Genomic DNA, 57,671 nt, shown 5'->3' on the forward strand with positions numbered 1-57,671 from the left:
CATAGCCTTACCGAGGGGAATACCGAGGATCTTGACGACTTCCTGTGCAAGCGCGGGATTCGCGTTGCCAGTAAAAACCATCAGGCCGTCATGGCTGCTCATCATGCACCTGCTGCGGACTTGGGGGGGCGAGAGGAACTACTTGGGTGAACTGCTTTAGAATTTTTGGCAGGGGAGGAAGGACTCGAACCCTCGCATGCCGGAATCAAAATCCGGTGCCTTAACCAACTTGGCGACTCCCCTACACTCAACTTCGAGCCTGACTGATCGGTAGGACGATCAGCCACGCAAAACTATGCCGCGAAAGCGAAGAGTGGATGTGTGTCCAGGCTCGACGTCACTGCGCTTCTCCAGTCTGCCGGAAGCTGCACTTGCGCAACTTCTGCTTCAGCCCGACTGGCGAACGCTGCGAAAACACTCGCGCCCGACCCGGTCATCCGCGCTGGTGCGATGCTGTTTGAGATACTCTCAAACCATCTGAGCACCTGCGCTACTTCCGCGTATTTTCCTGCGACAACCGCTTGCATATCGTTTTGACCGAAACTATCTGGCCATCCCTTCTGCTGCTTGCTACCTGCAAGTTGCTGTGCAAGAAAGACTGCTATTGTGCAGGTTCTTGTGTCCCTTGTCAACGACTTTTCTGAAAAAATTTCAGCGGTAGGAACATGAACTCGCGGCGTCACCACCAAAAAGTGGCGCGGGGGCAATTGTACAGCCTCCAGCGCCTCTCCAACACCCTCGGCGAACGCATTTTTCCCGAATATGAAGAAGGGCACGTCGGCGCCGAGTTTGAGCGCGAGCGCCTGCAATTCCTCGCGCGGCAGGTTGAGCTTCCACAGGCGATTGAGCGCGAGCAGCGTGGTGGCCGCATCGGAGCTACCGCCACCAAGCCCCGCACCCATCGGCAGACGCTTTTCGATGTCGATTTCGACGCCTTCGTTCGTGCCGGTATGTTGCTTGAGCAACGTCGCGGCGCGCACGGTGAGGTCGTGCTCGGCGGGGACGCCGTCGACTTCCGTGGTGCGCGCGATACGGCCGTCGAGGCGGCGCGTGAAATGCAGCGTGTCGCCCCAGTCGAGCAACTGGAAGACGGTTTGCAGGTCGTGATAGCCGTTGGGCCGGCGACCCGTGATGTGCAGGAAGAGATTGAGTTTCGCGGGCGCGAGGCAGTCGCGCAGCGAGTCCTGGGTTTCGGTCATGATGCTGGTAAGCGCCGTGCGGCGGCGGGCGCACATCGCGCTTGCCGCCGCACGGGCGCAATTCCTTTACTGGTCGAGCACGAGCTTGATCTGAAGCGGCGGGTTGTCGCGCGCGAGGTTCACGCGCTTGACGCCGGTGGCGGGCGCGTCTGCGTAGGCGAGATAGTCGATGGTCCAGCCGTCCTGCTGGATCTGTGCGAGACGCTGCGGATCTTTCGCGTCGGGCGTCGTGTGGGCGCGCGACGTGGGGGCGACCGACGGCTGCAGCCAGTAGCGCAAGCCTTCCACCGGCAGCGCGAAGCCAAGCGCCTGCTGCATCAGCGTGCTGACGTTGTCGGCGGTGAGCGGCTGCTTGTTCGGCAATTCGAGCGTGGCTGCGGCCGGCGACGACGTGACGATGGCGAGCGTCTGCCCAAGCGGATTGAGCAGCTGCAGTGTCACGGTCGAATCGGCCTCGTGCCAGTCGAAATTGCCGTAGGCGTTGCGCTGCTGGCCGTTCTGGTCGTCGTATTGAACGGCGAAGCGGCCATGGTAGGCGCGGCTCGTTTGCGTGGTGAGCGAGGTCGTGGCGCGAGCCGTGGACGGCTCATGCGGCGCTTGCGTCGCGCAACCCGCGAGCGTAAGCAATCCGGCGAGCAGCCCGGCCGCCGCCATGCCCAGCGCCGGCCGCGGGGTCAGACGCGAGGAGCGTCTCGCAGCGGCAGTGGCGGTTGGGCGGCGATGCGGTTGAAATTCAGCCATCAGAGATCGTTGACCTGAAAGCGCTTGAGCGTCTTCAGGAGTGTGTCGTTGTCGGGTTCGAGCTTGCGCGCCTCGCGCCAGGCTTGTCGCGCACCGTCCTGGTCGCCGTTCTTCCACAGCACCTCGCCGAGGTGCGCGCCGATCTCGGCGTTCGGCTGCAGGCTGTAGGCCTTGCGCAATAGCTTGATGGCGTCGGCATTGTCGCCCATGCGGTACTTCACCCAGCCCACGCTGTCCATGATGAACGCGTCGTCAGGGGCGAGCGACGAAGCTTTTTCGACCAGCTTGTCCGCTTCCGGCAGGCGCTGGTTGCGGTCCGCGAGCGAATAGCCGAGCGCGTTGTAGGCCTGCGGGTTGTCGGGCTGCGTCTTGATCAGCTTGCGCAACTGCGCTTCCATGACTTCGAAGTGACCGGTCTTTTCCGCGGCCATGGCGTAGTCATAGGTGAGATCGGGGTCGTCCGGGAAGTTGGCGGTAGCCTTGGCGAGACGCGCTTCCGCTTCGGGATAGCGCTTCGCGTCGAACAGGATAGCTGCGTCTGTACGCGCGATCAGCGCCTGGTCGCGCGGGTCGTCGGACTGGATGCTCGCGAGCTGGCGGCGCGCTTCGTCGATCTTGCCCTGCTTGTCGAGCATCTGCGCGCGCGTAATCTGTGCGGGCACGTATTGCTGGCTGTTGGGCTGAATTTTGTTGAGCCACTGCTGCGCACCCGCGTCGTCCTTTTGCTCGGCGGCGAGCTGCGCGAGATAGATGTAGCCCTGGCCCGGGTCCGCGCCCGGCGTCTTTTCTGCCACCTGCGTGTACTGCACCAGATATTGCCTGGCCTCGTCGTACTTCTTCTGCTGCACGTCGATGAGCGAGAGCGCCATCAGTGGCATCAGGTCCGTCGAATTGGCCTTGTGCAGGAACTCGAACTGTTTTTTCGCGTCCTCGAGGCGGTCCGATGCGAGGTAGGTTTGCGCGAGCGCAAGACGTCCTTCACGCGACTTCGGATTCTGCCGAACATATTTTTCGATCGACGCGATGCCTTCCTGGCGCTCTTCCGGGCCCATCTGCGCGAGCATCAGCGCGGCGGGCAGGTAGTCGGGCTTGATGGATAGCGCCTGTTCGAACGACTTGCGCGCGGCCGGCACGTCGTCGACGAGCAGTTGCTGGCGGCCGAGAGCGAGCTGCGCCTCGGGACGGTTCATGTCGTCCTTGAGCAGCGTTTTGAGCACTTCGAGGCCGCCGGCGCGATTCGGGCCGCGCGAGAGCAGCAACTGCAGCGAAAGCAGTGCCTGGCCGCGGCTGTCCGCCGGCACGCGGGCCAATTCGCGCGCGAGCAATGGCTGCGCCTCGGCGGGCCTGCCGGAAAGCACGAGCAGCGAGGCGTCGAGCTGCGCCGCACGCTCCGAATCCGGCGCGTACTGTTGCCAGAGCTGCACGGCGGTGAGCGCGTCGGTGGGGCTTTGCGCCGCGAGCGCGATTTCCGTCGCGCGCTGCGCCATGCGCGGGTCGTGCGTGTCGCGGGCGAGTGCGAGATAAGTCTGATAGGCCGGCGCCGGCTGATTGCGCTGCAGCGCGATTTCAGCGGCAAGCACCTGGAAGACGATCTGGCTCGATAGCGCGACGCCCGGCAGGTCCTTCTTTTCGTCGGGCGAAGCGGGCCCGAACACATCCGGCATGGTGACGGAAGTGTCGTCCGAGGTGGGGGCCTGATCCTGCGCGTACGCGCTCGACGTGGTCAACGCCCACGCTGCGAGCACCGCTGCGCCGATCAGGCGCCGGGGACCCGGCACGCGTAGTTGACGCGCTTCGCGCAGACGCGGCGCTGCCGCCCTGGAGCCCGCTTTGAAGCCCCGCAGCGAGCGCTTCGCAAACAGCTTTACGAAAGACAGTTCCATGGAATTCCGTCGAATGTTTCGGTCGATTGTAACGCGCTGGATACAATACGCGCACAACGGCGACGCAAGTTGCAGACCAGCCCGGTTACGTTCGCCGGATTGTTCCGGCACAACCTTCCACCCCTTTTAGACATGCCAGAACTGCCAGAAGTTGAAGTGACCCGCAGGGGCATCGAGCCGTGGGTAGCGGGCCGCCGCGTCGAGCGCGTCGAGGTGCGCAATCCGGCCCTGCGCTGGCCCGTGCCGGCCGCGCTCGCGCGCACGCTGCGCGGGCGCACGATTCGTTCCGTGGGCCGGCGTGGCAAGTACTTGCTGTTCGAGGTCGACGAGGGCTGGTTCATCGTCCATCTTGGCATGACCGGCACGCTGCGCGTGTTACGCAATCTTCCAAAGCCGCCGGCCGCGGAGAAGCACGATCACGTCGACTGGTTCTTCGACGACTTCACACTGCGTTTTCGCGACCCGCGCCGCTTCGGCGCCGTGCTCTGGCATCCGCGCGAGGCGGGCGACGTGCTTGGCCATCCGCTCCTCGCGAACCTCGGCATCGAGCCGTTTACGCCTGCATTTTCGGGCGCGCTGCTGTTTCGCGAGACGCGCGGCCGCAAGGTGTCCGTCAAGCAGGCGCTGCTCGCAGGCGACATCGTGGTCGGCGTCGGCAATATCTACGCATCGGAAAGTCTGTTTCGCGCGGGCATCCGGCCGACCACGGCAGCGGGCCGCGTCTCGCTCGCGCGCTACGAGCTGCTCGCGGACGCCGTGCGCGCCGTGCTGGCCTCGGCAATCGAGAAGGGCGGCAGCACGCTGCGCGATTTTGTCGGCAGCAATGGCGAAAGCGGTTACTTTCAGCTCGAATACTTCGTTTATGACCGCGCGGGCCAGCCCTGCCGCGTGTGCGGCACGGCGATCAAACAGATCGTGCAGGGCCAGCGGTCCACTTATTTCTGTCCGCGCTGTCAGCGCTGATTGCAAGCCCTTCCTGCAAGTTCTTCCATGTATCTTTCATCCGCTTCTACCGAAAAGCCCGCTCCAGGCACGTATCCGGACGACCTGCTCGCGAGTTTCGCGCCGCGCCTGATAGCCTGGCAACGCGAACACGGCCGCCACGATCTGCCATGGCAGAACACGCGCGACCCTTATCGCATCTGGCTGTCGGAAATCATGCTGCAGCAGACACAGGTTTCCACGGTGATTCCGTATTACGCGCGCTTTCTCGAACGGTTTCCCACGGTCGAGGCGCTTGCGGCCGCGCCCATCGACGACGTGATGGCGTTGTGGGCCGGGCTCGGCTACTACTCGCGTGCGCGCAATCTGTATCGATGCGCTCAGGTGGTCGCGCAGGAGCACGGCGGCCGGTTTCCATCGACGGTCGAAGGGCTCGCCGATTTGCCCGGCATCGGCCGCTCGACGGCGGCGGCGATCGCGTCGTTCGCGTTCGGCGCGCGCGCGACGATTCTCGACGGCAACGTGAAGCGTGTGCTGGCGCGGGTGTTCGGCGTGGAAGGCTTTCCCGGCGAAAAGCGCGTGGAGAACGCAATGTGGACGCTTGCCGAATCGCTCGTGCCGGGCGCCGATGCCAGCGACGCTGACGTCAGCGCCTACACGCAAGGGCTGATGGATCTTGGCGCGACGCTGTGCACGCGCGGCAAGCCCGATTGCGAGCGCTGCCCTTTTGCGGGCGATTGCGTGGCGAAGACGACGGGCCGCCAGCGCCAGTTGCCCGCTGCGCGTCCGAAAAAGGCCGTGCCAACGCGCCGCACGTGGATGCTCGTGCTGCTGCTCGACGGCGACGCGGTGATGCTGGAGAAGCGCCCGCCCATGGGCATCTGGGGCGGTCTTTGGAGCTTGCCCGAAGCCGCCGGCGAAGCGGCGCTGGCCGATCGCGCGCTAATGTTCGGCGCGAGCGCGAAGGCTGCGCCGCTCGCGTCACTCACGCATACGTTCACGCACTTCAAGCTCGACATCGAGCCGCGCATGATCGAGCTGGAACGCAAGGGCGCCGCGCTCGCGGCGAATGAGGCTGAAACGGTGTGGGTCTCGCTGCGCGAGATCGACGCGTACGGTGTGCCCGCGCCGGTGCGCAAGCTGCTCGACGGCCTGCGCGGTTCGTTGATCTGAGAAAAAACGCAGGCAGTGAGCGCTACAGCAACTGATGCTGCTGCATGTAGTGATGCACGACGTCGATGCGCGCACCGGCGTCGTTAAGCTCCATCAGCTTCTGCCGCGCGCGCAATGCGATCGGCAGGACCTCCGCGAGCCGGTTGGAAACCCACGACGGATCGTCGAAGCGGAACGGCTCCGCGAACGGCAAGCTCGCCGCATCGCGCTCGCGGATCGTCGCGATGATGCGCTCCAGCACCTCCGCGCACGCGCCGAAGCGCGCTAGATGCTCCGCGCCTTCGAGCGGAATGTCCTCGGGTAGCGGCTCGGCCATGCCCACCAGCAAGCCGTCGGCTTGCGCGCGATGCGAGAGCAGCCGGAAGCGCCGTGTGCCGTGCGCGCGAATGTGCAGCATGCCGAACGTTTCGACATCGCACTGCTCGATTTCGGCGAGACAGCCCACGCTTTCGGGCACTGCGGCGACTTCGTCGGGTTGCGCGACCTCGGCGCCGCTCTTGATCAGACATACGCCGAACGGCGTTTTCTCGCGCAGACATTCGCGCGCCATGTCCAGATAGCGCGCTTCGAAGATCTTCAGCGGCAACAAGCCGCCGGGGAAGAGCACCGTATGCAGCGGAAAGAGCGGCAAATCGGCGAGCACGGCAGGAGAAGAGGACATGGCGCAACGCTTTCGGTTAAGGGCCGCGCGACGCGGCCGCGTTAGGCGATCAGCCGGGACGATTCTCCGACGTCGAGTGGCGCGTCGCGATGACGCACGATGACGTTCGACTCGCCGGCAAAGCGTGTGGCGAGCGTCTGGGCAATGTAGACCGAGCGATGCTGGCCGCCGGTGCAGCCGATCGCGACGGTCAGGTAGCTGCGGTTGTCGTCGCGGAAATGCGGCAGCCATTTCGCGACGAACGCGTAGATATCGTCGATCATTTCATGGACGGCCGGCTGCGCGTTCAAAAACTCGATCACGGGCGCATCGAGCCCAGTGAGCGGCCGCAGGCGAGCGTCGTAATGCGGGTTCGGCAGCGTGCGCACGTCGAACACGAGGTCTGCGTCCAGCGGCACGCCGCGCTTGAAGCCGAACGATTCGAAGGTGAGCATCAGCGAGCCGCGCCCGCCCTCGACGAATACCTTGATCCACTGGCGCAGCGCGTTGGCGCTCAGGTTGCTCGTGTCGACCTGATGGCCGAATTCGGCAAGATTGGCGACCAGTTCGCGCTCGTGCTCGATGGCCTCTTCCAGCGACTTGAGCATGCCGACGTTGGCGTCATGCGCGACGGACCCGGAAAGCGGATGGCGGCGCCGCGTCTCCGAAAAGCGCTGGATGAGCGATTGCGTGCTCGCATTGAGGAACAGCACGCGCACATCATGCGTGCGTGCGAGGTCGCGGATCATTTCCGGCATGTCCTCGAACGAGGAACTCGAGCGCGCGTCGATCGCAACCGCGAGACGCTCGTAGCCGTCTGCGGCGAGATATTGGGCAAGCTGCGGCAGAAAGCGCGGAGGCAGATTGTCGACGCAGAAATAGCCGACGTCTTCGAGCGCATTCAGCGCCACTGACTTGCCGGAGCCCGAAATGCCGGTGATCAGGATGATACGCATGAGAAAGAGGATGAACCCGATTGGGTCATCATAGCATTCGATCTATGCGCCGGTGATGACGCTGCGGCGCACAGATCGCGCGTCATGGGCGCGCGTGCCGAGTCAGATCAGCTTGCCGGGGAACTGGCTGTCCGGATCCTGCATGGCCAGACGCTGGCGGTCCATGAAGTCGCGCAGGGTGTCGATGCCACGCAATTGCAGGATGGTGTTGCGCACGGCGGCCTCGACAAGCACTGCGAGGTTGCGCCCAGCCGCCACCTGGATCGTGACTTTGCTGATGGGCAGGCCGAGCACGTCCACGGTCTGGCTTTCGAGCGGCAGACGCTGGAATTCGCCGTCGGGCCGGCGCACCAGTTGCACGATGAGCTTGAGCTTCATCTTCCGGCGCACTGCGGTTTCGCCGAAGATCGTCTTGATGTCGAGCAGACCCAGGCCGCGCACCTCGAGCAGGTTCTGCAGGAGCGGCGGGCAGCGGCCCTCGACGAAATCGGGGCCGAGGCGCACGAAGTCCACGGCGTCGTCGGCTACGAGGCCGTGGCCGCGGCTGATGAGTTCGAGGCCGAGTTCGCTCTTGCCGAGGCCCGAGTCGCCGGTCAGCAGCACGCCCATGCCGAGAATGTCGAGGAACACGCCATGCAACGTCGCGCGCGGCGCCAGGATGCGCGACATATAGAGGCGCAGGCTGTCGATCACCGTGGCCGCCGACATGGGCGTGGTGAAGAGCGGCGTGGAGGAGCGCGTGCAGCGCAGCACCAGTTCGGGTGGCGCGGTCATGCCGTCGGCGACCACGAGGAACGGCGGTTCGAGCGCGATGAGCTCGGCCATGTGGCGCGAGCGGTCTTCGTCGGTCTGGCGCTGGTAGTAATGGATCTCGGCGTCGCCGAGCACCTGGATGCGGTTCGGGTGGATCAGGTTCAGGTGGCCGACGAGGTCTGCGCTAGCCGTAGCCGTTGCCACCGTCTCGGCTGAAAAGCCGCGTTCCCAGCCTTCGTGCCCCGTCAGCCAGCTAAGCTTCAGCGTGGTGGCGTTGTCGTCGAAGATGCTTTGGGCGTTGATGCTGGAAGTGTCCATGAGTCCTGGCGCTAAATGCGCAAAAAGCCGCGCGTTACATCAAGGTTGCCACTGGGTGAGCAGTCGATGCAACGTCTCGCGATCTTCCTCAGTATGCAGCCGTTCGCGTGCTTCGCGATCCGACAGCAGTTGGGCGATCTCGGACAGAATTTCAAGGTGCTGCTGCGTGGCTTGTTCCGGCACGAGCAGAAAAATGAGGAGCGAGACGGGCTGGCCATCGGGCGCTTCGAAGGGAATCGGCTCGGCAAGCCGCACGAAGGCAGCAAGCGGCTGCTTCAGGCCCTTGATGCGGCCGTGCGGAATGGCCACGCCTTCACCGAGGCCGGTGGAGCCGAGGCGTTCGCGCGCGAACAGATTGTCGGTGACCGTGCTGCGGGCGATGCCGTTCTGGTTTTCGAAGATCAGGCCAGCTTGTTCGAAGACGCGCTTCTTGCTGGTAACGGACAGACCGACGACGACGTTCTCGATGGGAAGTATTTTGGCTAAACGATTCATGTTGGCAGGCGAAAACGTGGCCTGAATGCTCCTCACCCCGACAATCGGCGCAACTGATGCGCGAGGCGGCACACTGTTGCGCGCAGGACAAACCCTGCGCAGCCGGTACCTCGCCTGACACGACCAGCGCGATGCCGGGACCATGGGGACGTATTACCCCGAAAGTGACTGGACCATTATAGAGCAAGCGTACTGGCCGATGGTGCGATGCGCCATGCATCGGCGCAACCATTGTTGCACGGTTGCACTCTCTATCACCGTTCGATGCCGGACATACGGACCCTGCGCACAGCAAGGGCCACGAAAAAGCCGCCCGACGAGGGCGGCTTCGTTGGCGGCCTGCTTGAGATCTGGTCGAGACCAGATCTCGCGCACTCGCTCACACCAGCAATCGGGGTTGAATCAACTCCGGATGTTCACTGCGTTATTGCGGCGGAACTTCGACCGGGGCGGCCGGCTGATACTTGAGCGATTCGTGCTGATGCCCTTGCAGGCGGTCCTTGTGGCGCACGACCTGACGGTCGAGTTTATCGACCACGAGATCGATGGCGGCGTACATGTCGCCGTTCGCGCTTTCCACAAAAATATCCTTGCCTTTCAGATGAAGGTTCACTTCAACCTTCTGTCTCTTGTCCTTTTCCTTATGGTTGTCGACCGAGAGGACCACATTGCCATCGATGACCTGATCGAAATGTCTTAGCACCCTGTCCAGTTTGGTGATCACGTATTCTCGCAACGCTGGCGTTACTTCGAGATGGTGTCCACTGATCTTCAGATTCATAGTGCTTCTCCAGGCTATTGGCCGCGTGACGCGTGAAGCGCGGCTGTGCCGGTCGACTGACTCGCCCAGGTCGTTCGGCTCCCCGAAAGGCCGTCACGGGGGGGGCAAGCTCGACTGGCCATCTCCGCCAACTGGCGCCGCGGCCGGAAAATGCCCATTCCGCAAATGTCCGGAACAGGCTTAAAGAGACTTGCGCAGATTAACCGCTGGGATCTTCAGCGCCTCGCGGTACTTCGCGACAGTGCGTCGCGCAACCACGAAACCCTGTTCCGCCAGCAGTTCGGCTATGCGGCTGTCCGAAAGAGGGGATTTGGTGTTCTCGGCTCCTATGAGTTGCTTGATGAGGGCACGAATGGCGGTAGACGATGCTGCGCCTCCCGTGTCCGTTGAGACATGCGATCCGAAGAAGTACTTAAATTCAAGTGTCCCGAATGGAGTCAGCATGTATTTACCGGTTGTCACACGCGAGACAGTAGATTCGTGTAGGCCCAGCGTATCAGCAATCTCCCTCAAAACCAAGGGGCGCATGGCAATCTCGCCGTGCACGAAAAAGTTCTTCTGACGCTCGACGATCGCCTGCGCGACGCGCAGGATCGTCTCGAAGCGTTGCTGGATGTTCTTGATGAGCCAGCGCGCCTCCTGCAACTGCTGGCGCAGCGACCCGCTGCCCGGGTCGCCCCGGTTGTTGCGCAGGATGTTGGCGTACAGGTGGTTGATGCGCAGCTTGGGCACCACTTCCGGATTGAGTTCGGCGTGCCAGCTCTGGCCGGACTTCTTCACGATGATATCCGGCACCACATAGTCGGCTTCGGCTTTGCCGTACGCCGCGCCCGGAAACGGTTCGAGCGAGCGGATCAGCGTGTGCGCCTCGCGCAATTCGTCGTCGCCGGCCTTCAGTTGCTTGCGCAAACGCGTGAAGTCGCGCGCAGCCAGCAGTTCCAGATGATTCGACACGATTTCGAGGGCGAGCGTGCGCGTGGGCGACGAAGTGACGCGCAACAACTGCAGCTTCAGGCACTCCGAAGCCGAGCGCGCGCCTACGCCCGCCGGATCAAAGCTGTGCAGCAGCGCGAGCGCCGCGTTCAGTTCGTCGGCGTCGACTTCCAGCTCGTCGGGGAGGTCGGCCAGAATCTCGTCGCAGGTCGTTGAGAGATAGCCGTCTTCGTCGAGCGATTCGATCAGGAACGTAATGAGTGCGCGGTCGCGCAGACTCGCATTGGTTTCGCGCAACTGCGCCATCAGATGATCGCGCAGCGTGGTGGTCGATTCGTGAATTTGCAGCGGCGGCAGGTCGTCGTCGTCGGAGGCGCTGCCGGAGCGGCCATAGTCGTCGAGGTTCCACTGGCTTGCCTCGCCGTTCGTGTCGCCGCCGAGGCCGTCGTATTCGTCCACGCCCTGGGGGTCGCCTTCGCCGCTTTCGCTGCCGCTGGCGGACGAGCTTGTGCCGTTGCCCGCGCCCTGCATCGGCTCGGCGCCCGAGGGCGCCGGCGGCTGGGCGATAACCGAGCCGTCCGCCGCCACGCGCAGCGGGCTGGCGATCCAGTCGTCCTCGTTTTCAAGCAACGGGTTCTGCGCGATCGCCGTGGCGACCTCCTGTTGCAGTTCGAGCGTCGACAGCTGCAGCAGCCGGATCGACTGTTGTAGCTGCGGGGTCAGCGCGAGATGCTGCGAGAGGCGGAGTTGGAGGCTGGCTTTCATGGCAGTGTGCGATTCATTGTAAAGAGTTTGCCACGCTCGCGATACCGCGCGACATACGCGAAAACGCGCGTGCCCTGGCGAAGTGTGCAGGGTGGCTGCAAGCGCGAATTTGGTGCGCAAACAAGCGCGTGAGATGCTCGCGCGCGCGCCTGCGCAATGCGCGGCGCATGAATTTCACTGGGCGGACTCGGCCCGCGCCAGCGGGCAAGCACTACGGAAAACTCAGGGGATGACGGCCGGAGGGTCTTGCTCGCCTCGGTGTGGCGAGCGGTTCCGGGGCGCGCAGGGTATCTGGCGTGCCCCGGTCCGGCGTTTTACATGCGGAAATGCTCGCCGAGATAGACGCGGCGAACGTTTTCGTTCTCGATGATCTCGCCGGGGGCGCCCGCGGCGAGCACGCTGCCGTCGCTGATGATGTACGCGTGGTCGCAGATGCCGAGCGTCTCGCGCACGTTGTGGTCCGTGATCAGCACGCCGATGTTGCGCTGCTTCAGAAACTTCACGATCTTCTGGATTTCCAGCACGGCGATCGGGTCGACGCCCGCAAACGGCTCGTCGAGCAGGATGAAGCTCGGATCGGTTGCGAGCGCGCGCGCGATTTCCACGCGGCGGCGTTCGCCGCCCGAAAGCGAGAGCGCCGGATTGTCGCGCAAGTGCGCGATCTGGAGTTCGTCGAGGAGCGCGTCCGAGCGCGCGGCGATGGTGTCCTTCGAAAGACGCTTGCCGTGCTCGTCGGTCTGCAGTTCCAGCACCGCGCGGATGTTCTCCTCCACGGTGAGCTTGCGGAACACTGACGCTTCCTGCGGCAGATATGAAAGGCCGAGCGCCGCGCGCTTGTGGATCGGCAACAGGCTGATGGACTCGCCGTCGAGGTCGATCTCGCCCGCGTCAAGCGGCACGAGGCCGACGATCATATAGAACGACGTGGTCTTGCCCGCGCCGTTGGGCCCGAGCAGTCCGACCACTTCGCCGCTCTTCACGTCGAGCGAAACGTCCTTGACGACGGTGCGCGAGCCGTAGCGCTTCTTGAGGTTGCGCACGACGAGCGAACTCGTCTTGCCCGCGGCTGGGCGCTGATGGATGGGGGAGACGGTGGCGGTGTTCACTGTTGCGGCGCTCCCTTGAGTGTCGTGGAGGGCGCGAGCGTGGCCGGGCCGCCGGAGAGCGGCTGCGCGCCGCCGTTGCGCGGCGAGAGCATTGCGCGCACGCGGCCCTTCGGATTGCCGGGGCTTGCCACGTCCGAGCCTGACTTCGCGGTGTAGAAGTCGTTCTGGCCGTCATAAGTGATGACGCTGCCGTGGACCGTGTCCATCACCGTCGAGAGGCCCTGCAGGCGGCGTACCGTCGCGCGCGTGGTGAGCGTGGTGAGATCCTGCTTGCCGTCGTAGTCGATGCGCTCGGCGGTGCCGTCGACGTATTCGTCGATGCCTTCGCGCTTCTGGCGGAAGTAGGCGAGGTTGGCTTCGGGCGTGCCCGGCGCCACCGTGCCGGTGGCGTACTGATAGCCCTGCGGGTCTTGCGTGACGACAAGCTTGTCGGCCTTGATCATGATCGTGCCCTTGGTGGCGATCACATGGCCGGTGAAGACGGTCTGTTGCTTCAGATCGTCGTACGTCATGTTGTCCGCTTCGATGTTGAGCGGTTTGTCCTTGTCGGCGCGCTCGGCGTGCGCGGCGGGCGCGATGCACGCGAGCGGCAGCGCGGTCGCAAGCGCGGCCAGCGTCGCGAACGCAGCGCGGCGCCAGCCCTGCGCGTGCGGGCGGCCGGACAAAGGTCGTGGAAGCGAATCGTTCATGCAGTCGTGCCTTGGGTGGACGGCCCGGGGATCAGGACGAGCCGCCGGAATCAGCCGGGGCGATCGCGCCGCGGACATTGCCGAAGAGCTGGATGACCCGGGTGACGTTGTTGTAGTTCATGCCGCTGGTGGCCGTCATGACCGACTGGCCGCGACGAAGTTTAACCGGCTTTTCGGTCAGGATCACATCGTCGTTCACGAGCACGCGGAAATGCTCGGAATCAGCCTGCATGTCGGGGTCGCCCGGGCCGGCAGCGCGCAGGATGCGCGCGTTGTCGTACAGGTCGACGATCGAGGCGTCGCCGTTGACCGTGCCGCGCTTGCCCGTGGCCGTGACCACCGGCTTGCCGGGCTGGAACGCGCGCACCGCGGGCATTGTGAGGTCGCTGTTCGAGTCGTCCTCGTAATGCACCATGTGTTCGGCGGTGAGGCGGTATTGCGTGGAGCCCGACTGGTCGAGTTCGGAGACCGAGAAGTTGTCGGCGAAATAGTCGGGCGTGTGCGTGAGCGGGCGCGGCGCAGCTTCGTTCTCGCGCGGCTTGACGGCCTGAATCAGCCACCACGTGAAGCCGGCGAGCACGGCCACGCAGATCACCGGCACGAGCGAGCTGAGACGAAACTTCTGCTGGTTCATTGGGACTCCGCGCGCGACTCGGCGGCGAGCGGGGCGCCGGGCGAGCAGGCGGCCGCGAGCATGGCGTCGTAATGGCCCTGGGCGCGCAGAATCAGGTCGGTGACTTCGCGCACGGCGCCGTGGCCGCCGATTTTGTCCGTGACCCAGTGAGCGCGCGCGAGCACGTCCGGATGCGCGTTCGCCGGCGCCGCGCCAAAGCCGCACTGGAGCATCACGCCCAAGTCGGGCCAGTCGTCGCCCATGTAGCCGCACTGCTCGCGCGTGACGCCGGTTTCGGCGAGCAGCGCTTCGAACGCGACGCGCTTGTCCTCGACGCCCTGATATAGATGCGTGATGCGCAACTCTTTCGCGCGCACGGCGACGATCTCCGAGCGGCGCCCGGTGATGATGGCCGTGTCGATGCCGGCTTCGCGCAGGAGCTTCGCGCCGTGTCCGTCGAGCGTGTTGAAGCCTTTCATGGTGTCGCCCGCGCCCGTGAACAGCAGGCCGCCGTCGGTCAACACGCCGTCGACGTCGAAAATCATCAAGCGCACGCGCGCGGCACGCGCGTTCGCGTCAAGCCCGGGGGCCGCATTCATCAGATCACCTTCTTGGAGAACAGGTCGTGCATGTTGAGCGCGCCGATGAGCGCGCCTTCGGCGTCCACCACCAGCATCTGATTGATGCGATGGCGCTCCATCAGTTCCACGGCTTGCACCGCGAGCTGGTCGGGGCCGATCGTGCGCGGGCCCTTCGTCATCACCTGGGCGATCGGCAGGTCGCGGAAATCGCCCACGCGTTCGAGCACGCGGCGCAGGTCGCCGTCGGTGAAGATGCCGGCCACGCGGTTTTCTTCATCGACGATGGCGGTCATCCCCATGCGCCTGGCGGTGAGTTGAATGAGAGCGTCGCGCACGGTGGCGGCCATGGGCACCTTCGGGATGGCGTCGCCCGTGCGCATCACGTCGCGCACGTAGGTGAGCAGGCGCCGGCCGAGCGCGCCGCCGGGATGGGAGCGCGCGAAGTCGTCGGCGCCGAAGCCGCGCGCGTCGAGCACCGCGACCGCGAGCGCGTCGGAAAGCGCGAGCGCCGCCGTCGTGCTGGCCGTGGGCGCGAGATTCAGCGGGCAGGCTTCTTTCTCGACGCCGGCGTCCAGATGCACATCGCAGAGTCTGCCGAGCGTGGACTGCGGGCGGTTGCCCGTCATGCCGATGAGCTTCGCGCCGATGCGCTTGACGAGCGGCAGGATGGCAACGAGCTCTTCCGATTCGCCGGAGTTGGACAGGCCGATGAACACGTCGTCGGCGGTCACCATGCCGAGGTCGCCGTGGCTCGCTTCGGCGGGATGCACGAAGAACGCCGGCGTGCCGGTGGAGGCGAGGGTGGCCGCGAGTTTGCGGGCAATGTGGCCCGATTTGCCGATGCCGGAGACGACCACGCGTCCACGGCAACTGAGGATGAGATCGACCGCGCCGACGAAGTTGTCGTCGAGCCGGTCGCGAAGTCCGCGCACGGCGTCGGCTTCGATGTCGAGCACGTCGCGAGCGAGCGTCAGCGCCCGATCGCCATTGATTTTCGCTATCATTCGCGGAGTATAGCAAAGGCGTATGGGCGCCGCGCCGGCGCTCTCAGCGCGAAAGCCCCGGCTTTTACCGCCTTTGCGCCTCCTTTCCGCCGTATCGCAGTACTTCCCTTTAATCCCGATTTGCGCCGATCATGGTCCCGACCGGCGCGGGCAATATTCATTTCGTTTGCATCGCCGGCAACACTAACGACCGAGGACGCTTCACACGATGATTTCCCCGCTGGAAATGACGTTGTTTCTGCTGCTTGCCTCGGTGGTTGGCGTCGTGCTGTTCCGTTATCTGAACTTGCCGCCGATGCTCGGCTATCTCACGGTCGGCATTCTGGTGGGCCCGCAGGCGCTCGGCATCGTGCCGAACACGGCGGGCGCGCAGAATCTGGCCGAGTTCGGCGTCGTGTTCCTGATGTTCTCGATCGGCCTCGAATTCTCGCTCGCGAAGCTGCGCACCATGCGGCGGGCCGTGTTCGGCCTCGGGCTCTCGCAGGTCATGGGTACGATCGCGGTCGCATTGCTGGTCGGGCTCGCGCTCGCGCCGTGGGTGCACATCACCTGGCAGGCCTGCATCGCGCTCGGCGGCGCGCTTGCCATGTCGTCCACGGCCATCGTGAGCAAGATGCTGGCGGAGCGTCTGGAGATCGAGTCCGAGCATGGCCGCAACATTCTCGGCGTGCTGCTGTTCCAGGACCTCGCCGTGGTGCCGCTGCTCATCGTGATCGCGGCGTTCGGCGGTTCGTCGGCATCGCTCGTCGAGTCGCTCGGCATGGCCGCCATCAAGATCGTGCTCGCGCTCGGCATTCTGCTCATCGTCGGGCAGAAGTTCATGACGCGCTGGTTCAATGTGGTCGCGCGGCGCCGCTCGCAGGAGCTGTTCGTGCTCAACGTGCTGCTCGTCACGCTGGGCGCGGCGTTCATCACCGACAAATTCGGCCTTTCGCTCGCGCTCGGGGCGTTCATCGCGGGCATGCTGATCGCCGAGACGCCGTACAAGCATCAGGTGGAAGAGGACATCAAGCCGTTTCGCGACATGCTGCTCGGGCTCTTCTTCGTGACCACGGGCATGCTGCTCAACCCGCACGTGATCTGGCAGCATCCGTTCATGGTGGCCGCGTTCGTGATCGGGCCGGTCGTGCTCAAGGCCGTCACCATCACGGCGCTCACGCGCCTCTTCGGCGCTTCGCCGGGCGTGGCGATGCGCACCGGCCTCGGTCTTGCGCAGGCCGGCGAATTCGGCTTCGTGCTGCTGAACCTCATTCTGGACAAGCATCTCGTCGATCCCACGCTGCTTCAGGCGATTCTCGCCGCGATGCTGCTCTCGATGCTCGCCGCGCCGTTCCTGATCCAGAACGCCGACCGCATTGTGCTGCGCCTGTCGTCGACGGAATGGATGCAGCAGTCGCTGATGATGACGCGCATCGCCACGCAGAGCATCAAGCAGAGCGGCCACGTGATCGTGTGCGGCTACGGCCGTGCGGGGCAGAACCTGGCGCGCATGCTCGAATACGAAGGGCTTTCGTACGTGGCGCTCGACCTCGACCCCGATCGCGTGGCGGCGGCGGCGGCAGCCGGCGAGTCGGTGGTGTTCGGCGATGCGGCGCGGCGCGAGTCGCTGGTGGCGGCGGGCATCCACCGCGCGGCGGCGGTGGCGATCACCTATGCGAACACGCAGTCCGCGCTGCGCGTGCTGCACCACATCCACGAGCTGGAACCGACCTTGCCCGTGATCGTGCGCACCGTGGACGATGCCGATCTCGAGCGTCTGCTCGCGGCCGGCGCGACCGAGGTGATTCCCGAAATCGTCGAAGGCAGCCTGATGCTCGCTTCGCACATGCTCGTGGTGATGGGCGTGCCGATGCGCCGCGTGGTGCGGCGCGTGGAAGAAATGCGCGACGAGCGCTATAGCCTGCTGCGCGGCTACTTCCACGGCACCGACGATGCAGGCGAGGACGGCCACGAGCAGGTGCGGCTACAATCCGTACCGGTTGACGCGCGCGCCGAGGCGGTGGGCCGCACGCTCGCCGATCTGGGGCTGTTCGACCTTGGCGTGGAGGTGACGGCGATCCGCCGGCACGGTATTCGCGGCGTGGAGCCCGACCCGTCGACAAAGCTGCGCGAAGCGGACATCGTCGTGCTGCGCGGCTTGCCCGAGCAACTGGCGCAAGCCGAGGAACTCCTCTCGCGCCATCGCAAGGCGGGCGCCGCTGGCGCGGGCGCGGCAGCCTGAGCGCAGGCCCTGCCATTTGGGCCGCAGAATTGTCGGGGTTCCATCCCGACTGTCAGAAACCGCTAGAACCCGCTTCTCTATTCTTGTCATTACCCGGAGCAATCATGTCCAACGCACCTGCGAACGCGAGCGCCGAAGCCTCACGGTTCGTCAACAGCTTGATCCGCACGGTGCCTGACTGGCCTCAGCCGGGGGTTCAATTCCGCGATATCACGCCGCTCATCGGCCACCCGAAGGGCTTGCGCGTGCTGATCGACCTGTTTGTGGAGCGTTATGTCGATGCGAAGCTCGATTACGTGGCCGGGCTCGACGCGCGCGGCTTCATCATCGGGCCGATTGTTGCGTACGAACTGAACGTGGGCTTCATTCCGATCCGCAAGATCGGCAAGCTGCCGTACAAGACGGTTTCGGAGACCTACAAGCTCGAATACGGCGAATCCACCGTCGAGATTCACGAGGACGCTTGCCGCACGGGTGATCGCGTGGTGATCGTCGACGACCTGATCGCCACGGGCGGCACCATGCTCGCCGGCAAGCTGCTGCTCGAGCGCCTCGGCGCAACGGTGGTGGAGGGCGCAGCGATCATCGACCTGCCGGACCTGGGCGGCTCGAAGCTGCTCACCGAAGCGGGCTTGCCGCTCTTCACCGTGACCGCGTTTGGTGGTCATTAAGTGGTCGCTAAGTGGTCGTTAAGTAGCCGTCAAGTGACCATCAAGCGGCCGCTGAGCTGATCTTGATTCCCCCAATGGACTGAGCCCATGCCCAATTTCGCGCTCTTTCTCGCCACCTCGCTCGCGATCACCTTCGCGCCCGGCCCGGACAACTTGCAAGTGCTCGCGCGCGGCATCTCGCAGGGCCGCGCCGCCGGCCTCGTGGCCGCGCTCGGCTTTGCCGCGGGCGTGACGTTCCACACCACGCTGGCCGCGCTCGGCATTGCCGCCGTGCTGCGCTCGTCGCCGCTCGCGTTCCAGATTCTCAAGCTCGCGGGCGCCGCGTACCTCGTCTGGATCGGCGTGAAGGCGCTCAGGAGTCAAGGGCTCGCCGCGGCGGGCGACCGGCCGCGCCAGCCGCTTTCCACGATTTTTCGCCAGAGCGTGCTCGGCAATGTGATGAATCCGAAGGTGACGCTGTTCTTCGTCGTGTTCCTGCCGCAATTCGTCGATACGCACGGCGCGCAGAACGTCACGCTGCAAATGCTCGAACTCGGTCTCGTGTTCATGGCGCAGACCGTCGTGGTGTTCTCGCTGTTCGGCCTGTGCGCGGGCACCATCGGCGGCTGGCTCAAGCGCCGGCCGCGCGCGGGCGTATGGCTCGACCGCCTCGCGGGAATCACCTTCATCGCCATCGGCATTCGCGTCGCGCTGCGCGACTGATGTTCGCGCACGACGCCCGGAGCTCCACGAGATGACCTTGCCTTGCATTACCGACGCGCGCCGTTTCGACGCGAGTGCGCATCTGCCGTTTTTCTTCGGCGACGAACGCGTGGGCTGGATTCGCCACGGCGACGTCGCGTTGCTCGCACGCTGGCCCGACATCTTCGAGATCGTCGATGCGCGCATTACACTCGCCGCGCAGTTCGATAGCGTGATGGCGCGCAGCGCGGCGCTTACCGCTGTGATCGGCGCGCTGGCCGCCGAAGGCCGCATTCCTGGCTGGCGCAACGAGACTTACGCGATCCGCAATGCTTTCGACGCAGCGCCGCTCGCTTTTATCGAGCGTGCCGCCTCGCGCTTTTTCGGCACGATGACCTACGCGGTGCATTTGAACGGCGTCGTAGAATACGCGGGCTCCGCGTCGCCCCGCGCGCCGCAGTTGTGGATCGCGCGCCGCAGCGAAACCAAGGCGACGGACCCCGGCATGCTGGACAACGTCGTGGCGGGCGGTATCGGCTGGGGCTTCGGCATCGAGGCCACGCTTGCGAAGGAGTGCTGGGAAGAGGCGGGCATTGCCGCCGGGCTTGCCTCGCAGGCGCGGCCGGGGCGTACCGTGCATGTGCTGCAATCGCTGCCCGAGGGCACCCAGGCCGAGCAGATCTTCGTCTACGACCTCGCGCTGCCCGAGGACTTCGTGCCGCACAATCAGGACGGCGAAGTCGGCGAGCACCGCCTCGCGCGCATCGACGAAGCCGCGCGCTGGATCGAGGAGGGCAAGATGACGGTGGACGCTAGCCTCGCGACGCTCGATCTGCTGCTGCGCCGCCAATGGATAGACGAAGACGCGTGCGAGGGCATCGCCGCGATCTTCGAACCGCCGACGCTGTGAAAGGGCGCCGGTTTTTCTGTAAAAGCCCAAAGCCCTTTTGAATCACCAGGTAATTGACGGGAGTAACCAGGGTTATGTCGACCGATCACAGCTTCATTCTCAAACTGTCGTGCGCCGACCGGCCGGGCATCGTGCATGCCGTGTCGGGTTTCCTGTTCGAGCGCGGCAGCAACATTCTCGATTCGGCTCAGTTCGGCGACAGCCATACGGGCGAGTTCTTCATGCGCGTGCACTTTCAGCAAGTGGGCGGCGACCCCGGCCTCGATGGCCTGCGCGCGGCGTTCGCGCCGCTTGCCGATGAATTCGGCATGCGCTGGGAACTGCACGACGCGAACGTGAAGCCGCGCGTGGTCATCATGGTTTCGAAGATCGGCCACTGCCTCAACGATCTGCTGTTCCGCTATCGCACGGGTCAATTGTCCATCGAGATTCCCGCGATCATCTCGAATCACAAGGAGTTCTATCAACTCGCGGCGAGCTACAACATTCCGTTCCATCATTTCCCGCTGCTCGGCGGCAGCGATGCGGACAAGGCCGCGCAGGAAGCGCGCGTGCTCGACGTGGTGAACGGCGAGCGCGCCGACCTCGTGGTGCTCGCGCGCTACATGCAGATTCTCTCGCCGCAGCTGTGCAATGCGCTCGAAGGCCGCGCGATCAATATTCACCATTCGTTCCTGCCGAGCTTCAAGGGCGCGAAGCCTTACTATCAGGCGTTCGATCGCGGCGTGAAGCTGATTGGCGCGACGGCGCACTATGTGACATCCGATCTCGACGAAGGCCCGATCATCGAGCAGGAAGTCGAGCGCGTGGATCACAACATGACGCCGGAACAGCTCACGGCGATCGGCCGCGACGTGGAGTGCGTGACGCTCGCGCGCGCGGTGAAGTGGCATGTCGAACATCGCATCGTGCTCAACGGGCACAAGACGGTGGTGTTCCGGTAATCCGCCGTAGCTTCTAATTTATCGTTGTTGCGACAACTTGCCGTAGCGTGCAACGCGCACGCTACGGATTTTCGAACTACTCTTATTGCTAGCCGGTGTAACCGCATCTTGCGGCTCCCTCCTCAACACCGCTCCACTCCCTCGTACTACTCCTTAAGACCTAGCGGCGGATCGTCTCGTCCTACTTGCGAGTAATAGTCGCCAGCTGCGGTGCTTCCTAATCTTGCTACATCAATCCGACAAGAAAAGGAAACACCATGAAAGCCGCCCCATCCCCACAGGCGGACGCGGTATCGGACAGCCGTGCCTGGCGCGTTCTGGGATCGAGCACCTTTGCGTTCACGATCTGCTTTGCCGTCTGGATGATGTTCGCGATCCTCGGCATTCCGCTCAAGAAGCAACTCAACCTCACCGATACGGAGTTCGGTCTCATCGCCGCAATGCCGGTGCTTACCGGATCGCTCGCCCGCGTGCCGCTCGGCATCTGGACGGACCGCTTTGGCGGCCGCATCGTTTTCTTCCTCACCATGATTGCCACGGTCGTTCCGATCTGGCTCGTGTCGTATGCGACACAACTGTGGCAATTCCTGCTGCTCGGTCTGTTCGTGGGTTTCGCGGGGGCTTCGTTCTCTGTCGGCACGCCCTATGTTGCGCGCTGGTTCCCGAAGTCGCGCCAGGGCTTTGCCATGGGCATCTTCGGCGCGGGCAACTCGGGCGCGGCGCTCAACAAATTCGTCGCGCCAGTGCTGATCGTCGCAGCGGGCTCATGGACCATCGTGCCGAAGGTCTATTCGATTGCGATGCTCGTAACGGCGCTGCTGTTCTGGGTATTTTCGGCCAGCAATCCCGCGCATCGCGTCGCGAGTTCGACCAGCGTGGCGGGCCAGATGCGCGTCCTTACCGACCCGCGCGTGCTGCGCTATTCCCAGTACTACTCAGTGGTGTTCGGCGGCTACGTGGGCCTTTCGCTGTGGATGCCGCAGTACTACGTGAACCAGTATGGTTTCGGCATCGAGCAGGCGGCTTTTCTCGCGGCGTGCTTCTCGCTGCCCGGCGGCGTGCTGCGCGCGATCGGCGGCTGGCTCTCCGACCGCTACGGCGCGTATCGCACCACATGGGCCGTGATGTGGGTCTCGCTCGGCTGCTTCTTCCTGCTGAGCTATCCGCCGACCGACTTCGTGATCCACAGCGCACATGGCCCGCTTAGCCTGCATATCAGCACCGGTCCGGTGTTCTACACGGTGCTCATGTTCATCGTGGGCATTGCGATGGCGGTGGGCAAGGCCTCGGTCTTCAAGTTCATCGGCGACGAGTACACCGAGAACATCGGCGCGGTATCCGGCGTCGTAGGCCTCGCAGGCGGTCTCGCGGGCTTCATCCTGCCGATCCTGTTCGGCCTGCTGGTGGACCTCACCGGCGTTCGCACCACCTGTTTCATGCTGATGTTCGGCGCCACCGTGGTCAGCCTGCTCTTCATGCACTTCTCGTTCCGCCCCGAGGCGGTCGCGCATGGCCGCGCGATGCTGGAGCGCAAGGAGGAAAGCGAGGTCGCCACCCTGAAGGAAACTTCGCATCACTAATGAGACGGACCGGAGCGGCCCAGACCGGTATGGGCCAGACCGAATGATCTAACGCGCCGCGTGGGCGGCGCTTACTGTACGAGCACAATCATGTCCAAATATCTTCTGACCAAGTGGGAGCCCGAGAACGCCAGGTTCTGGGAGACTTCCGGCGAGCAGATCGCCACCCGCAACCTCTGGATCTCGATTCCCGCGCTGATGCTGGCGTTCGTCGTGTGGTCGTTGTGGAGCGTTACGGTCGTCAATCTCGACAAGGGCGGCTTCCACTTCAGCAAGAACGAGCTGTTCTGGCTCACGGCGCTGCCGGCGCTCTCGGGCGCCACGCTGCGCATCTTCTATTCGTTCCTCGTGCCGATTTTCGGCGGCCGCCGCTTCACCGCGATTTCCACGGCGAGTCTGCTGATCCCGGCCGTCGGCATGGGCTTCGCGCTGCGCGACCCGTCCACGTCCTATACGACGTTGCTCGTGCTCGCGCTCCTGTGCGGTTTCGGCGGCGCGAACTTCAGCTCGTCGATGGCGAACATCAGCTTCTTCTTCCCGAAGGCGCGCAAAGGTTTCGCCACGGGACTGAATGCGGGTATCGGCAATCTGGGCGTCTCGGTCGTGCAGTTCATCACGCCCATCGTGATCTCGACGGCAGTGTTCGCGGGCCTGCTCGGCGACGGCCAGACCTATGTGAAGGACGGCGTCGAACACAGCATCTGGCTGCAGAACGCGGGCTTCGTCTGGGTGCCGCTCATCATCGTGTCGTCGCTTGCCGCATGGTTCGGCATGAACGACATCGCCGATGCGAAAGCATCGTTCAGCGAACAGGCCGTGATTTTCCGCCGCGCGCACAACTGGATCATGTGCTTTCTCTATGTGGGCACGTTCGGTTCGTTCATCGGCTTCTCGGCGGGACTCGCACTGCTGACGAAGGCTGAATTCCCCGCGATCAATCCGACCGCCTGGGCGTTCCTCGGGCCGCTCGCCGGCGCGCTCACGCGTCCGGTCGGCGGCTGGATCTCGGACAAGATGGGCGGCGCGCGCGTGACGCTCTGGACCTTCGTGGCGATGATCGCGGCCGTGGTGGGCGTGATCGCGTTCCTTCCGGGCGGTGCACTGGGTGGCGCAGAAGGCAGCTTCGCGGGCTTCCTCGCGATGTTCGTGGTGCTGTTCGCACTAACCGGCATCGGCAACGGCTCGACCTTCCGCATGATTCCCGTGATCTTCCTCACGCAGCATCAGCGCGCAGCCGAGGGCAAGGGCGCGCCGGCGAAACACAGCGCGCTTGCGGAAGCGAGCAAGGAATCGGCGGCGGTGCTCGGCTTCGCGGGTGCAATGGGCGCGTACGGCGGCTTTTTCATCCCGAAGAGCTTCGGCACCTCGCTCGATATGACCGGCTCGCCTGTGATGGCGCTCTGGTGCTTCATCGGCTTCTATGTCGTGTGCGCGCTCGTGACGTGGTGCTTCTACGCACGCCGCAATGCCTCGATGCCGTGCTGAGGCCACCGGCCGAACTAGTCCTTCAGGAGTAGTGGAGCGCGAGGGGCCTACTTCCGATGCGCCACGCGCACTCTCCCCCTGATGAATGGGCAGGCAAGTGCCTGCCCGGCATACTCAAAAAGTGATTTTCGAAAACCGACGGCCCGCTGGTAGTACGCGAACGGCACGCACAAAAGGTGCAGGCGGCGCGAAACAGCAGGCGCAGTCGATGACAAAACATCAGCAGTCCCGGAGCATCGTATGAGTTACTTTCTGGACCGGTTGAAGTTCATGTCGCGTGTGAAGTCGACCTTCTCGAAGGGTCACGGCGCGGTGGTGAACGAAGACCGCAAGTGGGAAGACGGCTATCGCAGCCGCTGGCAGCACGACAAGATTGTGCGCTCGACCCACGGCGTAAACTGCACGGGTTCGTGCTCGTGGAAGGTCTACGTGAAGAACGGCTTGATCACGTGGGAAACGCAGCAGACCGACTACCCGCGCACACGCGCCGATTTGCCCAATCATGAACCGCGCGGGTGTCCGCGTGGCGCCTCGTACAGCTGGTACGTCTATTCGGCGCAGCGCGTGAAATATCCGATGATTCGCGGCCGCCTGATGGACATGTGGCGCGATGCGCGCCGCACGCTCGATCCGGTCAAGGCCTGGGCCTCGATCGTCGAAAATCCCGAGAAGGCGGCGCGCTACAAGCGTGCGCGCGGCCAGGGCGGCTTCGTGCGCGCCGACTGGGATACGGCCACCGAAATGATTGCGGCGGCCAACGCCTACACCGTGGGCGAGTACGGCCCGGACCGCGTGATCGGCTTCTCGCCGATTCCCGCCATGTCGATGGTCTCGTACGCGGCGGGTGCGCGCTACCTGAGCCTGATCGGCGGCGCGTGTCTTTCGTTCTACGACTGGTATTGCGATTTGCCGCCGTCCTCGCCGCAGATCTGGGGCGAACAGACCGACGTGCCCGAATCGGCCGACTGGTACAACTCGACGTATTTGATGGTGTGGGGTTCGAACGTACCGCAAACGCGCACGCCCGACGCCCACTTCTACACCGAGGTTCGCTACAAGGGCACCAAGACGGTGGCGGTCTCGTCGGACTTCGGCGAGATGGTGAAGTTCGGCGACATCTGGCTCGCGCCGAAGCAGGGCACCGACGCGGCGCTCGCGCTCGCGATGGGTCATGTGGTGCTCAAGGAATTCCACGCAAGCGGCAAATCCGCGTATTTCCGCGATTATGTGAAGCAGTACACCGACATGCCGCTGCTCGTCACACTCGCCGAGCGTGACGGCGCCGTGGTGCCGGACCAGTTCCTGCGCGCCTCGCAGCTCACCGGCAATCTCGACGAAGCGAACAACCCGCAATGGAAGACGCTGGCGATCGACGCGGCCACGGGCGACATCGTCGCGCCGAACGGCTCGATCGGCTTCCGCTGGGGCGAGGGCGAGCACGATGGCGGCAAGAAGGTGGGCCGCTGGAACCTCGAAATGAAGGATGGAGGCAGCGGCCGCGAGATCGATCCGCGTCTCTCGCTGATCGATCAGCATGACGAAGTGGTGGAAGTGAGCCTCCCGTACTTCGGCGGCGAGCACGGTGCGCTGCTCGCGCGCCGTGTGCCCGCGAAGCGCGTGGCGCTCGCGGACGGCACGAGCGCACTGGTTGCGACCGTATACGACCTGCAGATGGCCAACTATGGCGTCGACCAGGGCCTCGGCGGCCCGAACGTGGCGTCCTCCTACGATGACGACGTGCCCTGCACGCCCGCATGGCAGGAGAAGCACACCACGGTGCCGCGCAAGCTCGTGATCCAGGTGGCGCGCGAATTTGCAGACAACGCCGACCGCACGCATGGCAAGAGCATGGTGATCGTGGGCGCGGCCCTCAATCACTGGTATCACAACGACATGATCTACCGCGGCATCATCAATCTGCTGATGATGTGCGGCTGTATCGGCCAAAGCGGCGGCGGCTGGGCGCACTACGTGGGCCAGGAAAAGCTGCGTCCGCAATTCGGCTGGGCGCCGCTCGCGTTCGCGCTCGACTGGCAGCGCCCGCCGCGCCAGATGAACGGCACGTCGTTCTTCTACAACCACACGAGCCAGTGGCGTCACGAGAAAGTCGGGATCGACGAGATCCTCGGGCCGGGCGCCGACCGCAAGCGTTATCAGAACCTCTCGATGCTCGACCTCAACGCGAAGTCCGAGCGCATGGGCTGGCTGCCTTCGGCGCCGCAACTGGGCGCAAACCCGCTCGACGTGGTGGACGCCGCGAAGCGCGCAGGCGTGCCGCCGGTGCAGTACACCGTCGAGAAACTGAAGTCAGGCGAACTGAACTTCGCCTGCGACGACCCCGACAATCCCGTGAACTTCCCGCGCAACATGTTCGTGTGGCGCTCGAATATTCTCGGCAGCTCGGGCAAGGGCCACGAGTACTTCCTGAAGTATTTGCTTGGCACGCAGAACGCGCTGTTCGGCGACGAAGCCGACGAGATCAAGCCGTCCGAAGTGAAGGTGCGCGAGGCGGCCGAGGGCAAGCTCGATCTGCTCACGGTGCTCGATTTCCGCATGAGCACCACGTGCCTGTACGGCGACATCGTGCTGCCGACGGCCACGTTCTACGAAAAGGACGACCTCAACACGTCCGACATGCACCCGTTCATCCATCCGCTTTCCGAGGCCGTGCAGCCGCTGTGGGAAAGCAAGACCGACTGGGAGATCTACAAGGCGATCGCGAAGAAGTTCTCGGAGATCGGCGGCGAACACCTCGGCACGCGTACCGACCTCGTCTGCACGCCGCTCATGCACGACACGCCGGGCGAACTCGGCCAGGCGTTCGAGCCGAAGGACTGGCGCCACGGCGAATGCGATTTGATTCCGGGCAAGACCGCGCCGTCGATGACGGTGGTGGAGCGCGACTATCGCGAGATCTATAACAAGTTCACCTCGGTCGGGCCGCTGCTCGACAAGCTAGGCAACGGCGGCAAGGGCATCAACTGGAACACCCAGCATGAAGTGGGCGAACTCGCTCACCTCACGGGCACCCATGGCGATGCGCGCTCAGGCGTGACGGCAGGACGCCCGCGCCTCGAGACCGCCATCGACGCCGCCGAGATGATTCTCACCTTCGCGCCCGAAACCAACGGCCACGTCGCGGTGAAGGCGTGGGACGCGCTTTCGAAGATCACGGGCCGCGACCATACGCATCTGGCCGAAGGCCGCGAGCACGACAAGATCCGCTTTCGCGACGTGCAGGCGCAGCCGCGCAAGATCATCTCCGCACCCACGTGGTCGGGGCTCGAATCGGAAGAGGTGAGCTACAACGCCGGCTACACGAACGTGCATGAGCTGATTCCATGGCGCACGCTCACGGGCCGCCAGCAGTTCTATCAGGATCACCGCTGGATGCTCGATTTCGGCGAAGGCTTCTGCAACTACAAGCCGGCCATCGACACAAAGACGATTGCGCCGATGCTCGGCGCGAAGCCCAACGGCGAAAGCGAGCTGGTGCTGAACTGGATCACGCCACACCAGAAGTGGGGCATCCACTCCACCTACACGGACAACCTGCGCATGCTCACGCTCTCGCGCGGCGGCCCGCATGTGTGGGTCTCGGAGGTCGAGGCGAAGGAAGCGGGTCTCGTCGATAACGACTGGGTCGAAGTGTTCAACGTGAACGGCACGCTCACTGCGCGCGTCGTGGTGAGCCAGCGCGTGCCGCGCGGCATGTGCCTCATGTATCACGCCCAGGAAAAGATCATCAACGTGCCTGGCGCGGAAACGAGCGGCAAGCGCGGCGGCATTCACAACTCGGTCACGCGCACGGTGCTCAAGCCCACGCACATGATCGGCGGTTACGCGCAGTTGGCATACGGCTTCAATTACTACGGCACGGTCGGCAGCAATCGCGACGAATACGTGATCGTTCGCAAGATGAAGAAGGTCGAGTGGCTCGAAGGCCCGATGAAGGAAGGAGCAGCATCATGAAAATCCGCGCTCAGGTGGCGATGGTCCTGAATCTGGACAAGTGCATCGGCTGCCATACGTGCTCCGTCACGTGCAAGAACGTGTGGACCTCGCGCGACGGCGTCGAGTACGCGTGGTTCAACAACGTCGAGACGAAGCCCGGCATCGGTTATCCGAAGGAATGGGAAAACCAGGAGAAGTGGAAGGGTGGCTGGGTGCGCAACCCGAATGGCAAGCTCGAGCCGCGCCAGGGGCCCAAGCTCAAGGTGCTGGCCAACCTCTTCGCCAACCCGAATCTGCCGGCCATCGACGACTACTACGAGCCGTTCACCTACGACTACGAGCATCTGCAAAAGGCGGGTCTCTCGGAGACGCCGCCCACGGCGCGCCCTGTCTCGGTGATCACCGGCAAGAAGATGGACAAGATCCATTGGGGTCCTAACTGGGAAGACGACCTCGGCGGCGAGTTCGAATCGCGCAGCCGCGACCAGCTCTTCGAGAATGTGCAGAAGGAGATGTACTCGAGCTTCGAGAACACCTTCATGATGTATCTGCCGCGTCTGTGCGAGCACTGCCTGAACCCGGCGTGCGTGGCGTCGTGCCCTTCGGGCTCGGTCTACAAGCGCGAGGACGACGGCATCGTGCTCGTCGACCAGGACAAGTGCCGCGGCTGGCGCATGTGCATCTCGGGCTGCCCGTACAAGAAGATGTATTTCAACTGGAAGAGCGGCAAGGCCGAGAAGTGCATCTTCTGCTATCCGCGCATCGAAGCCGGTCAGCCGACGGTGTGCTCGGAAACCTGCGTGGGCCGCATCCGCTATCTGGGCGTGATGCTCTACGACGCGGATCGCATTGGCGAGGCCGCTGCCGTCGAGTCGACCCAGGACCTGTACGCGTCGCAACTCGACGTGTTCCTCGATCCGCACGATCCGGATATCCAGGCCGAGGCGCTGCGCCAGGGCGTGCCGCAAAGCTGGCTCGATGCGGCCGTGAAGTCGCCCGTGTACCGCATGGCGGTCGAGTGGAAGATCGCGTTCCCGCTGCACCCCGAGTACCGCACGCTGCCGATGGTCTGGTACGTGCCGCCGCTCTCGCCGATCCAGTCGGCCGCGGACGCGGGTCATATCGGCATGGACGGCGTGATTCCCGATGTGGCGAGCCTGCGCATTCCCATGCGCTATCTCGCGAACCTGCTCACTGCGGGCGACGAGAAGCCCGTGATATCGGCGCTCAACCGCATGCTTACGATGCGCGCGTACAAGCGTACGCAGTCGGTGGACGGCGTGAACGACAACGCGCTGCTCAAGCGCGCGGGCCTCACCGCCGAACAGGTCGAGGACATGTACCGCACCATGGCGATCGCGAACTACGAGGACCGCTTCGTGGTGCCGTCGTCGCACAAGGAAATGGTTGAGGACTCGTTCAATGAGAAGGGCAGTTGCGGCTTCTCGTTCGGCAACGGGTGCTCAGGCGGCGTTTCGGATGGCTCGCTCTTCGGCACGAAGCACGAGGGCAGCGTGGTGTTCGCCGATATGCCGAAGTCGCGCCGCAAGGCTACGTCGGAAAGCTGAGGAGGACACCATCATGTCGATCTATTCCGTTCTCTCCGCGCTGCTCGACTATCCCGAGCAGCCCCTGCTCGATGCGCTCGACGAAATCGAGGGCGTGCTCGCCACCTCGCCGCACGGGTCGTTCGCCGCGCGCGAACTCGCGCCGCTCATTGCGGCGCTGCGCGAGCGCTCGCTCACGGAGTCGCAGGAAATCTATGTAGCGACGTTCGATCGCAATCCGCGCCACTCGCTCCATCTGTTCGAGCACGTGCACGGCGAAAGCCGCGCGCGTGGCCAGGCGATGGTCGATCTGCTCGACGAATATCGCAGCTTCGGCCTCGATGTCACTGCCAGCGAGTTGCCCGATTACGTGCCGCTCTTTCTCGAAGTGCTCGGCCTGATCAGCGACGAAGAAGCCAGCGCGCTGCTCGGCGAGGCGATTCACGTGCTCGCCGCGCTCGGCAAGCAGCTCGAGCGCGACGAGAGCCCCTACGCCGCCATCTTCGCCGTGCTGTGCGAGATGAGCGTGGTCGAGCCGCTGCCGATCACCGGCGCGCCGATACGCGACATGGACGAAGCGCTCGAGCGCTTCGGCACGGGCGCCGACGGCGTCGAGCCCCTCCTGCAGCCGTTCGGCGCTGGTGCCGCGAACGCGCCGCAGATTGTCCAGTTCCACCCGCGCGCGGCGCATGCAGCTTCGTCCGCCATGCCCGGTCGCACAAAGGAAATGCAATGAACATGTTCAACCAGTTTCTGTTCGGCATCTATCCGTACATCGCCGCATCGGTCTTCCTGTTCGGCTCGCTCGCGCGCTTCGAGCGCGAGCAGTACACGTGGAAGGCCGACAGTTCGCAATTGCTCTATCGCGGGCAACTGCGTCTCGGCAATATCCTCTTTCACATCGGCATTCTCGGGCTCTTCGCCGGGCACCTCGTGGGCCTGCTCACGCCTGTCGCGGTCTGGGACTGGCTCGGCGTGCCGCATGAGGCCAAGCAGCTCGTGGCGATGGTCGCCGGCGGCGTGATGGGCACGATGTGTCTCGCGGGTCTCGCGATCCTGCTGCACCGCCGCTTCACGAACGCGCGCATTTCGGCGGTCACGCGCTTCGGCGACAAGGTGCTGCTGCTGTGGATCCTCGTCACGCTGCTGCTCGGGCTCACGACGATCGGCGCATCGGCGAGCCATATGGATGGTGCCATGATGGTGCGCTTCATGAACTGGGCGCAGCACATCGTCACGTTCCGTGGCGACGCCGCGAGCTACGTGGTCGACGCGCCGCTTGTGTTCCGCCTGCATCTGTTCATGGGCATGACGCTGTTCGTGATCTTCCCGTTCACGCGTCTCGTGCACGTGTGGAGCGGGCTGGCTTCGGTCACCTATTTGTCGCGCGCATGGCAGCTCGTGCGCAGCCGCTAGGCATGCGCCTGAGGCGCGCCGCCGGCCTGGCTCGCCTGTCTTCATTGCGACGTTGTTGAAGTTGCCGAAGTCGCTGAAGTTGCCGTAGTTGCCGTAGTTGCCGTAGTTGCCTCTGGGCGGCCGTGGGGATCGGCCGTTCTTTTGCGGGGAGCAAGCGATACGTGAGCTCCCTTTTTTTATGCTTTTTTATGCCTTTTCACCGAACACCCGGATGGCACGCCATCGCGAACTGGCGCATAGTGTCGCAGTCCACGGCTAATCCGGCCGCCGGTCGTGCTGTTTGCGATACGTCAACCGATAATGAGGCATACCGGCGCCCGCGCGCCGCACTTCGTTCTCCGTGTCTTTTATGGCGATGACCCGTTCTCCCGATTCCGGCGCCCGCTCCGGGCCGCATCTGGCGGCTGCCGGAGCCGCTATTTCAGGCGCTCAGTCAGCCGCTACTTCAGCCGCTACTTCAGCCGCTCAGTCAGCCGCTCAGTCAGCCGCTCAGTCAGCCGCTCAGTCAGCCGCTACTTCAGGCTCCACATCGGCCGCCACTTCAGCCGGCTCGCTGGCGCCCTTCCGCCGCCGCCTGTCCACGCGCATCGTTGTGCTCTCCACGGTCGTGCTCGCGATCGTGCTCACGATGATCGGCGGCACGCTCTGGCTCTCGTGGCAGCTCGAAGGCGCGGGCGCCGCGATCAACGACGCGGGCAGCCTGCGCATGCGCGCGAATGCGGTGGCCATCGAACTGTGGGAAAGCCGCCAGGGCAGGCCTTCGCGACTCGATGCGCAGATCGGCCAGCTCAACGAAACCCTGCGCCAACTGCACGAAGGCAACGCGGCTCGCCCGCTATTCCTGCCCGACGATGTGCTGATTCGCCGCCAATTCGACCGGGTTGCCACGTCGTGGCACGAACGGCTCGAGCCGGCCGTGCAGCGCGACCGCGTTCTGGGCTTGGGTGCGCCGTCTGCGTATCTTGCGCTGCTGCCCGGCTTCGTCGATGACGCCAATCGGCTAGTCGTGCTGATCGAGCGCGAGAACGCGCGCAAGACAGCGTGGCTGCGCACTTCGCAGATCGCCCTCGCGGCGCTCTCGTGCGTGGGCACCGTGGCGATCGTCTATCTGCTTTACCTGTGGTTCGTGGTGCCCGTGCAGCGCCTGCAGGACGGGCTCGCGCGCATCGAGGCGCAGGAGTTCGATACGCGTTTGCCCGTCGATACGCGCGACGAATTCGGCCATCTCGCGCAGGGGTTCAACCAGATGGTCGCCGAGCTGCAAGCGCTGTATCAGGACCTCGCCGCGCGCGTGGACGTGAAGACCGCGCAACTGGCAGCGCAGAATCGCGAGCTGCGCATCCTGTACGAAATGGCGGCCTTCCTCAATACGCCGGGGCCGATGGAGCCGCTGTGCCGCGATTTCCTCACGCGCCTGATGCGCGAGTTCGAGGCCGATGGCGGGACGGTGCGCATCGCCTCCGGCGATGAAGACAATCTGCATCTGCTGGTCGCCGAAGGCCTGCCGGAGGACATCGTGCGCGCCGAGCAATGCATGCCCGCGCAAGACTGCGCATGCGGGGCCGCGTCGGCGGAAGAGCCGGTGGTGGTCGATCTGCGCAACCTCGTTGCCGGCGCGGGCGCCAAGGGGCGCATGCCCGCCATGAGCGACGCCGAGCGCGAGCATGCGCAGCATTGCTTGCGCGCGGGTTTCGCGAGCGTCGCGGTATTCGGCATCGTTTCGCAGAGCGAGCCGCTCGGAACGTTCTCGCTGCACTTTCGGCGCGAGCGCGAGATGCCACCCTCGGAAGTTCAGCTGCTGCAAACGCTCGGCCGCCATCTCGGCGTGGCGCTGAAGAACCGGCGCCTCGCGGCGCTCGCGCGCCAGCTCGCGGTTTCGGAGGAGCGCAATCTCGTCGCCCAGGGGCTGCACGACAGCATTGCGCAGGGGCTGAGCTTTCTGAAGATGCAGGTGCACCTGCTCGATGGCGCGGTGGCCGACGGCAACCTCGACGAAGCGCGCGAGATCGTGCCGCTGCTCGCGGGCGGCGTGAAGGAGAGCTACGACGACGTGCGCGAGCTGCTGCTGAACTTCCGCTCGAAGCTCGAGTCGGGCGCGCTGCGGCCCGCGGTGGACGACACGGTGGCGCGCTTTCGGCGCCAGTCCGACGCCGAGCTGACCCTCGATTATCGCGACGAGGGCGGCCCGTCGCTGCCGGCCGATCAGCAACTCCAGGTCCTGTTCGTGCTACAGGAGGCGCTGTCGAACATCCGCAAGCATGCCGAGGCGCAGCACGTGCATGTGAGTGTGGTCAACCGGCGCGACTTCCGTCTCACCATCGAAGATGATGGCGTAGGCTACGATCCTGCCGACATTGCCGCGCGCGGCGAGGCCCATGTCGGTTTCCATATCATGCGCGAGCGCGCCAAGCGTCTCGCGGGAACGCTCACGCTCGACAGCGCGCCGGGGCGCGGCTCGCGCGTGGAACTCGTGCTGCCGGCCGCGAGCCGCAAGGCGGCTTGATTCGCTTTATTCGTTTTATTCGCTCGATCCACCCGAGGCACTGGGCTTCGCGCCACCACAGACCGAATCGCCACGATCCGAATTTCAGGCCATGACCATCCGCATTCTGCTCATCGACGACCACACGCTTTTTCGCTCGGGCGTGAGCGCGCTCTTGCAACGCCAGCCAGACCTCGAAGTGGTGGGGGAAGCCTCGGACGGCGTCGAGGGCATAAAACGCGCGCAGCAGCACGAGCCCGACGTGATCTTGCTAGATCTGAACATGCCCGGCCTCTCGGGGCTCGAAACGCTGCAATTGCTGGTGCAGGACCTGCCCGATGCCGCCGTTGTCATGCTGACCGTCTCGGAGGAAGCCGACGAGCTCACCGCGGCGATGCGCGCGGGCGCGAGCGGCTTCCTGCTCAAGAGCATCGATGCCGACGCGCTGGTTGCGGCCATCCGCAAGGCGGCCGCCGGCCAGCCGGTGATCACCGAGCACATGACCGCGAAGCTCGTCGAGCAGATGCGCAAGCCGGCGGCGGCGCCGAGCTCGCCCAGCGCGCCGCGCACGAGCGGCGAGACGCTCACCGCGCGCGAGCGCGACATCGTGCGCGAGCTCGCGCGCGGCGCAAGCAACAAGGAGATCGCGCGCACGCTCGATCTGGCCGAAAGCACGGTGAAGATTCACGTGCGCAACATCCTGCGCAAGCTGAATCTCACGAGCCGTGTGCAGGTGGCCGTCTATGCGGTGGGACAGGAGGGCATGGCGGACGGCATGGGCGAGCCGCGCGAGAGATGAGGCGGCGCATGCCGCCTTGCCGGATGCCAAGGGCTCAGACGAGCCGCAGATAGATCAGCTCGCGCTTGATATAGGCGTAGAAGATGGGCGCGGCAATCACGCCCTGGATGCCGAACGCGGCTTCCATCACGAGCATCGCGACCAGCAGCTCCCACGTGCGTGCCTCGATCTGGCCGCCCACGATGCGCGCGTTCAGGAAGTATTCGAGCTTGTGAATCACGATCAGGAACGCGAGCGCCGTGACGGCCGCGGGCAGGCTCACGGTGAGCGCGATCGCGACGATCAGCGTGTTCGAGATCAGGTTGCCGATCACGGGCAGCAAGCCGACCACGAAGGTCACCACGACGAGCATTTTCGCGAGCGGCAGCGGCGCGTGAAAGAGCGGCAGCACGAGCAGCAGGAAGAGCCCGGTGAACACCGTGTTGATGGCCGAGATCTTCACCTGGGCGAACACGATGCGGCGGAACGCATCGGCGAAGCGCGCCACGCGCGTGACGAAGGCGGTCGAGAGCGGCAGCCGCGTGGCATTCTTCTGCGCGCCGATGGCGACAATCGCGCCGATGATCATGCCGATCACGATATGCCCGAAGATGCGCGCGGCGTTCTTGCCGCCCTGGCCGAGCTGGGTGGCGTGCTCGTGCATGAGCGCGATGGCCTTGAGCTTCATCTGGGTGACATCCACGGGCAGATAGGCCGCGATGGCGTCGGGAATCCGCGCGCGCGCCTGGTCCACGAACGTCATCATTTGCGCCATCACCTTCTGGACGCTCGGCACGTCGTTTTCGAACTGTTCGATGACGCCCACGGTGATGCCCGTGAGCACGCCCACGATCACAATGGAAACCAGCACGACCGAGAGCCAGCGCGCGCGCTGGCTCGACATGCGCCGCTCGATCAGCGGCGCGATGGTGTGCACGAGCTGGAAGACGAGCATCCCCGCGAGCAGCGCGCCAAGCAGATTCAGATGCAGCACCGCCCACAAGCCGGCGAGCGCGGCCACATAGCTGCCGATTTCCACCGCCGAGAGTTTCGGCAGGCTCATGTCGCTCGTGAGCCTGACCGGTCTTGGCCGCAGGTCGCGCACCTGTTTATCGTCGGTCGCTTCGTTGCGCTTGACCATGTTGGGTGTATTCCGTCTTCAGACCGCGGGGACGCCAGCGCCCCCGCCCTGTTGTTGCTACAGCCGGGGTTGCGGCGGCCATGGCCGCCGCAACCTTTTCTAGTGCTTATTTCCCCGAAGCCGCGTCGAGCGCGGCCACCTGGCGCTTGAGCAGCGGCGCGAGATAGCGGCCCGTGAAGCTTGCCTTGGCCTTCGCGACCTGCTCGGGCGTGCCTTGGGCCACGATCTGGCCGCCGCCCGCACCGCCTTCGGGGCCCATGTCGACGATCCAGTCGGCGGTTTTGATGACATCGAGATTATGCTCGATGATCACCACCGTATTGCCCTGGTCGCGAAGCCGGTGGATCACCTCCAACAGCAGTGCGATGTCGTGAAAGTGCAGGCCCGTGGTCGGCTCGTCGAGTATATACAGCGTGCGGCCCGTATCGCGCTTCGAGAGCTCCAGCGAGAGCTTCACGCGCTGCGCTTCGCCGCCCGACAGCGTGGTGGCCGACTGGCCGAGACGGATATAGCCAAGGCCCACGTCGAGCAGCGTCTTGAGCTTGCGCGCCACGACCGGCACGGCCTTGAAAAACTCGTAGGCCGCTTCGACAGTCATGTCGAGCACTTCGCTGATGTTCCGTCCCTTATACTGGATCTCCAGCGTTTCGCGGTTGTAGCGCTTGCCATGGCAGACGTCGCAGGGCACGTAGACATCGGGCAGGAAGTGCATTTCCACCTTGAGCACGCCGTCGCCCTGGCAGCTTTCGCAGCGGCCGCCCTTCACGTTGAACGAGAAGCGTCCCGACTCGTAGCCGCGCTCCTTGGCTGCCGGCACGCCTGCGAACAGCTCGCGGATGGGCGTGAAAAGGCCCGTGTAGGTGGCCGGATTCGAGCGCGGCGTGCGGCCGATCGGCGACTGGTCGACGCTGATGACCTTGTCGAAATGCTCGAGCCCTTCGATGGCCTCGAACGGCGCGGGTTGCGCCGACGACCCGTACAGATGCTGCGACACCGCGTGATAGAGCGTGTCGTTGATCAGCGTGGACTTGCCCGAGCCCGAGACGCCCGTCACGCAGGTGAGCAGACCCACCGGCAGGTCGAGCGTCACGCGCTTGAGGTTATTGCCGTAGGCTTCGACGATGCGCAGGCGCCGCTCGCCGGGTTCGATGCGCTCGTCGGGGTAGTCGATGCGGCGCGCGCCCGAGAGGTACTGGCCGGTCATCGAGGCCGGGTCGTTCTCCACTTCCTTGGGCGTGCCTTCGGCGATCACCATGCCGCCGTGCTCGCCGGCGCCCGGGCCCATGTCGACCACGTAGTCGGCCATGCGGATCATGTCCTCGTCGTGCTCGACGACGATCACCGAATTGCCGAGGTCGCGCAGGTGCTTGAGCGTGGAGATGAGGCGGTCGTTGTCGCGCTGATGCAGGCCGATGGACGGCTCGTCGAGCACGTACATCACGCCTGTGAGACCCGAGCCGATCTGCGAGGCGAGGCGGATGCGCTGCGCCTCGCCGCCCGAGAGCGTTTCCGCGCTGCGTTCTAGCGAGAGATAGTCGAGGCCCACGTTATTGAGGAACATCAGGCGCGCGACGATCTCCTTGACCACTTTGTCGGCGATCTCGCGCTTGGCGCCTTCGAGGCGCAGCGTCTGGAAGTAGCCGAGCGTGTCGCGCAGCGGCCAGCCGCTCACCTCGTAGATCGCGCGTGCGTCCTCATTGGAGCCCGCATTGGAACCAATACGCACGAAGCGCGCCTCGCGGCGCAGGCGCGTGCCTTCGCAGTGCGGGCAGGCCTGGTTGTTCTGGTATTTCGCCAGTTCTTCGCGCACCGCGGACGAATCGGTCTCGCGGTAGCGGCGCTCCAGATTCGGGATGATCCCTTCGAATACGTGCTCGCGCACCGAAGTGCGGCCGCGCTCGTTGATGTACGAGAACGGGATTTCCTGCTTGCCCGAACCGTAGAGCAGGACCTTGCGCACCTTTTCGGGCAGGTCCTCGAACGCGGCGTCGATGTCGAAATCGTAGAACACCGCGAGGCTTTGCAGCATCTGGAAGTAGAACTGATTGCGCCGGTCCCAGCCCTTCACGGCGCCCGCGGCGAGCGAGAGCGACGGATGCGCGACCACGCGCTTCGGATCGAAGAACGTGATCTGGCCAAGGCCGTCGCATTCGGGGCAGGCGCCCATCGGGTTGTTGAACGAGAAGAGGCGCGGCTCCAGTTCCGGCAGCGAATACGAGCAGATCGGGCAGGCGAACTTCGAGCTGAACAGATGCTCGCGGTGGGTGTCCATTTCGAGCGCGATGGCGCGGCCGTCAGCGAGGCGCAGCGCCGTTTCGAACGACTCCGCGAGACGCTGCTTCATGTCGGGGCGCACCTTCAGGCGGTCGACCACCACGTCGATGGTGTGGCGCTCGCTCTTCTTGAGCTTGGGCAGCGACTCGACTTCGTAGATTTTCGCCTCGCCTTCGTTGGCGGTGCCGCCGCCCGAGCGCACGCGAAAGCGCACGAAGCCCTGCGCCTGCATGTCGTCGAAGAGCTCGGCGTGCTCGCCCTTGCGGTCGGCGACCACGGGCGCGAGGATCATCAGTTTGGTCTCTTCGGGCAGCGCGAGTGCGGCGTCCACCATCTGCGAGACGCTTTGCGCCTCCAGCGGGATCTCGTGATCCGGGCAGTAGGGCGTGCCGATGCGCGCGTACAGCAGACGCAGATAGTCGTGGATCTCGGTGACCGTGCCCACCGTGGAGCGGGGATTGTGCGAGGTGGCCTTCTGCTCGATGGAAATCGCCGGCGACAAACCCTCGATCAGGTCGACGTCGGGCTTCTCCATCAGTTGCAGGAACTGGCGCGCGTAGGCCGAAAGGCTTTCCACGTAGCGCCGCTGGCCTTCCGCGTAGAGCGTGTCGAACGCCAGCGACGACTTGCCCGAGCCCGAAAGCCCGGTGATCACCACGAGCTTGTGGCGCGGCAGGTCCAGATTGACGTTCTTCAGGTTGTGGGTTCGGGCCCCACGGATACGGATTTGTTCCATGAACCTGCGGGAGAGAGGGAGGCTAAACCTGCTACTATAACGACTTTTCCAGACCGCCGTTACGGCTTGCTGAAGGTCTTTGAAAGGATCCCGGATGGCCGCAGCGAGGCTGCGCGAGGGGCGCCGAAAGAAGATCGACACGAGCAGCCGGGGATCGTTTCAGGCGTGGGGCCAACGTAAGAGCTTTGCATGGGACAGGAGTAAGCGCTAAAGCGCGAACTTCTGTCGACAGCTGAAGCGCGAACTCTGGCCGATATGGCGACATGGGGGCTGCCCGTATCGCTGTCGTCCCTGCAAGGCCGCCACGGCCGCAATGACAACGCCGCGAAGCTCGCCCGATGCCCGCTTCGCCAGCCCCCAAGGCCAGAAAACGCGCGCGCAGCGGCGGCCCAATCAAAAAACGCTCCGATGTCCTCCAATTCACCCGCTACTTCTTCACGCATGAGCGCGCCGGAACGACGCGCGACCGTGTCGCTCGCCGCGATCTTCGCGTTGCGCATGCTCGGCCTCTTCATGATCATGCCGGTATTTTCGGTCTACGCGAAAACCATCCCCGGCGGCGACAACGTGCTGCTCGTCGGCATTGCGCTCGGGGCCTACGGCGTCACGCAATCGCTCCTGTACATCTTTTATGGCTGGCTTTCGGACAGGATGGGCCGCAAGCCTGTGATCGTCATCGGCCTCGTGATCTTCGCCATCGGCAGCTTCGTGGCGGCTTTCGCGCACGACATCACGTGGATCATCGTCGGCCGGGTGATCCAGGGCATGGGCGCGATTTCCTCGGCCGTGCTCGCGTTCATCGCCGACCTCACCGCCGAAGAGCACCGCACCAAGGCCATGGCGATGGTGGGCGGCTCGATCGGCATGTCCTTCGCGGTGGCGATCGTGGGCGCGCCCATCGTGTTCCACTGGGTGGGCATGAGCGGCCTGTTCGCGCTGGTGGGCGTGTTCTCGATTCTCGCCGTGGGCGTCGTGCTGTGGATCGTGCCCGATGCGCCCAAACCCGTGCACGTGCGCGCGCCATTCGCCGAAGTCCTGCACAACGTGGAGTTGCTGCGCCTGAATTTCGGCGTGCTCGTGCTGCACGCCACGCAGACCGCGCTCTTTCTCGTCGTGCCGCGCCTGCTCGTGGACGCGGGCCTGCCCGTGGCGTCGCACTGGAAGATTTATCTGCCCGTGATGGGCGTCTCGTTCGTCCTGATGGTGCCCGCCATCATCGCCGCGGAAAAGCGGGGCAAGATGAAGGCCGTGCTGTGCTCGGCCATTGGGCTTATCCTGATCGGCCAGCTTCTGCTCGGCTCGCTTGCGCATACCATAGCAATCGTGGCGACCGTGCTGTTCGTGTACTTCCTCGGGTTCAATATCCTGGAGGCCTCGCAGCCCTCGCTGGTGTCCAAGCTCGCACCGGGCAACCGCAAGGGCGCGGCCACGGGCGTCTACAACACCACTCAGTCGATCGGGCTCGCGCTCGGCGGCGTGGTGGGCGGCTGGCTGCTCAAGCACGGCAGTGCGAGCGCGGTGTTCTATACGTGCTCGGGCCTCGTGTTCTGCTGGCTTATAATCGCGGCCTATATGAAGGTGCCGGTCAAGGCGCCGGCCAAGCGCGCTTGATCGGCCAGAACCAGGGGCGTATCCGCCCTCTGCTTTGAAGCGAACCCGGCGTTCGCAGCAACAATCTTCGCGAAAGGCGGTCCGCGCGCGGTGCATCGCAATCCAAAGCCGATGCACCGCGCGGCCGCTCCTCGCAACGGAATCAACAGGAGAAACTCATGGCATCCGTGAACAAGGTGATCCTCGTCGGCAACCTCGGCGCCGAACCGGAAGTGCGCTATCTGCCCAGCGGCGACGCTGTGGCGAACATCCGCCTCGCGACCACCGACCGCTACAAGGACAAGGCGTCCGGCGAGTTCAAGGAAATGACCGAATGGCACCGCGTGGCGTTCTTCGGCCGTCTGGCCGAGATCGTCTCCGAATACCTGAAGAAGGGTTCGTCGGTGTATATCGAAGGCCGCATTCGCACGCGCAAGTGGCAAGCGCAGGACGGCACCGACCGCTATTCGACGGAAATCGTCGCCGACCAGATGCAGATGCTGGGCGGCCGCAGCAGCGGCGGCGGCTCGTCGGGCGGCGACATGGGCGACGACGGCGGCTATAGCCGCGAGCAGTCGGCTCCGCGCGGCGGCGGTCGGGCAGCGGGCGGCGGCGCGCCGCGCGCGAGCGGCGGCGGTGCCGGCGGTGGCGGCGGCCGTTCGAACGCGCCGGCTGGCGGCGGCTTCGACGAGATGGACGACGACATTCCGTTCTGACGTCTGATAGCCCGACGCTGTAAAGATCGACCCCGCCTTCGTGCGGGGGGAAATAAGATGGTCAGCCTGACCGAAACAGCCCAATCGGCTTACGCTGATTGGGCTGTTTCCATTTGGGAGATCGTCATGGACGCCATCTCGTTGATCGGAATCGATCTGGGCAAGCACTGCTTTCACTTGCACGCGCAGTCGGCATCGGGCCGCGCGGTATTTCGCAAGAAGCTTACGCGCAGCCAGATGTTGACGCTGCCCGGCAATGTTCCGAGTTGCACGGTGGTCATGAAAGCGTGTGCGGGCGCCCATTGGGTGGCGCGTCGCATCCAGGGGCTTGGGCATCAAGCCAAACTGATCTCTCTCCAGTTCGTCAAACCGTTTCTGCAAGGCAATAAGAACGATTTCGCTGATGCGCAGGCAATTTGCGAGGCCGCGTCACGTCCGGGCATGCGGTTCGTCAGTCCGCACAACGAGACGCAGCAGACGCTCTCGGCCTTGCACCGGGTGCGCGAGGCGCTGGTGCGCGACCGTACCGGCACGGTCAACCACATAGCGCGGTGACAAGAATTTGAGACGGCTTCTCGTGCACTGCGCGCGAGCCGTCATGGTGCATATCGAGCGGCGCACCGATTGCGGCGTTTTCGCACAGTCAAACGGTTCCGAACTGGAACCGGCTCTTTTTCTGATCTACATCACGGAAAAATTTCCTCGCCAGAGTGAATATCCAAAAGATGCTTCAAATTTGCATCTTACTAGGCCCTTCGTTGCGATCTGACAGTCGATGCATCACATCGATATCGCACCAGCGCCGTCACCCACAAAAAAAGGAGAAAGCCGTGTTTTGCTATCAATGTGAACAGACCGACCGCAGCAACGCAACGCCAGGTTGCGCGTCGGCGAAGGGCAACTGCGGCAAGGACGCCACCACGGCGGACCTGCAAGATCTGCTGATCCACGCGGTCAAGGGCATCGCCCAGTACAACGCACTTGCGCGCAGCGTCGGCTGCGCCGACCGCGAAGCCGACCGCTTCATCCTCTACGCGATGTTCACGACGCTCACCAATGTGAACTTCAACGCCGCGCGTTTCGTGGCGATGCTGCGCGAAGCCGCACAGCATCGCGACCGCGTGAAGCAGGCCTACGGGACGCAGGCAATCGCACAGGGCGTGGCGGTGCGGGAACCGGCCGGTCCGGCGCGCTGGCAACCCGGCGCGAACATCGCGGAACTGCAGGCGCAAGCAAAGCTTGCGGGCGTGAATGCGGGGCTCGATACGCTGGGCGCCGACATCGTCGGCCTGCGCGCACTGGTGCTCTACGGTTTGAAAGGCGTCTGCGCGTATGCGCATCACGCTCGCGTGCTGGGCTACGAAAGCGAAGAAGTGTATGCAGGCGTGGAAGCCGCGCTCGAATTCCTCGCGCGCGAGCCCGAGCAGGCGAACGAGCTGCTCGAGCACGCGCTCGCGCTCGGCAGCCTGAATCTCAAGGTGATGGAATTGCTCGACGCCGCCAACACGGGCCGCTTCGGCAACCAGCAGCCCACGGCCGTGCGCATGACGCCGGTGGCGGGCAAGGCGATCCTCGTTTCCGGCCATGATCTGGGCGACCTCGAAGCCCTGCTCGAAGCCACCAGAGACAGCGGCGTGCAAATCTACACGCACGGCGAGATGCTGCCCGCGCACGCTTATCCGAAGCTCAAGGCTTACTCGCACCTCGCCGGCAACTACGGCGGCGCCTGGCAGGACCAGCAGGCGGATTTCGCCAACTTCCCCGGCCCAGTGCTGATGACCTCGAACTGCCTGATCGAGCCGCTGCCGCAATATCGTCAACGTGTCTTTACGACCGGCCCGGTGGGCTGGCCCGGCGTGCGCCATCTCGAACATGGCGCGTATGCGCCGCTCGTGCAGGCGGCGCTCGCCTTGCCCGGCTTCCACGAGACGGCGCCCGAGGAAACCGTCACCATCGGTTTTGCTCGCCATACTGTGCTCGGCGTGGCGGACAAGGTGATCGACGCCGTGAAGGCCGGCCAGATCCGCCACTTCTTCCTGATCGGCGGCTGCGACGGCGCAGCGCCCGGCCGCAACTACTACACCGAGTTCGCCGAGGCTGCGCCCGACGACACCGTCGTCATGACGCTCGGCTGCAACAAGTACCGCTTCAACCGGCATGCGTTCGGCGACATCGGCGGCATTCCGCGCCTGCTCGACCTTGGCCAGTGCAACGACAGTTATTCGGCCATCCGCATTGCCGTCGCGCTTGCAGATGCGTTCGAGTGCGGCGTGAACGATCTGCCGCTCTCGCTCGTGATCTCGTGGTTCGAGCAGAAGGCCGCCGCGGTGCTGCTGACGCTGCTCGCGCTCGGCATCCGCAACATCCGCCTCGGACCGACTTTGCCGGCTTTCCTCTCGCCGGGCGTGCTGCAGATCCTCGTCGATCAGTTCGGCATTCAGCCGATCGGCGACGCGCATGCGGATCTTGCCACCGCGCTCGAACGCAAGGCCGCGTAACAACGCATCGCAACGCATCGGCGCTGAGGAATTCATGAGCCATCGAATCGAAATCACCACGCGCGACGGCCAGGCGTTCGCGTTTGCGTGCGAGCCGGAGCAGGACGTGCTGGCGGCGGCCGCGGCGGCGCAGATCACGCTGCCGTCGCAGTGCCGGCGCGGCAGTTGCGGCGCGTGCCATGCGAGCGTGGCCGGAGGCGACTACACGCTTGGCGCGCACAGCGTCGACGCGCTGCCGCCCGCAGATCCGCGCGCGGTCCTGCTGTGCTGCACGACGCCGCGCAGCGACTTGCGCATTGCCGCGCCATACGACGGCACGAAGGTGCTGTTGCAGCCCATCGCCGTGCGCGGTGCGCGCATCGCTGCACTGGAGACGCTCGCGGACGACACGCGCCGCCTCGAACTGCGTCTCGAACCCGATGACGTCCACGGCAGCGCCGCCGAATTCGAAGCGGGGCAGTTCGTCGAACTGGAACTGCCCGAAATGGGCGTGCGCCGGCCGTTCTCGCTTGCCAACACGAGCAACTGGGATGGGCGGCTTGAACTGCTGATCCGCTTGCGTCGTGAAGGTGTGTTTTCGTCATACCTGCGCGAGCGCGCCCAGGTGGGCGACGCGCTCATCGTGCACGGGCCGCAGGGCGGCTTCGGCCTCTTTGCGGAAAGCCTGCGCCCGCGCTGGTTCGTGGCGGGCGGCACGGGGCTCGCGCCGGTGCTTTCGATGCTGCGCCGCATGGCCGAGTTTCAGGAGATGAACGACGCGCGGCTCTTCTTCGGCGTGAACCACGAGAGCGAGCTTTTCATGGCGGAAGAGTTCGAGCGGCTGCAGGCGGAGCTTGCGCAGTTGCGCGTCGATCTATGCGTGCGCGAGGGCGGCTCGGCATGGCGGGGCTTTCATGGCACGCCGGTCGAGGCGCTGCAAGTCGCGCTCGCATCGGCTGACGAGTCTCCCGATCTTTATGTCTGCGGTCCGCCCGGCATGGTGAGCGCCGCACAGGCGGTGGCGGCGGCTGCAGGCGTGCCCGCCGCGCAATTTGCCAGCGAACGCTTTGCGGTCTGACGCTCGGCCTCGTGTTTTGCCTTGAACCTCGCCCGCGGGCGAGGTTTTTTCTTATCATGGTTGCTTCGCTGCCCGGCGCGGCGCGCTCCGCTGCCTACCCCCCATCTATCCAACGAGCACCGACCATGAGCACACTGCCGATTTCCTTTGACGACGTGGCCGCCGCGCACGAGCGCATTCGGGGCGTCGCGCACCGTACGCCTGTGCTGACCTCGCGCACGGCGAACGCGCTTGCGGACGCGGAGCTGTTCTTCAAGTGCGAGAACCTCCAGCGCATGGGCGCGTTCAAGTTCCGCGGCGCCTATAACGCCATTGCGCAGTTCACGCCGGAGCAGAAGGCGGGTGGCGTGATCACGTTTTCGTCGGGCAATCATGCACAGGCGATCGCGCTCTCGGCGCAACTGCTGGGCGTGAAGGCGGTGATCGTGATGCCGCAGGACGCGCCGGCGGTGAAGGTGGAGGCCACGCGCGGCTATGGCGGCGAAGTCGTCTTCTACGACCGCTATACCGAAGATCGCGAAGCACTGGGCCAGCGTCTTGCCGCCGAGCGCGGCCTCACGCTCATTCCGCCCTACGACCATCCGCACGTGATGGCGGGGCAGGGCACGGCGGCCAAGGAGCTATTCGAGGATGCGGGCGAACTCGACGTGCTGCTCACGCCGCTTGGCGGCGGCGGGCTGCTCTCGGGCTGCGCGACGTCGGCGCATGCACTCGCGCCGCGCTGCACGGTGATCGGCGTCGAGCCCGAGGCGGGCAACGACGGTCAGCGCAGCCTGCAGGCGGGCTCGATTGTCCACATCGACACGCCCAAGACCATTGCCGACGGCGCCCAGACGCAGCATCTGGGCGTTTATACGTTCGCGGTGATCCGAGAGCGCGTGAGCGAAATCGTGACGGTGAGCGACGCGGAACTCGTTGAGACGATGAAATTTTTCGCGAGCCGCATGAAGCTCGTGGTCGAGCCCACCGGTTGCCTCGCGGCGGCGGCGGTCCTGCAACGCAAGGTGGACGTGCGCGGCAAGCGCGTGGGCATCGTGATCTCGGGCGGCAATGTCGATCTGCTACGTTTCGCGGCACTGACGGGCGCAGCGTCGTGATCGGGCGCTGCGCGGCCGCGCGCTAGCCGAGCAAGGCCGCGAGCGCTGCGCGTGCGTTCGTTACGTGTGCGCTCTCGCCTGGGCGCGCCGGCAGCAGATGAAATTCGGCCGCCGGCAGCGCGGGCAGGCCGAACGACGCCGGGCACACCACCAGCCCCTCGCCGATCGCCGATTCGTTCAAGCACGAAATCCCCAGACCCGCATGCAGCGCCAGTTGCAGACCGGCGACCCCCGACGCCGAATGGGAAATCAGAAACGGGATGCGCGCGCGTTCGAGCAGCTTCAACACATAGCGCTGCAACTGGCACGTAGACGGCAACAGCACAAGCGGCCAGGGCGGGGCAAGCGCGGCGTGCTCGCGCAGCGTCTCGCGTGCGCCAACCCACAGCAGCTTCTCGCGCCGCAGTGCTGAATGTTTGCGCGCGGGCGCGCTTGCGCCGGCACGCTTGCCGCGAGTGTCCACCATGCGCAGCGAAAGGCCGATGTCGAAAACATTTTCATCAGCACTGCTTTCTATCACGGCGCTTGGCAATACCGTCACATGAAGGCGCAGGCGCGGATGCTGGTTTGCGAAGCGGCGGATGATCGTGGCCACGTCGTGTGGCCGGAAGTAGTCGGTAATGGCAATGCGCACTTCGCCGTCGAGCGAGCGCCCGAGCATATCGTCGAACGCGGCGTCGCACATCGCCACGATGCGGCGCGCGTGATCGACGAGCTTCGCGCCCGCGGGCGTGGGTGCGACGCCCTGCTTGCTGCGCACGAACAGCGGCTGGCCGATGCGTGCTTCGAGCTTCTTCAACTGCTCGCTCACCGAAGACTGCGAAAGAAACACCCGTTCTGCCGCGCCCGAAACGCTCCCCGCCTCCGTGACGGCGAGAAAAGTGCGCAATTGCGCGAGGTCGAGTCCGCGTGCGTTCATAAGGGATGTTCTGTTCGATACCGGATGGATGTTTCGGGTCTTCCGATTACATCGATTGAATATTCCTGCTTTTCCTATAGATGGTGCGCTCGTAGCATGGCTGCGGTCAATCACTTTCTGGAGGGCGTCATGAAGGACGCAAGGAGCAGGGGTGTGTCGCATCGCTGGAAGGTGCTGGGTGTCGGCGTGGCAGCGAACGCGAGCTTTGCCGCCGCGTTCTCGGGCCTGCCGGCCGCGGCGATCTGGATTCGCTCGGACTACCGCATCGATACCGGCGCGCTCGGGTTGGTGCTGGGCATGCTCGGGCTCGGCATCGTCCTGAGCGAATTGCCGTGGGGTGCGCTCACCGACCGCTGGGGCGACCGGCGCGTGCTGCTCACGGGTCTTGGTTCGACTGCGGCGGCGTTGCTCGCCATGACGCTCTGGTGCGTGCCTGTGGCGACTCATGTGCCAGGCACACACGCGCTCGAGGCCGGCTTTCTGGCCATTGGATTGCTTGGTGGCAGCGTGAACGGTGCGAGCGGGCGCGCTGTCATGGCGTGGTTTGGGCCCGGCGAGCGCGGTCTGGCAATGAGCATCCGGCAGACGGCCGTGCCGGCGGGCGCGGGAGTCGGTGCGCTGATGCTGCCGGCGCTGGCTGCGCGCGGGGGCTTCGCGTGGGTCTACGGCATGCTCGCGGCAATGTGCATGCTGTCTGCCATCCTTACGATGCGCTGGGTACGCGAGCCGGATGAGCCCGTTTCGGGCGATGCGGCGCGCGTAAGGCCGCGCGAAGTGCAGCGCGCGCGTTCCCCGCTATCGAGCGCTCGGGTGTGGCGCATGGTGGCCGGCATCGCGGCGTTGTGCGTGCCGCAGGTCGCGGTGATCTCGTTCGCAAGCGTGTTCCTGCATGACTTCGGCCATGCGGGCAGCGTGGCGATTGGCGCAGCGCTCGTTGCGGTGCAACTCGGCGCGGCATGCATGCGCATCTGGAGCGGACGCTGGACCGACCGGCACGGCAATCGTAATGCGTATCTGCGGGCATGCGCCTTGTTGAGCGTTGCGCTGTTTGCTTTGCTCGCTGCAATGACGATGCTGTTCGCGCACGCAAGCCGTATTGCGCATGCATTCCCGGCGCCGGGCGGCGAGCACGTCGTGCCCATTGTGTTCATGGCGCTGTTTGTGCTGCTCGTGTCGGGCGGCGTCGCGGCCTCGGCATGGCACGGCGTCGCTTTCACGGAACTCGCCACGCTCGCGGGAGGCGGGCGTGTGGGAACCGCGCTCGCGATGGGCAACACCGGCGCCTTCATGGCGTTCTGGATCTCACCTTCGGCCATTCCGATGGTGCTATCGGCATCGGGCTGGCCTGCTGTCTGGCTTGGGGCGTCCGCATGTGCGGCACTGGCGTGGCCCGCATTTGCAGGCGCATCGCGTCCGTCAGATACCGTCCGCACAGCCGTCGCGGATTCGCACAAGTCGAAGGGAAAGACGAAGGTGGAAGCGGCATGTTGACCGTCGCTGTGTGCGGCGTAGTCCGACATAACGAAAGGCATGCGATGTAATTGTGGATGAATATTTAAATTTGATTCGTATAACTGAATCTTTTATGCAGTTAAAAAAGCTTTGACGTTTCGGAAATCTCTGATTCAGGGAATCTTTAATCGATGTTCAGATGACGGCTCTAGAAAGATTGTGCCTTGCGCAACACAGGCATCGTGAGTCCCGGCTACAAGATCGGGCGCACCTGGGCCGATCCGATACCCCTACTACATCGAGAGAGCCACCTTGAAACTACGAGTCGTCCTTGCCGACGATCACCCTTTCGTTTTGCTGGGCGTACGCTCCGCGCTCGAAGCGACAGGAGACATACAGGTCGTCGGCGAAGCGTCAGGCCCGGGCGCGCTTTTCCGCACACTCGAATGTGTGCCGTGCGACATCGTGCTGACCGATCTCACCATGCCAGGCGAAACCGGCGAGGCCGAAGACGGGTTGCATCTCGTGCGGCGCCTGTCCCGTGACTGGCCTCAGTACCGCATCGTCGTGTTGACCAGCATCACGAACGTCGCCATCCTGCGCGCGGTGATGAACACCGGCGTCACGGCGCTGATCCGCAAAAGCGAGCCCATCGACGAGCTCACCGGCGCGGTGCGCGGCGCGGGCAGCGGCATGCGCTATGTGAGCCCGCCGATCCTGGAAGCGCTTGCCGCCGCGGGAGCGGAACGTGCCGAAGGCACGCGCGCGCCGCGCCTCTCGCCACGCGAATCGGAGGTGGTCCGGCAGTTCGTCCACGGCCGCTCCATCACCGAGATCGCACGCGCGCTGGATCGGGACGTGCGCACCGTGAGCCGCCAGAAGCGCGACGCCATGGCGAAGCTCGGCGTGAACAACGATGCAGGCCTGTTCGCCTTCGTGCGAGCCCACGGACTCCTATGAGCTCGCCGCCAACTACCCAGGCCCGTGTCTGGCCTGCACACCTGACGTCGGGATTCGGCCGCGAGGGCGGCGTGCGCAGCCTGCCGGAGCTGGCGTTGACGGATGTTGGCGACCGGGCGTTGCCCGTGCGCATCATCGTCGCCGACGATCATCCGCTCGTGCTGTTCGCGCTCGACAATCTGGTCGCCACCTTGCCGAACGTGCGGATCGTCGCCCGCGCGCAATCGGTGGCGCAACTCTTTCAGGAAGCCGCGCGGCATGAGTTCGATCTCGTGCTGATGGACCTCTACATGCCCGGCGAAGGGCGCGAGGAGGGGCACGACGCGATCCGCAGCTTCCAGGGCGAGCATGCGGGCAAGCCCGTCGTCGTGCTAACCATGGAAAACGATGCCGCGGCGCTGCGCAGCGCGATCGAACTCGATGTCGAGGCCGTGCTCAGCAAGCGCGACCGCATCGACCTGATTCCTGTTGCCATCGCCTCGGCCATGGCGCACGAGCAATATGTCGGTCCGGTGGTGCGCGATCTGCTGGAAAAGGCGTCGCGTGAGCAGCGGCGAGCCCACTTGCATCAGGTGCTGTCGCGGCGGGAGTTCGAAGTTTTCACGCACTACGCCGGTGGGCTCGGCGTCACTGAAATTGCCAGCCTGCTCGGGCGCAGCGTCAAAACCATCAGCGCGCAGAAGTGCGCGGCCATGAAAAAACTCGCTCTCAACAGCGACATCGAGCTGTATCGATTCGCGATCGAGTGCGGCGTCGTTCAGGACGAGACCTCCTGACGCGGGCGGCGCCACGCGCGCGTTACAGCCGCCGTTTCCCAACGGTCAGGGCGAACCCGACAGGCGCGCGTATTGTCGTTTGTCGGATTTGTCATGCTCAATCCCGTCATGTCATCCGGTTTTTAAGAGTTGTCCTATCCGGCAATGAGAGTCGTCTGATCATAATTTCCCACTCAACGCGCGAACTGTCGTACAGCGTGACTCTCATTCGATTTCGCCTCTGACATCGCTGGCGAGCCGCGGTGCATGCCTGCAAGAAGGTCGCGCTCTGGTTTGCAGGTCGGAGCGGCGGGGCTCGGAGGCAAGGCAATGAAGCTCGGTAGGCGTTTGGCAGTGGAAGGCGCAGGCACGGCATGGCTCGTGTTCGTGGGCTGTGCGAGTGCCGCACTCAATGCCAGCGCGCCGGCGCAGGGCTGGAACGTCTTCGACATGGCGACGGCATTTGGTCTTGCGCTTGCCGTCGCGAGCTATGCATCGGGGCGCGTGTCGAGCGCGCATTTCAATCCCGCCGTCACGATCGGCTACGCCGTTTCCGGTCGCTTTCCCGCCCGTGACGTCGCACCGTATGTCGCCGCGCAAACCGTCGGCGCGCTCGCGGGTGCGGCGCTGCTCGCCGCCGTCGCGAGCGGCCGGCCGGGCTTCGCTTTCGTGGTTTCGGACTTCGGCAGCAATGGTTACGACGAGCATTCGCCTTCCGAGTACGCATTCGCCTCGGTGTTTGCCGTCGAACTGGTCATGACGTTCGCGTTCGTGCTCGTTCATCTTGTCGTGTCGGCTACGCCGCAACGCCGCAGATCGGCGCCCGCCGCGCTGGGCGCATGTTTCGCGGCCATCTATCTGATTGCCATTCCGGTGAGCAACGGCGGCATGAATCCTGCACGCTCGACGGGGCCGGCGCTATTCGTCGGCGACTGGGCGCTCGATCAACTGTGGCTTTTCTGGGCGGCGCCGATGCTGGGCGGTGTGATTGCGGGTGCATGTTGCCGGTTGCTGATGCAACGTCGGGCAAATCCCGATGCGAGCGCTGGCGGGGCGCTCGGCGACGCTTGAGCGCCGCTCCAGACGCCCCCATGAAAGCGATGCCGTCTGCGCCGCCCGTGCCACGCGCGCCGACCGCGGCGCTCGCCCAGGCGCTCCGCCTGGCGCTGTTCGTGTGTTTCCTGTTTTGCCTCACGATGGGCGGCCCTGCGCGCGCCGGGCAAATGGGCGCGGCGCAGTCTGCCGGACCCTCATCGGCCCACGCAACGCTCCAATCGGGTCTTGCTGCCGATTTCTCAACCCCGATGAGCGAGCCGGATGGTTTTCCGAAGACGCTCACGGTCGGCATCGTCGCGGGAGGCTGGCCACCGTTCGAGCTGCTCGACGGCAACAGTTTGAGCGGCTTCAGCGCCGACTATCTGCGGCTCGTCGTCGGTTCGCGGGTGAAGCTCGTGCCGCGCGTCTACCCCAATATGACCGCGTTGCTGGCGGGCGCGTGCGCCGCTGAATTCGACGTGGCCTTGAGCCTCACGCGCAGCGTTCAGCGAGAGCGCTGCCTCGCGTTCAGCGTGCCTTATCTGAGCGGCAATGTTGCACTCGTCACGCGCGTGGGCAACGAGGCGATCGCCACCACACCCAACCGCTTCGCCCGCGCGCGCATTGCCGTCGAAAAGGGCTATGTCCTCGAACCGCTGTTGCGCGAGCGCTTTCCGCAAGCGGAAATTCCTGGGGCCACCGACACGAGCGCGGCCATGCATGCCGTTGCCGAGGGCCGCGCCGATGTCTACGCGGGCTTCGCGCCGGCCGTGCGCTATCAGCTCGCTCGCCACAATGACTACCGCGGGCTGCGTGTCGCCTATGAGGAGCGCATCAAGATGCGCGAGCTGCGCTTCGCGGTGCCGGTCTCGAAGATGGCGTTGCGCGATCGGCTGAACCTGGCCTCAGGCGGCGTGCGGCCAGCCGTGGCGGCTGCGCTGCGCTCGCGCTGGCTCGACACTTCCGAGGGCGGCGGATTTGGCGCGGAGCGGCGTTCGCCGCCGTTCGTCCTCGACGCCAGCGAGCGCGCATGGCTGCGTTCGCTGCCGCCGTTGAAGGTGGGCGTCGACGCAGACTGGCTGCCGTTTAGCCATGCGAGCCGGCGCGGGGAGGTCTGGGGCATGGCGAACGACTACCTCAACTACCTGAGCCGCAAGCTGGGCGTGAGGTTCGAGCGCGTGCCGGCGACCAGCTGGCTGGATGCGGGCAGCGCGTTCCAGCGTGGCGAATACGCCATGCTGGCGACCACGGTGGGCGACGGCGGATTGCCCGCCGAGACGCTCTATACCCAGGCCTTCGAACGCTATCCGCTCGTGATCGTTGGCCGCCGCGACGAGCCGATGGCGCGCAGCCTGCACGATTACGCCGGTCGCCGGGTGGTGCTGGCGCCGCACGCGCCGGCGGCGCAGGTGTTGTTTGGCGAGGTGCAGCCCATGAGCACGGTGCGCGCCGACACGCTCGCGCAAGGGCTCGCACTGGTCCAGCGCAACGACGCGGATTTGCTGGTGGGCGACGCAGCGGCGCTCGACGAGCCGCTCAGCCGCCAGTATCTCGAATCGCTCAAGGTGGTGGGCTCGATTGGCACGGACGGGGCGACGGCCTTCGCGGTGCGCACCGACCTCGCGCCGCTCAAGGCCCTCATCGATCGCGCGCTCGACGCGATGTCGCCGGTCGAGCAGCAGGAGATCCGCAACCGGTGGACGGCGGTGGCCACCGCGCGCAGTGGCGGGTGGAGCGTCAATGCGCTCAGGCTCTTGCCGCTTCTGATCGCGTTCGGTGTGGTGCTGCTCGTGACGCTGCGGGCCTACGTGCTCTTGCAGCGCGAAATGCGCCGCCGTCGACGCGCCGAGCACGTGCTCGCGAAGCAGGTCGAGTTGCAGGACACCATGATGGAGATGATTCCGTACCCGCTGGGTGTGCGCGACTTCGAAAACCGTTATCTGTCGGTGAACCGCGCATACGAAGAGATGACCGGCGTGCGGCGCGGCGAGGTGCTTGGCCGCACGGGGGCCGCGGTGGCGGCGTGGGGCGCGGAAAACAGCCTGCGCGTGGACGATCTCTACAGAAAGACGCTAGAAGAAGGCAAGGGCCAGCGCGTCGAGTTCGTGTTCGACGGCCGCGGCTGTTCGGGCGCCCCCGAAGCCGGCAAACGTCACGGCATCTTCTGGACGCGCCTGTGCCGCGACGCGCGCAATGCGCCGCTGTGCGTGCTCGGCACGATGATCGACATCACCGAGATTCGCCGCGCCGAGATGCGCGCGCGCGCGTCCGAGCGGCTGCTCTCGGATGTCACGCGCTCGCTGCCCGCGATCGTGTTCCAGCTGCGGCGCGGCACCGATGGCCGCTACGCGTTCCCATACCTCGGCGGCGACACGCAGCGTTTGCTCGGCGACGCCGCCACGCAGCTGATGCGTGCGAGCGCGGTCGATCTCACGCGGGTGAATCGGCGCGATCGCTCGCGGCTTGCCGCGGCGCTCGAACGATCGGCGCGTTTGCTGACGCCGGTGAACACGGAGTTCCGCTTCCAGGGCGCGGCGGGATTGCTCTGGGTGCGCGCGGAATTCGTGCCGCGGCGCGGCGAAGACGGCACGGTGGTCTGGAGCGGCTACGCGGTGGACGCGAATGTCGAGCACGCCCGCGCCGACGAGCTCGCGCGCGCGCGCGATCTTGCCGAGGCAGCGTCGCGCGCCAAGGACGACTTTCTCGCGATGATGAGTCACGAGATCCGCACGCCCATGAACGGCGTGCTCGGCCTCGTCGAGGTGCTCGAGCGTACGCCGCTCAATCCCGATCAGACGCAGATGGTCGGCATGGTGCACGAGTCGGCGGGCGCGCTTTTGCAGATCCTCGACGACTTGCTCGACTACTCGAAGATCCAGGCCGGGCGCCTGGCGATTGCTTCGGAGCCGTTCGACATGCGCGAGCTTGTCGACAACGCCGTGGGCTTGCTGGCGGGGCGCGCGCACGAGAAGGGACTCAAGATGCGGGTGGACGTCACGGCCAGCGTGGGGGCGCTGCTGCGCGGCGATAGCGTGCGTTTGCGGCAGATTCTGTTCAACCTGCTCAGCAATGCGATCAAGTTCACGCCACATGGGGAGGTGAGCGTGAGCGTGACGGCGCGCGACGTGGTTAGCCCGCGCGGCAAGGAGCGGCGCCAGCGCGTCACGATCACGGTGACTGACACGGGCATCGGCATTGCGCCCAAGGCGCAGGCCCAGCTTTTCGAGCCGTTCGTGCAGGCGGAAACCTCCACCACGCGGCGTTTTGGCGGCACCGGACTGGGCCTGACGATCAGCCGCAAGCTCGCGGCCTTGATGGGCGGCACGCTCGAGTTGCGCAGCGAAATCGGCAAGGGCACGAGTCTCAAACTGCATATCGAATTGCCGCTCGAAGCGCAGGCCGGCCACGCGAACGCCCTGCGCGGCAAGCGCGCGCTCGTGGTGTGCGACGACGCCCGTGTGGCCGGTGCGCTCATGCATTTCGGCGTGTCGCTCGGCATGAAGATGACACGCATCGATGCGGGCCCGCGCGGCCAGGCCGCCATGCGCAAGTTGACGGCCCATGGCGGCGTCGATCTCGTGTTCGTTTCGGAGGCGCTTGCCGGCGTGTTCGACGGGCAGGGCGTGCCGGTCGTCCGTCTGACAGAGAATCCCAAGCCGAGCGGCTACCGGGTGGTGGAGAGCGGCGTGCGGGTGAGCGTCAATCCGCTTTCGTGGCGCGGCCTCGGCGCGGCTTGTGCGATGGCGCTCACCGGCCTGCCCGCGGTTGCTGTGCAGCCCGCGCTGGCGGCGGAATCGGCGCTCGCGGCGCCCGATCGCGAGAAGGCGCGCGCGGCGGGGCGTCTGATTCTCGTCGCCGAGGACCATCCGGTGAATCAGGAGCTGATCCGCCATCAGCTCGCGCTGCTCGGCTTTGCGTGCGATGTGGTCGACGACGGTGCACAGGCGCTCAAGGCGCTGGAGAAGGAGTGCTACGGTTGTTTGATAACCGATTGCCATATGCCGAACGTATCGGGCTATGACCTCGCGCGGCGGGTACGCGAGATCGAAGCGGCCGAGGCTCGCAAAAAGGGCGGGGCTGCGGTCGCGACGCGTCTGCCGATTCTCGCCATCACGGCGAACACCGCGCCCGAGAACTTGCGTTTGTGCCGCGAGGCCGGCATGGACGAGTGCCTCATCAAGCCCACGCGTGTCGCGACGCTGCGCGACCAGCTCGCGCGCTGGTTCGGCGCGGAGAACGCGCTGCGTGTGGCGCAGGAGCAAGCGGCGCCGTGGCCGCGCGCCGGCGCCGGAGCGCACGACGAGGCGGCGATGCCGGGTGATGCCGGCGAAGCAGGCGTGGCCGAGCCGCTCGATCTCGCGCATATGTTCGAGGTGTGGGGCAGTGAGGCGACGGTGAAGACCTTGCTGGGCTCGTTCGTCAGCGCGATGCGCGACGATCTGGATTTGCTGCCGGAGTTGCTGAAGGACATCGACATCGCGCGCCTGCGCGAATGGCATCACCGGCTCGCGGGGGCGGTAGGTGTGCTGCACTATCCTGCGTTGCTCGCGGTGCTCGAAACCTGGCGCGCTCACATGAATACGCATACGCCCGAGCAATTGCGCGAGGAGGGGTTCGCGCTCATCCGCACCTGTCACGCGATGCTCGATGGCATCGAGCAGCAGGCCGCGTTGCTCGCCTGAGTGTTCCGCATGCGCTCAATTCAGTCCACGGGCGGAAAGCCGTCCAAAAAAAACGCGGCCGAAGCCGCGTTCAAGGTTGGAGACCCTTCGATGAAGAGTCACTTCTCGCAGAAGAAAGCATAGTTCGCGTGCCGCCAGAAATCGAGATAAAAGCGATCAATTATTTATTACCGGATATATCGGTAATCGTCTGGCGAGAAGCGTCCTGACCGCGAAACCACTCGACGGTGAAATCCACGAACGTTCGCGTTTTCGCGGGGATGTGACGTCGCCCCGGATAGACGAGCGAGAGCTCCTTATCGGCGTCACGGATCTCGTAGCCTTCGAGCACGCGCACGAGCGTGCCCTGCGCGAGATCGGTGTCCACCTGGTTTGCCGGCAGGATCGTGATGCCCATGCCCGCGAGTGCCGCCTGGCGCAGCATCACCGAATTGTTGACGGCATAGGCGGGCTCGATCCGCACCACCTCGCGCATGCCGTCCGCGTTCGCGAACTGCCATTCGTTGCCGTGAATGTCGGTGGACGGCGCAAGCAGCGTGTGGTGCGCGAGTTCGGCTGGATGCCGCGGTGCGCTGCGGCCGCCGAGATAGGCGGGCGAGGCCACGGCAACCGGCGCGACCGAAACGAGCGGACGCCGGATCAGCGTGCCGCCGCTGACCTGGCGCGGCGCGACAATGCCCACGTCGAAGCCTTCTTCGATGAGGTCGACGGGGCGGTGCAGCAGCGTGAGCGTGAGCCGGACTTGTGCGAATGCAGCGAGATACTGCTTGAGCAGCGGCGTGAGGTCATGCAGCGAGAACGAGGCGTGCGCGACCACGCGCAATGTGCCCGAGGGCACAGACACGCCATGCGCGATCTGCGTTTCGACACGCTCGAGGTCCTCGAGCATATGGCGGCATGCCTGGGCATACGCGTTGCCGGCTTCGGTTAGCGAGATGCTGCGCGTATTGCGGTTGATGAGCCGTGTGTGAAGATGCGCCTCCAGCAGCGCGACATAGCGCGTGACAACGGCGTTCGAAAGATCGAGGCTCGCCGCAGCGCGACCGAACGAGCCGTGTTCGGCGACGCTTACGAATACGCGCATCGCCTGAAGCTGATTCATGGTTTTGGGCCGCATCGACATGGAACTTACGGGACTGGTTGCGTGGAGCGATGTTTGCCTGCGTACAAATGAGGCCCGGCGCAGGACTGCGGCGCGAGCGTTGACGGATAGTACCGACATGGCATTGCCCCAAGGAATGAGACTGTTCCTAAACCATTAATTGTCTTGAATTAACTATGTTGCCAGGCAGCAACGCTATATCGGGATAGTGCGTAGTCAATCCTCGTGCGCGTGAATTCAAGATTAAGCGTATGCGTTGAGGGGCAAGCGATTGCGGCGAGCGTCACGGCAGTATTCGATTTCTTCAAAAAAACTTTTACCTTGGAGTGGGATGGCTGGCTCAAAAGTGACGCCAATAAACTTTGGGCTGCGTATCAATGCGGCGCCGGCGTTTATGGTGCTGCGGGATCAAGCTAGCCGGCGTGTTGCCGGCGACGGCGTCCATTTTTGCCGAAAGGCTTTGCATCTAAGGAAGCATATGAAAAAGAGTCTGGCTATCGCGGCCGCAGTTGCCGCGACTTTCGCATCGTCGTCGTACGCGCAAAGCAGCGTGACGCTCTACGGCATCGTCGATGCCGGCTTCGTCTACACGACCAACGTCGATGGCAACGCCAAGTACGCTCTGGGCAGCGGCAATCTTCAGCAGAGCCGCTGGGGCCTGCGCGGCGCGGAAGATCTCGGTGGCGGCCTGAAGACGATCTTCACTCTCGAAAGCGGTTTCAACGTCGCGAACGGCCGCATGGGTAACAGCGCGAACAGCAGCCTGTTCAACCGCCAGGCTTTCGTCGGTCTCACGCAAGACCAGTACGGCACGCTGACGTTCGGCCGCCAGTACGACTCCGTGGTCGACTACCTTGGCCCGCTTATGGCTGTCGGCACGTGGGGCGGTACGTACACGGCGCACGTGGGCGACAACGACAACGGCAATGCCACGTTCTCGCTGAACAACGCAATCAAGTACACCAGCCCGAATCTCTCGGGCTTCCAGTTCGGTGGCGCGTACGCGTTCTCGAACCAGGCAGGCTTCGCGAACAACCGCGCGTATAGCGCCGGCATGAGCTACGCCAACGGCGGCCTGCGCGTCGCGGCGGCTTACCTGCAGGCCAACAACACGGGCACCCTGAACAACCCCAATGGCGCGGTCACCAACGACCAGTTCGGTCTGTTCGGCAGCGCACAGCGCGCTCGCGTATGGGGCGGTGGCGTGAGCTATACCTATGGTCCGGCCGTCGGTGGCGTGGTGTTCACGCAATCGCGCCTGAACGGCTTGAACGACAATCTGTCGATCCGCTACAACAACATCGAAGCCAACGTGCACTACAACCTGACGCCGGCACTCGGCATCGGCGCAATGTACACCTACACCAACGCCAACGGCTCGGTCCTCGCCAACGCGGGCGGCGGTCAAACCGCGCA

The 57,671-nt window shown here is 64.8% G+C and carries 45 protein-coding genes, 1 tRNA gene and 2 pseudogenes (2 of these 48 cut by a window edge); 28 read left to right on the plus strand and 20 right to left on the minus strand.

What is annotated here, in order from left to right:
- The 5 genes from NH14_RS09360 to NH14_RS09380 all read right to left on the minus strand — a co-directional run.
- Positions 1-102, minus strand: partial view of a ribose-phosphate pyrophosphokinase gene (locus NH14_RS09360; protein WP_035523817.1) — the beginning only. The gene continues 855 nt to the left of window position 1, outside the view; 102 of the gene's 957 nt are visible here — the first part of the coding sequence; the start codon lies at positions 100-102; the stop codon falls past the left edge of the window.
- A 64-nt stretch (positions 103-166) separates the two neighbouring features.
- Positions 167-243: transfer RNA gene (locus tag NH14_RS09365), tRNA-Gln, on the minus strand.
- Between the two features lie 50 nt (positions 244-293).
- On the minus strand, positions 294-1,199 hold the full coding sequence (ispE, locus tag NH14_RS09370; RefSeq protein WP_035524097.1) for a 4-(cytidine 5'-diphospho)-2-C-methyl-D-erythritol kinase: 906 nt from the start codon (positions 1,197-1,199) through the stop codon (positions 294-296).
- Between the two features lie 66 nt (positions 1,200-1,265).
- Positions 1,266-1,853: a lipoprotein insertase outer membrane protein LolB gene (gene lolB, locus NH14_RS09375; RefSeq protein ID WP_052147886.1), complete on the minus strand. Its 588-nt coding sequence runs from the start codon at positions 1,851-1,853 to the stop codon at positions 1,266-1,268.
- Positions 1,854-1,939: 86 nt separating this feature from the next.
- Positions 1,940-3,823 (minus strand): tetratricopeptide repeat protein, encoded by a 1,884-nt coding sequence (locus NH14_RS09380; RefSeq protein WP_035523821.1) that lies wholly within the window; start codon positions 3,821-3,823, stop codon positions 1,940-1,942.
- Positions 3,824-3,955: 132 nt separating this feature from the next.
- Between NH14_RS09380 and mutM the strand changes: the two genes are divergently transcribed.
- Positions 3,956-4,786 carry a bifunctional DNA-formamidopyrimidine glycosylase/DNA-(apurinic or apyrimidinic site) lyase gene (gene mutM, locus NH14_RS09385; RefSeq protein ID WP_035523823.1) on the plus strand — a complete coding sequence of 277 codons (831 nt, stop codon included), beginning with the start codon at positions 3,956-3,958 and terminating at the stop codon, positions 4,784-4,786.
- A 27-nt stretch (positions 4,787-4,813) separates the two neighbouring features.
- On the plus strand, positions 4,814-5,938 hold the full coding sequence (mutY, locus tag NH14_RS09390) for an A/G-specific adenine glycosylase (RefSeq protein WP_084225204.1): 1,125 nt from the start codon (positions 4,814-4,816) through the stop codon (positions 5,936-5,938).
- Positions 5,939-5,960: 22 nt separating this feature from the next.
- Here mutY and NH14_RS09395 read toward each other — a convergent pair whose 3' ends face one another.
- The 11 genes from NH14_RS09395 to kdsD form a co-directional block, all read right to left on the minus strand.
- Complete coding sequence (locus NH14_RS09395) at positions 5,961-6,599, minus strand: LON peptidase substrate-binding domain-containing protein (RefSeq protein ID WP_035523825.1); 639 nt, start codon at positions 6,597-6,599, stop codon at positions 5,961-5,963.
- A 41-nt stretch (positions 6,600-6,640) separates the two neighbouring features.
- Positions 6,641-7,534, minus strand: coding sequence for an RNase adapter RapZ (gene rapZ / locus NH14_RS09400; RefSeq protein ID WP_035523828.1), 894 nt, complete (start codon positions 7,532-7,534; stop codon positions 6,641-6,643).
- A 102-nt stretch (positions 7,535-7,636) separates the two neighbouring features.
- Positions 7,637-8,605, minus strand: a complete 969-nt coding sequence (gene hprK, locus NH14_RS09405) for an HPr(Ser) kinase/phosphatase (RefSeq protein ID WP_027795920.1) — start codon at positions 8,603-8,605, stop codon at positions 7,637-7,639.
- A gap of 39 nt (positions 8,606-8,644) precedes the next feature.
- Positions 8,645-9,100 (minus strand): PTS IIA-like nitrogen regulatory protein PtsN, encoded by a 456-nt coding sequence (ptsN, locus tag NH14_RS09410; RefSeq protein ID WP_035523831.1) that lies wholly within the window; start codon positions 9,098-9,100, stop codon positions 8,645-8,647.
- Positions 9,101-9,524: 424 nt separating this feature from the next.
- Positions 9,525-9,881 (minus strand): ribosome hibernation-promoting factor, HPF/YfiA family, encoded by a 357-nt coding sequence (gene hpf / locus NH14_RS09415; protein WP_035523833.1) that lies wholly within the window; start codon positions 9,879-9,881, stop codon positions 9,525-9,527.
- Between the two features lie 180 nt (positions 9,882-10,061).
- Entirely contained in the window at positions 10,062-11,579 is a 1,518-nt protein-coding gene (locus NH14_RS09420) for an RNA polymerase factor sigma-54 (RefSeq protein WP_035523836.1), read from the minus strand.
- Positions 11,580-11,893: 314 nt separating this feature from the next.
- Positions 11,894-12,661: an LPS export ABC transporter ATP-binding protein gene (gene lptB / locus NH14_RS09425; RefSeq protein WP_152617096.1), complete on the minus strand. Its 768-nt coding sequence runs from the start codon at positions 12,659-12,661 to the stop codon at positions 11,894-11,896.
- A 20-nt stretch (positions 12,662-12,681) separates the two neighbouring features.
- Entirely contained in the window at positions 12,682-13,374 is a 693-nt protein-coding gene (gene lptA, locus NH14_RS09430; protein ID WP_035523841.1) for a lipopolysaccharide transport periplasmic protein LptA, read from the minus strand.
- A 31-nt stretch (positions 13,375-13,405) separates the two neighbouring features.
- Positions 13,406-14,008 (minus strand): LPS export ABC transporter periplasmic protein LptC, encoded by a 603-nt coding sequence (gene lptC / locus NH14_RS09435; protein ID WP_035523843.1) that lies wholly within the window; start codon positions 14,006-14,008, stop codon positions 13,406-13,408.
- Positions 14,005-14,586 carry a KdsC family phosphatase gene (locus tag NH14_RS09440; protein WP_052147887.1) on the minus strand — a complete coding sequence of 194 codons (582 nt, stop codon included), beginning with the start codon at positions 14,584-14,586 and terminating at the stop codon, positions 14,005-14,007. Before NH14_RS09440 ends, lptC begins: the two co-directional genes overlap by 4 nt.
- Entirely contained in the window at positions 14,586-15,572 is a 987-nt protein-coding gene (gene kdsD, locus NH14_RS09445) for an arabinose 5-phosphate isomerase KdsD (RefSeq protein WP_035523846.1), read from the minus strand. The genes NH14_RS09440 and kdsD overlap by 1 nt, the downstream gene beginning before the upstream one ends.
- Before the next feature lie 208 nt (positions 15,573-15,780).
- Here kdsD and NH14_RS09450 point away from each other — a divergent pair, with 208 nt between their 5' ends.
- The 13 genes from NH14_RS09450 to NH14_RS09510 all read left to right on the plus strand — a co-directional run bounded on the left by NH14_RS09450 (position 15,781) and on the right by NH14_RS09510 (position 34,262).
- Positions 15,781-17,793 carry a monovalent cation:proton antiporter family protein gene (locus tag NH14_RS09450; RefSeq protein ID WP_035523849.1) on the plus strand — a complete coding sequence of 671 codons (2,013 nt, stop codon included), beginning with the start codon at positions 15,781-15,783 and terminating at the stop codon, positions 17,791-17,793.
- A gap of 104 nt (positions 17,794-17,897) precedes the next feature.
- Entirely contained in the window at positions 17,898-18,464 is a 567-nt protein-coding gene (locus NH14_RS09455) for an adenine phosphoribosyltransferase (protein WP_035523852.1), read from the plus strand.
- Between the two features lie 87 nt (positions 18,465-18,551).
- Positions 18,552-19,166, plus strand: coding sequence for a LysE family translocator (locus NH14_RS09460; RefSeq protein WP_035523854.1), 615 nt, complete (start codon positions 18,552-18,554; stop codon positions 19,164-19,166).
- 31 nt (positions 19,167-19,197) lie between these two features.
- Positions 19,198-20,055: an NUDIX hydrolase gene (locus NH14_RS09465; protein WP_035523857.1), complete on the plus strand. Its 858-nt coding sequence runs from the start codon at positions 19,198-19,200 to the stop codon at positions 20,053-20,055.
- 74 nt (positions 20,056-20,129) lie between these two features.
- Positions 20,130-20,999 carry a formyltetrahydrofolate deformylase gene (purU, locus tag NH14_RS09470; RefSeq protein WP_035523860.1) on the plus strand — a complete coding sequence of 290 codons (870 nt, stop codon included), beginning with the start codon at positions 20,130-20,132 and terminating at the stop codon, positions 20,997-20,999.
- Between the two features lie 257 nt (positions 21,000-21,256).
- Positions 21,257-22,579 carry an MFS transporter gene (locus NH14_RS09475; RefSeq protein WP_052147888.1) on the plus strand — a complete coding sequence of 441 codons (1,323 nt, stop codon included), beginning with the start codon at positions 21,257-21,259 and terminating at the stop codon, positions 22,577-22,579.
- A 90-nt stretch (positions 22,580-22,669) separates the two neighbouring features.
- On the plus strand, positions 22,670-24,064 hold the full coding sequence (locus NH14_RS09480) for a NarK family nitrate/nitrite MFS transporter (RefSeq protein WP_035523864.1): 1,395 nt from the start codon (positions 22,670-22,672) through the stop codon (positions 24,062-24,064).
- Between the two features lie 240 nt (positions 24,065-24,304).
- Positions 24,305-28,036 carry a nitrate reductase subunit alpha gene (locus NH14_RS09485; RefSeq protein WP_035523868.1) on the plus strand — a complete coding sequence of 1,244 codons (3,732 nt, stop codon included), beginning with the start codon at positions 24,305-24,307 and terminating at the stop codon, positions 28,034-28,036.
- A complete protein-coding gene (gene narH / locus NH14_RS09490; protein ID WP_035523871.1) occupies positions 28,033-29,586 on the plus strand; it encodes a nitrate reductase subunit beta in 1,554 nt (517 codons plus the stop codon). The genes NH14_RS09485 and narH overlap by 4 nt, the downstream gene beginning before the upstream one ends.
- A gap of 13 nt (positions 29,587-29,599) precedes the next feature.
- On the plus strand, positions 29,600-30,301 hold the full coding sequence (narJ, locus tag NH14_RS09495; RefSeq protein ID WP_035523873.1) for a nitrate reductase molybdenum cofactor assembly chaperone: 702 nt from the start codon (positions 29,600-29,602) through the stop codon (positions 30,299-30,301).
- The gene (gene narI, locus NH14_RS09500) at positions 30,298-30,981 is read left to right on the plus strand and encodes a respiratory nitrate reductase subunit gamma (protein WP_035523876.1); all 684 of its coding nucleotides are present in this window, start codon (positions 30,298-30,300) and stop codon (positions 30,979-30,981) included. Before narJ ends, narI begins: the two co-directional genes overlap by 4 nt.
- A gap of 592 nt (positions 30,982-31,573) precedes the next feature.
- Positions 31,574-33,484 carry a type IV pili methyl-accepting chemotaxis transducer N-terminal domain-containing protein gene (locus tag NH14_RS09505; RefSeq protein WP_244143436.1) on the plus strand — a complete coding sequence of 637 codons (1,911 nt, stop codon included), beginning with the start codon at positions 31,574-31,576 and terminating at the stop codon, positions 33,482-33,484.
- A gap of 91 nt (positions 33,485-33,575) precedes the next feature.
- Positions 33,576-34,262: a response regulator gene (locus tag NH14_RS09510; protein WP_035523881.1), complete on the plus strand. Its 687-nt coding sequence runs from the start codon at positions 33,576-33,578 to the stop codon at positions 34,260-34,262.
- 34 nt (positions 34,263-34,296) lie between these two features.
- Here NH14_RS09510 and NH14_RS09515 read toward each other — a convergent pair whose 3' ends face one another.
- Together NH14_RS09515 and uvrA are read right to left on the minus strand one after the other, a co-directional pair.
- On the minus strand, positions 34,297-35,382 hold the full coding sequence (locus NH14_RS09515) for an AI-2E family transporter (protein ID WP_035523884.1): 1,086 nt from the start codon (positions 35,380-35,382) through the stop codon (positions 34,297-34,299).
- Positions 35,383-35,488: 106 nt separating this feature from the next.
- Positions 35,489-38,392 (minus strand): excinuclease ABC subunit UvrA, encoded by a 2,904-nt coding sequence (gene uvrA / locus NH14_RS09520; RefSeq protein ID WP_035523887.1) that lies wholly within the window; start codon positions 38,390-38,392, stop codon positions 35,489-35,491.
- A gap of 408 nt (positions 38,393-38,800) precedes the next feature.
- Between uvrA and NH14_RS09525 the strand changes: the two genes are divergently transcribed.
- From NH14_RS09525 to NH14_RS09550, 6 genes and pseudogenes are all read left to right on the plus strand, one after another.
- Positions 38,801-40,003 carry an MFS transporter gene (locus NH14_RS09525; protein WP_331253435.1) on the plus strand — a complete coding sequence of 401 codons (1,203 nt, stop codon included), beginning with the start codon at positions 38,801-38,803 and terminating at the stop codon, positions 40,001-40,003.
- A 158-nt stretch (positions 40,004-40,161) separates the two neighbouring features.
- Positions 40,162-40,698 (plus strand): single-stranded DNA-binding protein, encoded by a 537-nt coding sequence (locus tag NH14_RS09530; RefSeq protein WP_168727136.1) that lies wholly within the window; start codon positions 40,162-40,164, stop codon positions 40,696-40,698.
- Positions 40,699-40,824: 126 nt separating this feature from the next.
- Positions 40,825-41,244: pseudogene (locus NH14_RS09535) on the plus strand (IS110 family transposase); the annotation flags it as partial.
- A 284-nt stretch (positions 41,245-41,528) separates the two neighbouring features.
- Positions 41,529-43,196 carry a hydroxylamine reductase gene (gene hcp / locus NH14_RS09540; protein ID WP_035534136.1) on the plus strand — a complete coding sequence of 556 codons (1,668 nt, stop codon included), beginning with the start codon at positions 41,529-41,531 and terminating at the stop codon, positions 43,194-43,196.
- A gap of 34 nt (positions 43,197-43,230) precedes the next feature.
- Positions 43,231-44,253: a 2Fe-2S iron-sulfur cluster binding domain-containing protein gene (locus NH14_RS09545; protein ID WP_035534150.1), complete on the plus strand. Its 1,023-nt coding sequence runs from the start codon at positions 43,231-43,233 to the stop codon at positions 44,251-44,253.
- Positions 44,254-44,378: 125 nt separating this feature from the next.
- Positions 44,379-45,350, plus strand: a complete 972-nt coding sequence (locus NH14_RS09550; protein ID WP_035534135.1) for a threo-3-hydroxy-L-aspartate ammonia-lyase — start codon at positions 44,379-44,381, stop codon at positions 45,348-45,350.
- A gap of 22 nt (positions 45,351-45,372) precedes the next feature.
- On the opposite strand, the gene NH14_RS09555 is transcribed toward NH14_RS09550, so the two are convergent.
- Positions 45,373-46,269, minus strand: a complete 897-nt coding sequence (locus NH14_RS09555; protein WP_035534134.1) for a LysR family transcriptional regulator — start codon at positions 46,267-46,269, stop codon at positions 45,373-45,375.
- 129 nt (positions 46,270-46,398) lie between these two features.
- On the opposite strand from NH14_RS09555, the gene NH14_RS09560 reads away from it, so the two are divergent.
- The 6 genes and pseudogenes from NH14_RS09560 (at position 46,399) to NH14_RS09580 (ending at position 55,153) form a co-directional block, all read left to right on the plus strand.
- The gene (locus NH14_RS09560; protein WP_035534133.1) at positions 46,399-47,760 is read left to right on the plus strand and encodes an MFS transporter; all 1,362 of its coding nucleotides are present in this window, start codon (positions 46,399-46,401) and stop codon (positions 47,758-47,760) included.
- 273 nt (positions 47,761-48,033) lie between these two features.
- The gene (locus tag NH14_RS09565; protein ID WP_035534132.1) at positions 48,034-48,681 is read left to right on the plus strand and encodes a response regulator; all 648 of its coding nucleotides are present in this window, start codon (positions 48,034-48,036) and stop codon (positions 48,679-48,681) included.
- 158 nt (positions 48,682-48,839) lie between these two features.
- Positions 48,840-49,073, plus strand: a pseudogene (locus tag NH14_RS34210) (response regulator); the annotation flags it as partial.
- 93 nt (positions 49,074-49,166) lie between these two features.
- Positions 49,167-49,457 (plus strand): LuxR C-terminal-related transcriptional regulator, encoded by a 291-nt coding sequence (locus NH14_RS34215; RefSeq protein WP_508613265.1) that lies wholly within the window; start codon positions 49,167-49,169, stop codon positions 49,455-49,457.
- Positions 49,458-49,766: 309 nt separating this feature from the next.
- Positions 49,767-50,507: an aquaporin gene (locus NH14_RS09575; RefSeq protein WP_084225975.1), complete on the plus strand. Its 741-nt coding sequence runs from the start codon at positions 49,767-49,769 to the stop codon at positions 50,505-50,507.
- A 20-nt stretch (positions 50,508-50,527) separates the two neighbouring features.
- The gene (locus NH14_RS09580; protein WP_237179573.1) at positions 50,528-55,153 is read left to right on the plus strand and encodes an ATP-binding protein; all 4,626 of its coding nucleotides are present in this window, start codon (positions 50,528-50,530) and stop codon (positions 55,151-55,153) included.
- Positions 55,154-55,313: 160 nt separating this feature from the next.
- Here NH14_RS09580 and NH14_RS09585 read toward each other — a convergent pair whose 3' ends face one another.
- Positions 55,314-56,255, minus strand: coding sequence for a LysR family transcriptional regulator (locus tag NH14_RS09585; RefSeq protein WP_035534146.1), 942 nt, complete (start codon positions 56,253-56,255; stop codon positions 55,314-55,316).
- A gap of 478 nt (positions 56,256-56,733) precedes the next feature.
- Here NH14_RS09585 and NH14_RS09590 point away from each other — a divergent pair, with 478 nt between their 5' ends.
- A protein-coding gene (locus NH14_RS09590; RefSeq protein ID WP_035534131.1) for a porin crosses the window boundary here: on the plus strand, positions 56,734-57,671 show its 5' portion. The gene runs 193 nt beyond the window's last position; the window shows 938 of its 1,131 coding nt (coding positions 1-938); it begins with the start codon at positions 56,734-56,736; the stop codon falls past the right edge of the window.

The organism is Paraburkholderia sacchari (assembly GCF_000785435.2).
Lineage (GTDB): Bacteria > Pseudomonadota > Gammaproteobacteria > Burkholderiales > Burkholderiaceae > Paraburkholderia > Paraburkholderia sacchari.

What these genes read in the sequence shown, in the direction of transcription:
- ispE (WP_035524097.1), bottom strand. Translation starts at nt 1,199, where the DNA reads ATGACCGAAACCCAGGACTCGCTGCGCGACTGCCTCGCGCCCGCGAAA.
- lolB (WP_052147886.1), bottom strand. Translation starts at nt 1,853, where the DNA reads ATGGCGGCGGCCGGGCTGCTCGCCGGATTGCTTACGCTCGCGGGTTGC.
- NH14_RS09380 (WP_035523821.1), bottom strand. Translation starts at nt 3,823, where the DNA reads ATGGAACTGTCTTTCGTAAAGCTGTTTGCGAAGCGCTCGCTGCGGGGC.
- mutM (WP_035523823.1), top strand. Translation starts at nt 3,956, where the DNA reads ATGCCAGAACTGCCAGAAGTTGAAGTGACCCGCAGGGGCATCGAGCCG.
- mutY (WP_084225204.1), top strand. Translation starts at nt 4,814, where the DNA reads ATGTATCTTTCATCCGCTTCTACCGAAAAGCCCGCTCCAGGCACGTAT.
- NH14_RS09395 (WP_035523825.1), bottom strand. Translation starts at nt 6,599, where the DNA reads ATGTCCTCTTCTCCTGCCGTGCTCGCCGATTTGCCGCTCTTTCCGCTG.
- rapZ (WP_035523828.1), bottom strand. Translation starts at nt 7,534, where the DNA reads ATGCGTATCATCCTGATCACCGGCATTTCGGGCTCCGGCAAGTCAGTG.
- hprK (WP_027795920.1), bottom strand. Translation starts at nt 8,605, where the DNA reads ATGGACACTTCCAGCATCAACGCCCAAAGCATCTTCGACGACAACGCC.
- ptsN (WP_035523831.1), bottom strand. Translation starts at nt 9,100, where the DNA reads ATGAATCGTTTAGCCAAAATACTTCCCATCGAGAACGTCGTCGTCGGT.
- hpf (WP_035523833.1), bottom strand. Translation starts at nt 9,881, where the DNA reads ATGAATCTGAAGATCAGTGGACACCATCTCGAAGTAACGCCAGCGTTG.
- NH14_RS09420 (WP_035523836.1), bottom strand. Translation starts at nt 11,579, where the DNA reads ATGAAAGCCAGCCTCCAACTCCGCCTCTCGCAGCATCTCGCGCTGACC.
- lptA (WP_035523841.1), bottom strand. Translation starts at nt 13,374, where the DNA reads ATGAACGATTCGCTTCCACGACCTTTGTCCGGCCGCCCGCACGCGCAG.
- lptC (WP_035523843.1), bottom strand. Translation starts at nt 14,008, where the DNA reads ATGAACCAGCAGAAGTTTCGTCTCAGCTCGCTCGTGCCGGTGATCTGC.
- NH14_RS09440 (WP_052147887.1), bottom strand. Translation starts at nt 14,586, where the DNA reads ATGAATGCGGCCCCCGGGCTTGACGCGAACGCGCGTGCCGCGCGCGTG.
- kdsD (WP_035523846.1), bottom strand. Translation starts at nt 15,572, where the DNA reads ATGATAGCGAAAATCAATGGCGATCGGGCGCTGACGCTCGCTCGCGAC.
- NH14_RS09450 (WP_035523849.1), top strand. Translation starts at nt 15,781, where the DNA reads ATGATTTCCCCGCTGGAAATGACGTTGTTTCTGCTGCTTGCCTCGGTG.
- NH14_RS09455 (WP_035523852.1), top strand. Translation starts at nt 17,898, where the DNA reads ATGTCCAACGCACCTGCGAACGCGAGCGCCGAAGCCTCACGGTTCGTC.
- NH14_RS09460 (WP_035523854.1), top strand. Translation starts at nt 18,552, where the DNA reads ATGCCCAATTTCGCGCTCTTTCTCGCCACCTCGCTCGCGATCACCTTC.
- NH14_RS09465 (WP_035523857.1), top strand. Translation starts at nt 19,198, where the DNA reads ATGACCTTGCCTTGCATTACCGACGCGCGCCGTTTCGACGCGAGTGCG.
- purU (WP_035523860.1), top strand. Translation starts at nt 20,130, where the DNA reads ATGTCGACCGATCACAGCTTCATTCTCAAACTGTCGTGCGCCGACCGG.
- NH14_RS09475 (WP_052147888.1), top strand. Translation starts at nt 21,257, where the DNA reads ATGAAAGCCGCCCCATCCCCACAGGCGGACGCGGTATCGGACAGCCGT.
- NH14_RS09480 (WP_035523864.1), top strand. Translation starts at nt 22,670, where the DNA reads ATGTCCAAATATCTTCTGACCAAGTGGGAGCCCGAGAACGCCAGGTTC.
- NH14_RS09485 (WP_035523868.1), top strand. Translation starts at nt 24,305, where the DNA reads ATGAGTTACTTTCTGGACCGGTTGAAGTTCATGTCGCGTGTGAAGTCG.
- narH (WP_035523871.1), top strand. Translation starts at nt 28,033, where the DNA reads ATGAAAATCCGCGCTCAGGTGGCGATGGTCCTGAATCTGGACAAGTGC.
- narJ (WP_035523873.1), top strand. Translation starts at nt 29,600, where the DNA reads ATGTCGATCTATTCCGTTCTCTCCGCGCTGCTCGACTATCCCGAGCAG.
- narI (WP_035523876.1), top strand. Translation starts at nt 30,298, where the DNA reads ATGAACATGTTCAACCAGTTTCTGTTCGGCATCTATCCGTACATCGCC.
- NH14_RS09510 (WP_035523881.1), top strand. Translation starts at nt 33,576, where the DNA reads ATGACCATCCGCATTCTGCTCATCGACGACCACACGCTTTTTCGCTCG.
- NH14_RS09515 (WP_035523884.1), bottom strand. Translation starts at nt 35,382, where the DNA reads ATGGTCAAGCGCAACGAAGCGACCGACGATAAACAGGTGCGCGACCTG.
- uvrA (WP_035523887.1), bottom strand. Translation starts at nt 38,392, where the DNA reads ATGGAACAAATCCGTATCCGTGGGGCCCGAACCCACAACCTGAAGAAC.
- NH14_RS09525 (WP_331253435.1), top strand. Translation starts at nt 38,801, where the DNA reads ATGTCCTCCAATTCACCCGCTACTTCTTCACGCATGAGCGCGCCGGAA.
- NH14_RS09530 (WP_168727136.1), top strand. Translation starts at nt 40,162, where the DNA reads ATGGCATCCGTGAACAAGGTGATCCTCGTCGGCAACCTCGGCGCCGAA.
- NH14_RS09545 (WP_035534150.1), top strand. Translation starts at nt 43,231, where the DNA reads ATGAGCCATCGAATCGAAATCACCACGCGCGACGGCCAGGCGTTCGCG.
- NH14_RS09550 (WP_035534135.1), top strand. Translation starts at nt 44,379, where the DNA reads ATGAGCACACTGCCGATTTCCTTTGACGACGTGGCCGCCGCGCACGAG.
- NH14_RS09555 (WP_035534134.1), bottom strand. Translation starts at nt 46,269, where the DNA reads ATGAACGCACGCGGACTCGACCTCGCGCAATTGCGCACTTTTCTCGCC.
- NH14_RS09560 (WP_035534133.1), top strand. Translation starts at nt 46,399, where the DNA reads ATGAAGGACGCAAGGAGCAGGGGTGTGTCGCATCGCTGGAAGGTGCTG.
- NH14_RS34215 (WP_508613265.1), top strand. Translation starts at nt 49,167, where the DNA reads ATGGCGCACGAGCAATATGTCGGTCCGGTGGTGCGCGATCTGCTGGAA.
- NH14_RS09575 (WP_084225975.1), top strand. Translation starts at nt 49,767, where the DNA reads ATGAAGCTCGGTAGGCGTTTGGCAGTGGAAGGCGCAGGCACGGCATGG.
- NH14_RS09580 (WP_237179573.1), top strand. Translation starts at nt 50,528, where the DNA reads ATGAAAGCGATGCCGTCTGCGCCGCCCGTGCCACGCGCGCCGACCGCG.
- NH14_RS09585 (WP_035534146.1), bottom strand. Translation starts at nt 56,255, where the DNA reads ATGAATCAGCTTCAGGCGATGCGCGTATTCGTAAGCGTCGCCGAACAC.